The 43,017-nt window shown below is 47.8% G+C and carries 36 protein-coding genes; 5 read left to right on the forward strand and 31 right to left on the reverse strand.

What is annotated here, in order from left to right:
• Nucleotides 1–169 precede the first annotated feature (169 nt).
• The 18 genes from dgoD to M3202_RS19005 all read right to left on the reverse strand — a co-directional run bounded on the left by dgoD (nt 170) and on the right by M3202_RS19005 (nt 17,242).
• A complete protein-coding gene (gene dgoD, locus M3202_RS18920) occupies nt 170–1,333 on the reverse strand; it encodes a galactonate dehydratase (protein ID WP_251224797.1) in 1,164 nt (387 codons plus the stop codon).
• Between the two features lie 22 nt (nt 1,334–1,355).
• Nucleotides 1,356–2,630: a TRAP transporter large permease gene (locus M3202_RS18925; RefSeq protein ID WP_251224798.1), complete on the reverse strand. Its 1,275-nt coding sequence runs from the start codon at nt 2,628–2,630 to the stop codon at nt 1,356–1,358.
• A gap of 1 nt (nt 2,631) precedes the next feature.
• Nucleotides 2,632–3,126: a TRAP transporter small permease gene (locus M3202_RS18930; RefSeq protein WP_251224799.1), complete on the reverse strand. Its 495-nt coding sequence runs from the start codon at nt 3,124–3,126 to the stop codon at nt 2,632–2,634.
• A gap of 82 nt (nt 3,127–3,208) precedes the next feature.
• Nucleotides 3,209–4,261: a TRAP transporter substrate-binding protein gene (locus M3202_RS18935; protein WP_251224800.1), complete on the reverse strand. Its 1,053-nt coding sequence runs from the start codon at nt 4,259–4,261 to the stop codon at nt 3,209–3,211.
• Nucleotides 4,262–4,287: 26 nt separating this feature from the next.
• Nucleotides 4,288–4,950 carry a FadR/GntR family transcriptional regulator gene (locus tag M3202_RS18940; RefSeq protein WP_251224801.1) on the reverse strand — a complete coding sequence of 221 codons (663 nt, stop codon included), beginning with the start codon at nt 4,948–4,950 and terminating at the stop codon, nt 4,288–4,290.
• Between the two features lie 24 nt (nt 4,951–4,974).
• Nucleotides 4,975–5,730, reverse strand: coding sequence for a 2-dehydro-3-deoxy-D-gluconate 5-dehydrogenase KduD (kduD, locus tag M3202_RS18945; RefSeq protein WP_251224802.1), 756 nt, complete (start codon nt 5,728–5,730; stop codon nt 4,975–4,977).
• Complete coding sequence (locus M3202_RS18950) at nt 5,727–6,761, reverse strand: zinc-dependent alcohol dehydrogenase (RefSeq protein WP_251224803.1); 1,035 nt, start codon at nt 6,759–6,761, stop codon at nt 5,727–5,729. Before M3202_RS18950 ends, kduD begins: the two co-directional genes overlap by 4 nt.
• Nucleotides 6,762–7,047: 286 nt before the next feature.
• Complete coding sequence (locus M3202_RS18955; RefSeq protein WP_251224804.1) at nt 7,048–7,638, reverse strand: DUF6470 family protein; 591 nt, start codon at nt 7,636–7,638, stop codon at nt 7,048–7,050.
• Between the two features lie 22 nt (nt 7,639–7,660).
• Entirely contained in the window at nt 7,661–8,806 is a 1,146-nt protein-coding gene (flgL, locus tag M3202_RS18960) for a flagellar hook-associated protein FlgL (RefSeq protein ID WP_251224805.1), read from the reverse strand.
• 16 nt (nt 8,807–8,822) lie between these two features.
• Nucleotides 8,823–10,598 (reverse strand): flagellar hook-associated protein FlgK, encoded by a 1,776-nt coding sequence (flgK, locus tag M3202_RS18965; protein ID WP_251224806.1) that lies wholly within the window; start codon nt 10,596–10,598, stop codon nt 8,823–8,825.
• A gap of 21 nt (nt 10,599–10,619) precedes the next feature.
• Complete coding sequence (locus M3202_RS18970) at nt 10,620–11,117, reverse strand: flagellar protein FlgN (protein ID WP_251224807.1); 498 nt, start codon at nt 11,115–11,117, stop codon at nt 10,620–10,622.
• A gap of 24 nt (nt 11,118–11,141) precedes the next feature.
• Nucleotides 11,142–11,402, reverse strand: a complete 261-nt coding sequence (gene flgM, locus M3202_RS18975; RefSeq protein WP_251224808.1) for a flagellar biosynthesis anti-sigma factor FlgM — start codon at nt 11,400–11,402, stop codon at nt 11,142–11,144.
• Between the two features lie 136 nt (nt 11,403–11,538).
• Nucleotides 11,539–11,979: a TIGR03826 family flagellar region protein gene (locus M3202_RS18980; protein ID WP_251224809.1), complete on the reverse strand. Its 441-nt coding sequence runs from the start codon at nt 11,977–11,979 to the stop codon at nt 11,539–11,541.
• 75 nt (nt 11,980–12,054) lie between these two features.
• A complete protein-coding gene (locus tag M3202_RS18985; protein ID WP_251224810.1) occupies nt 12,055–12,750 on the reverse strand; it encodes a ComFC family protein in 696 nt (231 codons plus the stop codon).
• On the reverse strand, nt 12,747–14,090 hold the full coding sequence (locus tag M3202_RS18990; RefSeq protein WP_251224811.1) for an ATP-dependent helicase ComFA: 1,344 nt from the start codon (nt 14,088–14,090) through the stop codon (nt 12,747–12,749). The genes M3202_RS18985 and M3202_RS18990 overlap by 4 nt, the downstream gene beginning before the upstream one ends.
• A gap of 27 nt (nt 14,091–14,117) precedes the next feature.
• Nucleotides 14,118–14,981, reverse strand: a complete 864-nt coding sequence (locus tag M3202_RS18995) for a DegV family protein (protein WP_251224812.1) — start codon at nt 14,979–14,981, stop codon at nt 14,118–14,120.
• 363 nt (nt 14,982–15,344) lie between these two features.
• Nucleotides 15,345–16,058 (reverse strand): response regulator, encoded by a 714-nt coding sequence (locus M3202_RS19000; RefSeq protein ID WP_251224813.1) that lies wholly within the window; start codon nt 16,056–16,058, stop codon nt 15,345–15,347.
• 47 nt (nt 16,059–16,105) lie between these two features.
• Nucleotides 16,106–17,242, reverse strand: a complete 1,137-nt coding sequence (locus M3202_RS19005; RefSeq protein WP_251193636.1) for a sensor histidine kinase — start codon at nt 17,240–17,242, stop codon at nt 16,106–16,108.
• A 235-nt stretch (nt 17,243–17,477) separates the two neighbouring features.
• Here M3202_RS19005 and M3202_RS19010 point away from each other — a divergent pair, with 235 nt between their 5' ends.
• Both M3202_RS19010 and M3202_RS19015 read left to right on the forward strand, forming a co-directional pair.
• Nucleotides 17,478–18,113, forward strand: a complete 636-nt coding sequence (locus tag M3202_RS19010) for a YigZ family protein (RefSeq protein WP_251224814.1) — start codon at nt 17,478–17,480, stop codon at nt 18,111–18,113.
• A 145-nt stretch (nt 18,114–18,258) separates the two neighbouring features.
• Nucleotides 18,259–19,245, forward strand: coding sequence for an LCP family glycopolymer transferase (locus M3202_RS19015; RefSeq protein ID WP_251224815.1), 987 nt, complete (start codon nt 18,259–18,261; stop codon nt 19,243–19,245).
• 614 nt (nt 19,246–19,859) lie between these two features.
• Here M3202_RS19015 and M3202_RS19020 read toward each other — a convergent pair.
• From M3202_RS19020 to M3202_RS19040, 5 genes are all read right to left on the reverse strand, one after another.
• Nucleotides 19,860–20,915 carry a glycosyltransferase family 4 protein gene (locus tag M3202_RS19020; RefSeq protein ID WP_251224816.1) on the reverse strand — a complete coding sequence of 352 codons (1,056 nt, stop codon included), beginning with the start codon at nt 20,913–20,915 and terminating at the stop codon, nt 19,860–19,862.
• Nucleotides 20,916–21,151: 236 nt separating this feature from the next.
• Nucleotides 21,152–22,213 carry a polysaccharide pyruvyl transferase CsaB gene (csaB, locus tag M3202_RS19025; protein WP_251224817.1) on the reverse strand — a complete coding sequence of 354 codons (1,062 nt, stop codon included), beginning with the start codon at nt 22,211–22,213 and terminating at the stop codon, nt 21,152–21,154.
• Nucleotides 22,210–24,171, reverse strand: a complete 1,962-nt coding sequence (locus M3202_RS19030) for a DUF5693 family protein (protein ID WP_251224818.1) — start codon at nt 24,169–24,171, stop codon at nt 22,210–22,212. The genes csaB and M3202_RS19030 overlap by 4 nt, the downstream gene beginning before the upstream one ends.
• A 49-nt stretch (nt 24,172–24,220) precedes the next feature.
• On the reverse strand, nt 24,221–25,789 hold the full coding sequence (locus M3202_RS19035) for a putative polysaccharide biosynthesis protein (protein WP_251224819.1): 1,569 nt from the start codon (nt 25,787–25,789) through the stop codon (nt 24,221–24,223).
• Complete coding sequence (locus M3202_RS19040) at nt 25,786–26,523, reverse strand: WecB/TagA/CpsF family glycosyltransferase (protein WP_251224820.1); 738 nt, start codon at nt 26,521–26,523, stop codon at nt 25,786–25,788. Before M3202_RS19040 ends, M3202_RS19035 begins: the two co-directional genes overlap by 4 nt.
• 336 nt (nt 26,524–26,859) lie before the next feature.
• On the opposite strand from M3202_RS19040, the gene secA2 reads away from it, so the two are divergent.
• Both secA2 and M3202_RS19050 read left to right on the forward strand, forming a co-directional pair.
• Nucleotides 26,860–29,232, forward strand: a complete 2,373-nt coding sequence (gene secA2 / locus M3202_RS19045; protein WP_251224821.1) for an accessory Sec system translocase SecA2 — start codon at nt 26,860–26,862, stop codon at nt 29,230–29,232.
• Nucleotides 29,233–29,269: 37 nt separating this feature from the next.
• Nucleotides 29,270–30,172, forward strand: coding sequence for an accessory Sec system S-layer assembly protein (locus M3202_RS19050; protein WP_251224822.1), 903 nt, complete (start codon nt 29,270–29,272; stop codon nt 30,170–30,172).
• A 65-nt stretch (nt 30,173–30,237) separates the two neighbouring features.
• Here the strand turns inward: M3202_RS19050 and M3202_RS19055 are convergent, their stop codons facing one another.
• The 5 genes from M3202_RS19055 to M3202_RS19075 form a co-directional block, all read right to left on the reverse strand.
• The gene (locus tag M3202_RS19055; protein ID WP_251224823.1) at nt 30,238–31,971 is read right to left on the reverse strand and encodes an N-acetylmuramoyl-L-alanine amidase; all 1,734 of its coding nucleotides are present in this window, start codon (nt 31,969–31,971) and stop codon (nt 30,238–30,240) included.
• Nucleotides 31,972–32,094: 123 nt separating this feature from the next.
• Nucleotides 32,095–33,990 (reverse strand): S-layer homology domain-containing protein, encoded by a 1,896-nt coding sequence (locus tag M3202_RS19060; protein WP_251224824.1) that lies wholly within the window; start codon nt 33,988–33,990, stop codon nt 32,095–32,097.
• A 120-nt stretch (nt 33,991–34,110) separates the two neighbouring features.
• Nucleotides 34,111–36,369 carry a phosphodiester glycosidase family protein gene (locus M3202_RS19065; protein ID WP_251224825.1) on the reverse strand — a complete coding sequence of 753 codons (2,259 nt, stop codon included), beginning with the start codon at nt 36,367–36,369 and terminating at the stop codon, nt 34,111–34,113.
• Nucleotides 36,370–36,668: 299 nt separating this feature from the next.
• Nucleotides 36,669–36,827 carry an aspartyl-phosphate phosphatase Spo0E family protein gene (locus M3202_RS19070; protein ID WP_251224826.1) on the reverse strand — a complete coding sequence of 53 codons (159 nt, stop codon included), beginning with the start codon at nt 36,825–36,827 and terminating at the stop codon, nt 36,669–36,671.
• A 203-nt stretch (nt 36,828–37,030) separates the two neighbouring features.
• On the reverse strand, nt 37,031–37,219 hold the full coding sequence (locus tag M3202_RS19075; RefSeq protein ID WP_251224827.1) for a hypothetical protein: 189 nt from the start codon (nt 37,217–37,219) through the stop codon (nt 37,031–37,033).
• Nucleotides 37,220–37,467: 248 nt separating this feature from the next.
• On the opposite strand from M3202_RS19075, the gene M3202_RS19080 reads away from it, so the two are divergent.
• The gene (locus M3202_RS19080) at nt 37,468–38,502 is read left to right on the forward strand and encodes an S-layer homology domain-containing protein (protein WP_251224828.1); all 1,035 of its coding nucleotides are present in this window, start codon (nt 37,468–37,470) and stop codon (nt 38,500–38,502) included.
• A gap of 129 nt (nt 38,503–38,631) precedes the next feature.
• Here M3202_RS19080 and M3202_RS19085 read toward each other — a convergent pair whose 3' ends face one another.
• From M3202_RS19085 to M3202_RS19095, 3 genes are all read right to left on the reverse strand, one after another.
• On the reverse strand, nt 38,632–39,165 hold the full coding sequence (locus tag M3202_RS19085) for an MFS transporter (RefSeq protein ID WP_251224829.1): 534 nt from the start codon (nt 39,163–39,165) through the stop codon (nt 38,632–38,634).
• On the reverse strand, nt 39,155–40,648 hold the full coding sequence (locus M3202_RS19090) for an FAD-binding oxidoreductase (protein ID WP_251224830.1): 1,494 nt from the start codon (nt 40,646–40,648) through the stop codon (nt 39,155–39,157). The genes M3202_RS19085 and M3202_RS19090 overlap by 11 nt, the downstream gene beginning before the upstream one ends.
• Nucleotides 40,649–41,060: 412 nt before the next feature.
• Nucleotides 41,061–42,656 (reverse strand): PucR family transcriptional regulator, encoded by a 1,596-nt coding sequence (locus M3202_RS19095; RefSeq protein WP_251224831.1) that lies wholly within the window; start codon nt 42,654–42,656, stop codon nt 41,061–41,063.
• Nucleotides 42,657–43,017 lie beyond the last annotated feature (361 nt).

The raw sequence follows: 43,017 nt of genomic DNA on the forward strand, positions 1-43,017 counted from the left end.
GATCGTATAGCCAAGTCCCTTTCTAGCAAGCAGACTAGTCAAGCCGCGTAATTAATTTTTTAAAAACACTAAAAGCGAAATGGGGGTCGTCTAACAATCGTGAACTAGGCTTTATGAAATTGATTCATCTATCAAAAAAAGCCGCCGCAGCGACTTTTTTCACTTCTTATTACCAATCCGCGACTGATCCGTCTTCATGCCAATACCTTGCCAACACCTCCGGCTTGTAAGGGTGTTTTGCTGCTTCTGTTTCATTGACTTCTACTCCGAGTCCTGGCTTTTCACTTGGAATGACATACCCCTCCTTTACTTGAATCGGATTGCTTACGACCTCATCCCTCCACGGCACATCGCTTCTGAACGACTCCTGAATCAGCCAGTTTGGTGTGCAAGTCGCAAAGTGGATCGCCGCTGCGGTTGCAAGAGGACCAAGTGGGTTATGAGGAGCGACACTGACGTAATATGTTTCTGCCATCGCAGCAATTTTTCGCGCTTCCCAGAGTCCTCCACAGTGAGCGAGGTCTGGTTGGATAACAGCGCAGGCATTTTTTTCTAATAGCTCGCGGAATTGAAAGCGCGTCACGAGCCTTTCCCCTGTTGCGACGGGAATGTCTATGCTATTTGTGACCCGCAAGGTACCTTCAACATTTTCAGGCAAACAAGGTTCTTCAAAGAAGAATGGCTTATATTGCCGCAGTTCTTTTGCATATTGGATCGCCATCTCTGGTGTCGTGCGTCCGTGTAAATCGACCATAATATCGATATCATCGCCGACTGCGTCACGAATCGCTCCCATCAGCATCGAAGCATGACGAATCACTCTGTTTCCTTCTAATGGGGCTGTGCGCGGGACGACCAGCACTTTGATTGCTGTGTAACCATCCTCAACAGATTGAAGTGCTTTTTCCACCATTGTTGTCGTATCATCGATTGAATTGTATAGACTATCCATCTGCCCTCCGCCTAAATGGTCATACATGCGAATCTTGTCTCTGACTTTTCCTCCTAATAATTTATAAACCGGAAGCCCAAGAGACTTTCCGAAAATATCCCAGCAAGCCATTTCGATTCCACTGATCGCACTATAGCCGACAGCTCCAGGACGGAAAAAAGGATGACGCTGCATCACCTGATAAAGATGTTCGATATTCGTCGGATCTAAACCTAGAATAAATGGTTTTAAATCTTCAATACAACCAACGACCCCTCTTGTTTTCCATTCTAAAGAAGCTTCCCCCCAGCCGATGATTCCTTCATCTGTTTCTACTTTTACGAAGACCCAGTTTCTCAATTCAGCATTCACTACAACAGATTTCACATCAACAATTTTCATCTCTCATTCTCCGTTCTATCGATTATGGACTTATCATTTTGAACCACAGTGTAATCTCTGGAATATAGCTGATGATGAGTACATCTAACGCAACAACTAAAATAAATGGAATAATCGGCTTCATAATTTGCTCCAGACGTAAATTGGCGACCTGACACGCCACAAACAGATTTACACCGAGTGGTGGAGTGAACATTCCCATCGCCAGGTTGACAATCATGATGATCCCGAAGTGAACCGGATCAATGCCTAATTCCATTGCAATCGGCGTTAAAATTGGTGCTAAAATGACGATGCCCGCCCCTGTTTCAAAGAACATTCCTACAATAAATAACAGAACGTTCACAATCAGCAAAAAGATTAAAGGATTATCGGTGAACGTTGTAAATAAATTTGCCAGCTGCTGAGGAATTTTCTCTTGGGAAATAACCCATGTAAAAATCCCCGCCGCTCCAATAATGAGCATAATAATAGAAGATGTGACAAATGAATCCTTTAAAATGGGAAGCACATCTTTCAATTTAATATCTCGATACACAAGTGTCCCGACAATCAGGGCATATACAACAGCTACAACCGCCGCTTCTGTCGGCGTGAAGATCCCCCCATAAATCCCTCCTAAAATAATAAATGGCATTAACAGTGCTAAAAATGCTTTTCTAAACGCTGTAAAGCGTTCTCCCCAGGACGATTTCTCTCCACCTTTGTAGTTGTTCTTTTTACTTATAATAAAGACGAGTGTCATCACAGTAAGGCCAATTAAAATCCCAGGCAAAATACCCGCGATAAACATGTCTCCAATCGATACTTGCGTGACAATCCCGAATAAGATCATCGGTACACTTGGCGGAATAATAACGCCTAATTCACCTGAAGAGGCTGTCACTGAGGTCGCAAAACGGATATCATAGCCACGCTTCACCATCGCCGGTATCAAAATTGAGCCAACTGCTGCAGTTGTGGCAGCACTCGATCCCGAAATCGCAGCAAAAAACATTGAAGTAAGCACGGCGACCATGGCAAGTCCCCCCGTCATGTGACCGACAAAGGAATTTGCCAAATTCACCAACCGTTGGGAGATTCCTCCCTTTTCCATCAAGTAGCCAGCCAAAATAAAAAAAGGAATCGCCATAATCGGAAAGGAGTCTAATGTATTATAGATACGCTGTACCGCAACCAAAAGCGGTACTTGGCCATCGACTAAAATACCGATCATCGATGCTAGACCAATTGAAATCGCAATCGGAACGCTAAGACTGATAAAAACTAAGAGAAGGATAATCGCGATCAGGGCCATCTTATTCCGCCTCCTCTTTCCACAGACTTTCAAAAAGAACAACAACCGTATTCAGGAAGATTAACAATGTCCCGATTGGCACAGATGAGTACGGGATTGCCATTGAGATTTGCATAGCTGGCGACTTCTGAAGAATAACCTGCCTAACCATATCAATCCCGTAGGAAAACAAGTAGTAGCAAAATATGATTATAATTGCATAGACTAGCAGTTTGACCCACTTTGCAAATCGTTCCGGCAGCTTTTGAGGGAGTATTTCCACTGCAATTAACGACTGATAACGAGTTGCGATGGCAGAACCGATAAAGACGCCCCACACCATAATAAAGCGGGCTAATTCTTCTGACCATGATAAGGATTCTCCTAATAGATACCGACTGATAATCTGAGCAAAGATAACGACAGTCATGACAAGCAGCATAAGAGCTAGTAGATACCCCATCGTTTTATTAAGTTTATCTATTGATTGAATGTAGATTCTAACCGTTTTCGGCACTCCGTCCACCTCCTTATAATCAAAAGGGCAGGGAGACTCTCACACAGGTGAGACCCCCTACCAATACCAGCATCCAATCTGGCTATTTAACCGCTTCTAACATTTGCTCAACAAGCTCTGCCCCTATGACATCACTAAATTGGTCATAGATAGGCAAGGTTGCCTCTTGAAAGGCTGCTTTTTCTTCTGCTGTCAGTTCGATTACCTCCATACCGGTTTCAGCTAAACTCGCTTTAATTTCATCTTCCTCTTCAAGTACTAATTGGCGGTTTGCCTGTTTCGCTTCTTCCATGGCAGTTTCAATAGCTGCCTGTAAGTCAGGAGAGAGGCCATCATAGAACTGTTTATTAAATAAAACAACGAACGGACTATAGACATGACCTGTAAGCGTTACATAGTCATTAACCTCGTAAACTTTTTGATCGTAAATAATGCTGAGTGGGTTTTCCTGTCCATCCAGCGCCCCTTGTTGCAAGGATACATAAACGTCGGCCCATGCCATTGGCGTAGGGTTTGCTCCAAGTAATTTCCAAGTTTCCAAGTGCATATTGTTCTCCATTGTCCGGATCTTTAATCCCTCTACATCTTCTGGAGTCCGTACTGGAAGCTTGCTGTTCGTTAAATTACGATAACCATTTTCCCAATAGCCGAGCCCTTTCATTCCAATATTCTCAAGCCTGTCCAGCATCTCCTGTCCAACTGTTCCATCCAGCACATTGTATGCGGTTTCACGATCTTTAAATAAAAATGGCAGATCGAAAACTGAATAGGTTTCGTCAAAGCCTGCTACTGGGGCAGTCGAAGGGGCTGTAGCGGTGATTGTCCCAACTTGAACCCCTTCAATTGACTCCCGGTCATTTCCTTTTTCTCCATTCGGATAGATTTCAACAGTTAATAAGCCATCACTTTCTGCCTCGACTACTTCTCCAAATTTCTCCCATGTTTCATAAAGAGATGAGTTTTCTGAAAGTGTCAGAGCGACTGAAATAATTTGAGCTTCAGCTGTTCCCTCCGAACTGGAATCATCGTTCTCGCTCCCTCCTGATTGACTATTCCCTTCCGATGAATTACAACCTATTAATGTTCCCAGAACAACTCCTAGTAGCAATAAAAATGCAAAGCCTTTTTTCATCATTACACTTCCCCCATGTTTTTATTTATCTATTTTTTTAATTCATAGATAACATCATCAATATGAGCTTTCATTAGATTCCTTGCTTGAGACGGATTTTTTTGGGCAATCGCTTCGGCAATGAGAATATGATAGTGGGAGGCCTTTTCATCCATCCCTTCCATTTGCATTGTTCGTTTCCGACTATCAACAAGCAAGTCACTAATTTTATTTAGCATTTGAAAAATAATATAATTACCTGATGCCTTTGCGATTAAATAATGAAATAACATATCTTCCCGAAAGAAATTTTTATTTTGTTTTCTTTTTCGATTCATACCATGTGCCGCCTTCATAATACTTTTCACTTCTTCTTCCGTGGCATTTTCTGCGGCTAGTGCAGCTAATTCAGGTTCAATGATTATGCGAGCTTCTGTTAATTGGAGCATCGTCGCATCCTCAAGGAAGGTGAAGCCATGATTTTCCTGACCGCTTTTCAAATCATTCATCACATATGTTCCGCGCCCTTGCTCCACTTTCAGGATGTTTTGTTTAGCTAAAACACGAATCGCTTCGCGCACAGAGGAAGCTCCCACCTCCAACTCCTTCGATAAAGCTTGAACAGTTGGAATTTGCTCTCCTTCTTTCCATACACCTTCCTTGATACGCTTTTTGATTTCCTCATAAACACTTTCATACATAAGTTTTCTCATCTCATGCTCTCCTTCATCTACCGCCTATCGTCCTAACCAACCACCATCTACGGCCAGTACATGCCCGTTCACATAATTTGACGCCTGAGATGCTAAAAAGATGACTGCACCTTTCATATCATCAGGGTTCCCCCAGCGTTCGGCTGGAATTCTCTCTAAAATTTGGCGGGATCTATTTTCGTCATTAAGTAACGCTTCATTTAAATCGGTCGCCATATAGCCAGGGGCAATCGCATTGACATTGATGCCGAATTTTGCCCATTCATTCGACAATGCCTTCGTCAATTGGGCGACGCCTCCTTTTGCTGCTGCATAAGCGGGCACTGTGATCCCACCTTGAAAAGAAACCAGTGATGCAATGTTAATAATTTTGCCATATTGGTTTGAAATCATCATTTTTCCCGCTTCCCGGCAAAGAAGAAAAATCGACTTCAAATTAATATCGATGACGTCATCCCAATCCTTTTCAGAAAAGTCAATCGCGGGTGATCTTCTTTGGATTCCGGCGTTATTGACAAGAATATCAATTTTGCCTGCTTGCTTCACTACATGGTCTATAGCCAGTCTGACTTGCCCCATATCTTGTAAATCACATTCAATTAGGTGACACTCTCTCCCGAGTTGGTTAACTTTCTCTTGTGTCTCCGTATTTTGTGTATTCCGCTGCAGGAGGACAAGATCGGCTCCTGCTTCTGCGAGGGCAATTGCCATTGACTGTCCAAGACCTCTGGTTGCACCCGTTATAACCGCCCTCTGTCCATGTAAATCAAATAATTTCATCGTCCCCCTCCTCCTTTCTTTGGATAAAGTAATACTTTTAACGCCGCTTCAGCTTCACGCATTAAGGCAAATCCTCTTTCCGCTTCTTCCAGTGGAAGCTTGTGCGTGATGACATTCGAGAATTCCGGATATGTGCAAAGCATTCGCATCGCAATCTCATAATCCTTATCGGTATACACTCTAACCCCTAACATCGACAGTTCACGAAAGTTCAGCGCTTGGAGATCAACCTTTGAAGGCTCTTTAAACACACTTACAATCACCACTTGTCCTGTTATCTTAACGAGCTCGGTAGAAAGGAGAGCAGTTGCTGGAACTCCGGCAACTTCAAAAACAATATCGGCTCCATTTCCTTTTGTTTGCTCCATCACTTTTTCTACTGGTTGATCATTTCCATCGATGACTTTGAATCCTTGTTCTTTTGCAAACTGCCTTCTCTGCTCACTAACCTCACAAATCATCACATTTGCAGCCCCGGCTAGTCTAACAGCCATCGCAGTTAACATCCCAATCGGTCCGGCTCCAATAACCACCACCTGATCCCCTGCTTTATATTGAGACTTTCGAATTGCATGCACCGTGACTGCTAATGGTTCTATCAAGCTCGCCATTTCAAAAGACAGTTCTGAAGGAATGTGAATGACATTTCCACTTGCTACTTTAACGAATTCCGCAAAACCTCCATCTCTGTCGATTCCGATAAGCTTTAAATCGCGACAAACATGAGAATGACCTGTTTTACATGGCTGGCATTTCCCACATGTCAGCAACGGATTAATCACAACCCGTTCGTTTATTTCAACAGTGTCGACATCTTTTGTTTCAACTACTACGCCGCTAACTTCATGTCCCATAATGAGAGGAGCCACCGCCCGTGGGTGTTTACCTGCAAGTACCCCCATGTCAGAGCCACAAATCCCGGCAAATGCTACTTGTACGAGTACTTCTCCAGGATCGAGCATCGGCCTTTTGACTTCTTCAAATGAAAGTTGATTGCTCCCCTTATAGTAAAGCGCTTTCATATCCGGCATCACTACTTCCTTTCTGCAAATGTTTATATTCATATGATCAATTTCAAAAAATCATAAATTCATTATACATCTCATGAATTGAATTATATCAAATATTCATCTGATGTCAATGTAATTTTCTGAAAAGTATGTATAGTGATTTTCATTTTACATTACTCAACTAATCAGCTGAGATCCTGGCCGTCTCCTTAACGCCAAACCAAAAAAGATCAATTGATCCGACCTCTTTACCTGGAGGGGCTCAATTGATCTATAAACATATTTATTTTCTATCAACAAACGGGATTCACAATCCCATATTCACTTCTGTCCCGACCGCTTGAAAGGAAATGTTGTTTTTCTGTCTTAGATAGACATCGAGCTGCCATTTCGGCATTTCGATTTGCGGCGGACGGGGGGTTACGGTAATATCGGGTTCCTTATACGGAGCTTTCATCGACAGCTGCCCGGGCTGATAATCAAATGAGATGCTGAAAGCCGAACGCGGCATTGTCGTATAGACCGCTTTCTGTGGCGCCCGCTCGCCGTTCACTTTGGCGATTTGGGCAAAAGCGGCCCCGCCCCGCGCGCCGTTTTCGATTTTCATCATTTGATCCCCTTGCTGGGCTTTTTTCGCAAGATACTGGTGAACGACGCTCGTCGTTTTGTTCCAGTAGTCATTTGCCATCCGCAACGGGGTCTTTAAATTCGCCTCGGCAAAAGCCTGTCTCTGGTCAATAAACAGCTTCGCGGCGGTTTGACTAATTTCGATCATGCCGACATGCTGCTGACGAATTTGCAGATCGGCGGACGGCTGCGAGATACGCGGGCCGGGGCGATGAGAGCTCATGCCGATATAGGCGTCTGTTGAATGAATCTCAAGCGTAGGCAGCTGCAAGCGAGCTTCCTCCTTTGCTCAATTATCTGAGGAAATCGAGTAATGTCGGCTGTATGATTCTCGCGCCAACGGCAAGAGCGGCACGATGAACGCTTTCCTGAATCGTCAGGTCGATAATCACCTGTTCAATATCGGCATCCTCATTGTTGGACATAATGTTTTTCGCGCTGACCTCCTGCTCCATTAAGCGGCTTTCCATCATCTCCACCCGGTTCACACGGGCTCCAAGTTCAGCACGCTCCGCGACAAACTGGTCAATATGGCCAAAGACATTGTCGATATACCCGGTCAAATCATTCCCGGTAACTCCCGGGTCGTTCAAGGCATGCTCCAGCCTGATAATATCGCCGAAAAGCGCATTGTTGAAAATGTTCGCCGGATCGACATTCACAGGAATCGTGACACCCTTCAGCAATTCGATTTCAACCGTTTGCGTGTTAATCGAAACAGCATCATTGTATGAGGCGATGACATCAGCTGGGCGCAGAGTTTCGGTTATCGTTGGTTCACTTACAGAGCTATCCGGATTTGGTCGAGTGAAGGTCACTTTATTGCCATTTTCTTCAATGATCAATTGGACATCTTCCTGGCCGACCGCCTCAAATACAATTTGTCCGCCATCACTCGAAACTTCTTTAAAGATCTTACCATCATAGCTAAGCTCAATCTTATCAAGCTCCGTGTTTGGATCAAATAACGTTTCCAGCCCGATATCGATCTTCTCCATATCAATAATCGGCGCGTTCGTCGTGTCCGTCCCATTAAAAATATAGCGGTGACTGCTTTTTGTATTGGCGAGGGACTGCAAGTGTTCCCGCAGCTGCTGAACTTCCTTGGCAATGTTCGCCCGTTCCTCCGCATTATAGGAGTCGTTCGCCGCCTGTGTCGACAGATCGCGAATCCGCCGCAATGTTTCCGTCGCCTGATCCAATGCAGCATCCGCCGTATCCAGCCAGTTATAGGCTTCACTGAGGTTGCGCTTGAACTGTTCCACTTCCGTAACCTGGGTGCGGTAGCGCATTCCCTTCATCGCCACAACTGGGTCCTGCGATGGGCGGGTAATTTTTTTTCCGGTAGAAAGTTGATCCTGCAGCGAGGCAAGGCGGTTATAACCCTGATTGATATGCCGTAATGAATTTGTCGATAGCATCATTTGTGTTACACGCATCGTTTCTCACCTATCCTTATCTTCCGACTATCCCCATATTATTAATAATGCGGTCAAGCATCTCATCGACCATCGTGATGTTTCGCGCCGCCGCATTATAGGCGTGCTGAAATTGAATCATTAATGTAAATTCCTCATCCGCCGAAACATTGCTGACGGACTGGCGGCGAAATTCAACACTGTCTCGCAGCGATAATGAGCTGTCCGCCATCCGCGCCGATTCCTGGGCCTCAACAGCCATATCGCCGATCACGCTTTGATAATAGCTGCTGATCGTGCCTGAATTGCCCGAGCTGAATTCCATAATAATGTCCTTCATATTCGCTAATTCAAGCGCATTCGTTCCGCTTCCGGCATAGGCTTTTGGCATGCCTTCAATGAAATTATCATTATTTCCTAATAATGCATGGAGAGCCTCATAATCTCTAGGAGAGGCACTCATTAAGGTCTCATAAGACTCTCTTGCACCGCTAGTCAACGCATCCAGATTCACCCCAGCTGCGGCGATGTTATTGCGGCTTGCTTCAATAGCAGCGTCGATCTTGATCGCCTTCGCTGCGCCCGCCGGACCAGTAAGATCGCCTAAGTCAAAAAAGTCGTCACCATTTGTCGCAGCCTCACTTTCTGTTCCAAGCGTAAAGCCGAGCTTATGAATATTGTTAATCTCGGTAGCGAACTTATAAGCCATTAAGTCAATCTCCGCTAGCATATCGGGATAGGTGCCGACAATCTGAGTTTCCCCGCCGACCGTTGTCTCGTAGCCATACGCCTCAATTAAGGCTTTCATTTCCCCACGTGGCATATCGGTATGGAGGTCATCTATTGCATAAGCTACATCTGTTTCCTCATCATTGACTTGATTCATAAAGGAGTAGCCGGTTACTGCTTTGTTTGTATCATCAAAGTTAATCTTCATTTTCAAATAACTTTGCGCCCCTGTCCCATCCACAAGCTTAATCGGTTCAAAGAGCGGCTCACCATCATCACCCGTTGCTTGTTCACCTGCATCATTCAAAACCGGCTTCGTATAAGCCTGTCCATTCTCATTCACCAAATAGACAGTTACCGCTCCTTCGGCGACTTCGTTCGGCTTGCCGCCGCTTTGTTCGCGTTCGACTTTGATGTTGACGATCCGCGAGAGCTGGTCAATTAGGCGGTCCTGTTCGTCGTAAAGGTCGTTGGTGACGTAGCCGTGCGGTTCGACTTTGCGGATTTGTTCATTGACGTTGTCGAGTTGGCGGAGAAGCGCGTTGACTTCCTTTTCCGTCACTTCAATTTCGCTTTTGTAATCATTGCGGATTTCAGATAATGAATCGTGCATGTAGTTGAAGCTTTCGGCGATGAAACGGCCGCGCTCGCGAACGACGGAGCGGGCGCCGGAATCGTCAGAGCTGCCGGCCAAGTCCTGAAATGATCTCCAGAAAAGGTCAATCTGGTGGTTCAGTCCGTTTTCTGAAGGCTCATTTAAAATATCCTCCATTTTCATCAGCGAGTTGTAGCGGGCATCCCAATAGCCAACCTTGTTCGCTTCATTGCGGTACTGCACATCAAGAAATGCTTCGCGCACGCGTTGAACCGAGCCGGCCTTGACGCCGGTACCGAGATGACCGGGGATGCGGGGGCTGTTCATGCCGCTGGACGGGTAAGGCTCCGTTTGCGCAAAGTTAACACGCTGTCTCGTATAGCCCGGCGTGTTGGCGTTGGCGATATTATGACCGACTGTATGTAGAGCGTATTGCTGGGTCATCATCGCCCGGCGTGCTGTTTCTAAACCGTGGAACGTTGATAGCATCTGAATTATCCTCCATTCAAGTTAAGCTTTTGAGTCGAACAAGGAGTGTCCGGTATCGTAAGGCTGGTCATCGCGCTCGTTCGGACGCTTGTAGCTGATATCCTCCTGGTGCGGCACCATTAAATCAAGGGAAAGATTGACAAACCGCAACGATTCCTCGATAAGCTGCTGATTTAGTTCATTTTGCCGCTTTAATAAATGAAGCTCTGTGACCAATTGCTGCTGAAGGGCATCAAGCTGCTCACGCTCTTCTGTCGTTGCCCATTCCTTGACTTCGGCCAACGTTGCGTTTTCTGTTACCTTTCCCTTGCTTAAAAGAAATGTGCGGACAACCTTCTCCCGCATTGATTCCGTCGCCTGTGCCTTGCGCACCAGCTTGGCTTCCGCGCGGACAAGCTCTTCCAGGGCAGGCATATCACCTTTTTTGATCAGCTCGACCTTTTGCCCGGCTGCTTTATTTAACTCGTGATGAATCGTAATCAATGCTTCAAGCAGCTCTGTTATTGCCTTCACTGACATGCCCGTTCCTCCTTTGCCTCATCTCTACTCATTCCAAAATTGATAAAACTTGTTCGCCACTGCCTGTGGATTTACTTTGTATTCTCCGGCCTCGATCTTCTGCTTCAGATCTTCAACCTTCGTCTGACGTTCTTTTTCAATCGCTGTCCCCTTTTGCATTTCCAGCGCTTCAGAGGAAATCTCAAGCTTATCGCTTTTCGCTTTCGTCTCGGCAGCCTTATCCTGCTTTTCCAGCTGCTTGCGGTATGGATTTTGCTGAACCGATTGATACGGATTGATTTTCATGCTCTCACCTCACTGTTTTACCCCTTGTGAATACGATTGTTTTCAAAAGAAAAATGTGCCGATGGGCTGTCTCAAAGAGGGTTTTCCCTTTTGAAACATCCCCTACTCATTATATCGGCACATTTCTCAAAAATGTTTATTCATTTTTATTAAATCGGCTGTTAAGAGAATGATAAGTCGTCACCCTGTTTTTCTCTTTTTCCGTTTCCTTTTTCCGCTCAACGAATTCTTTTTCTTTTTCAAGCTTTTCAAGATCGCCGGTAATCGAGTCTTTGCAGTTGCTGCAAAGGCGGCCTTCCTGAATCATTGTACCGCATGAATCGCACGGATAACCGAGGTTGGGGAAATGAGTGGCGAGCAACCTGCCCTCGCGGACAAACATATGAATCTGTTCTAACGGGACTTCTGTCTTTTCGTGAACTTCCTGAATGGAAGCCATTCTGTTTTGCTTGCGCCGCATGAACTTCGACACCTTTTCATAGTTATCCTCTTGCTCTTTATAACACTGCTGGCATATAGGGCGTAACGCCTTAACAAAAATCCGGCCGCAACGTGGGCAATTGGCTACGTTTTTCATGGATCATTCCCCTTTCCATTCCTTTCTTTTATTATACTGCCTGATGCGCATATGACAATAGTCTCTAGTCTCTTTTTACCGTGCGATTGTCAAGGAAGCGATGCGCTCTGCCCCGTGCCGCTTCAATATCCGCGCCGCCTGCCGGACCGTCGTTCCCGTCGTATAGATGTCATCAATCAAGACGAGCTTTTTTCCTTCAATCAACGGTTTCGCTAACTGTGTGAGATGAAACGGCTGCTCGTTGATCCGGGCAATTCTCTGCCTGCGGTTCCGCTTGCTCTGTTTCTCCCCGCTCGCTCTTTGCAGCAGCTTTGTTTCCTCTGCCCATCCCTCCATCAGCAGCACCGATTGATTGAATCCTCTCGACTTGAGTCTCGCTTCACTGAGCGGGATCTCGACCGGCAAGTAACCGCGAAATTCTTTTTGATAAAGCGCCTTTAGCCGTCCGGCAAAAAAGCGCGCCAGCTCAGCATCGCCGCGGAATTTGAACATCGTGATCACTTCCTTTAAAAAAGCATTGTATTGATAGAGTGACATGTTGCGTTCAAGCAGGTCGGCCGTTTCTTGCCGCTGCTGCCAGCGCAGGCAATCATGACAGATCCTTTCATCATTACGAAGAGCGCGGGAGCAGATGTGACAGCGGCGCCCTTCAAGCGTGATCAGCTGGGTCTCGCATTCCGGACAAAGCGCGCTCTCTTCCTCCAACAGCAAAAGTCCGTGCCAGCTCACCCGTTCAAAAAAAGGTTGATGGCAAAACAAACAGCGGCTCATTTCGTACTCGCCTCCTGATTCATCAGCTGGATATGGCGTTTGGCAGCGCGCATCGCCTGTGAAATGCCATAATGAAAAAAGATGACATCGCCATCCGGCTGGGCGGCTGATCTCCCGACACGTCCGGCGATTTGGACGAGCGCCGTCTCGGTAAAAATCCGATGGTCTGCTCCGAGCACCGCGACCTGAACACCGGGAAACGTGACGCCCCGTTCAAGAATCGTCGTCGTTACTAAAATCGCGGTTTTCTGCTGGCGAAAGGCTTCTATTCGTTGATGCCGCCCGGAATCATTCGCATGCACGGAGACGGCGTCATAAGAATCGTTCTGAAGAAGACGAGTAGCTTGATGGAGAAAGGAAACGGTTGGAACGAAAAGGAGAATCGGCTTACGTTGATTGAGGTGTTCTGTCAGCCAGCGCAGCAGAACGGCAGGGAGTTTGCCCTTTTTCAAGTGTTTCTGCCAATTTCCGCACCAGCTAAAGCGCGGTTCGGGCAAAGGAAAGCCGTGAAAGCGACGGGGGATCTTGATCACTTCTAGCGGTTCGGAGCGCAGTGCTTGACTAGGAGTGGCGCTCAAGTAAATGCGTGCTGCCTGCTTTTTTTCAGCCTGGGAGACTGCATAGGCGAGACTTTGATCGTAAGAATAAGGAAAGGCGTCGACCTCGTCAACGATGACAACGTCAAATGTGCGATAAAAGCGGAGAATCTGATGGGTCGTGGCGATGACAAGCTGGCTGTAACGGTGACGATCACGGCTTCCACCGTAGAGGGCAGAAATGGCGATGCGTGGAAAGCTGCGGCGCAGACGAGGTTCAAGCTCTTTAACGACGTCCGCTCGCGGGGTGGCGAGAAGGACTCTCTTCCCTTCTGAAAAAGCTTGCTCCAGCCCCGGGAAAAGGATCTCTGTTTTGCCCGCTCCTGTAACCGCCCAGATGAGCAGCTGTTTTTGCTGCCTAATCGCTTCTTTCACCGCAATGGCGGCCCGCTGCTGTCCTGCTGAGAGAGCGCCGCTCCAGCTTAGGCTTTCCGCAACCTCTGGCAGCTGAGGAATCAAGCCCTGCCAGGAGAACAGCGGCTCACATTGGCTCACCTTGCCGAGCGTCAGGCAATGCCGGCAATAATGACAACGCTCGCCGCATTTCGCGCAAAGGTGGCTGCCGATTAAAAAAGGATCCCTGTTATTGCAGCGGCGGCACGTCAGTCTCCCCTTCTCGGTAACAAGACCCGCTTCACGTCTGATCAGCTGCTTTTGTTCAAGCTCTGCCAGGATGTGAGAGGGAAGGGGAATTTCCGAACGCAGCAATCGCTTCCCTGCAAAAATAGGGGCATATTTCAGCATAGTCCTCACCTCTTTGTTTTTTTACTATTACGCCTCAGCCTGCTTGTACCAGGAGATGCCAAGGCTGCCCGGTCCGAGATGGGTGCCGATTACCGGGCCAAAGACGCTGATGACGACGTCGACGACATTGTCGTAGTTTTCACGAATGTCGGCAGCCAGCTGCTCGGCTGCTTCCGGACGCATCGCATGGATGACCGTCACTTCATAGCGGCCGTCGGAACGAAGATCTTGATCCAGCAGCTGGAGGATGCGGTCGATCGCCTTTTTTTCGGTTCGTACTTTTTCAAAGGGGACAATTTTTCCGTCGACGAAATGAAGGATCGGCTTGATCTTCAATAAATTACCGACGAGAAGCTGACCGCCGCTCAGCCGTCCGCCCCGATGGAGATGGCCCAAATCAGCGACCATAAAATACGCCTTCAGCGTCGCCTTTATTTCCTCAAGCCGGGTTAAAATCTCGCTCACTCCGGCTCCTTTCAGGGCAAGCTGCGCTGCTTCCCTGACGAAAAAGCCGAGCGCATAGCAGGCAATCTCCGAATCAAAGCCGTGGACTTCAAGCTCGTCGACCATTTCGCCTGCGGTTAGCGCATTTTGAAAGGTACCGCTGATTCCACTTGAAAGATGTAGCGTGACGACCTGCTGATAGCCTTGTTTCTTCAGGTCGGTAAACAGCTCAACAAACTGGCCCGTTGATGGCTGGGAAGTCGTCGGAAGCTGTTCAGCGCCTTCTAGCTTTTTATAGAACTCCTCCGTCGTCAGCTCCAGCTCTTCCTTGTACGTTTTCTCAGCAAAAATGACACTTAATGGTACCATATAAATCGAAAGACGCTCCCGCTCCTCTTTTGGCAGGTAGGCGGTACTGTCCGTTACAATCGCAACGTTTTTATTCATAGCAAAAGCCTCACTTTATCATTAATACGCATGCTCATTCATTATTTATTGTACACGCCGGGCAAACAACGATTCAATAGCAGAAAGGCAAAAGGTAGATTTTGATAGGAGCTGTCTCAAACGACGATGTTTGAAAAAGCGCAGACGATGAAGGAAAACGAGGCAAGACGGAAGATAGTCTTTTGCCGGAATAAAGAGGTCCACTCGTTCCGCTTGTCGCCGAAAGGAGCAGCAAATGAGAGAAATAACGGACTCCTGTTCCGATGAGGGGGGATAGGCGGGCCAGCCCGCCTCGACGAAAAAGCATCTCTTCTGTCTGCTTGGACTAGAGATGCTTTTTCGTTTACAATGGCAGCCTGTCCGTTAGCGGACGATGACATAGCCCTTTTTTATTGCTTCGACAACGGCCTGCGTCCGGTCATTGACGTTCATTTTCTGAAGGATGTTACTAACGTGGTTTTTCACCGTTTTCTCACTAATATAGAGTGATTCGCCAATCGCCCGGTTGCTCTGTCCGTCGGTCATCAGCTGAAGAACCTCGCACTCGCGCCGGGTGAGAATATGTAACGGCTTCCGGTATTCCACTTCGCGGTAGCCGATTGAATCCTCATGCTCCTCATCCTCTGCCGCCAGACGGCGGTATTCCTTAATTAAATTGTGCGTTACCTTCGGATGAATGTAAGCACCACCGGAGGCTACAACCTTAACAGCTTCCACAAGAGCTGCCGCATCCATTTCCTTCAATAAATAACCGGAAGCGCCGGTCTTAAGAACGTGGGTAACATACGATTCGTCATCATGAATGGAAAGGACGAGCACCTTTACATTCGGAAAAGCCTTGGTCAGCTCCCGCGTCGCTTCGATTCCATTCATTTGCGGCATATTAATATCCATCAGGATGACATCCGGACGGTATTCTTTGACAAGCTGGAGGGCATCGGAACCATCTTCGCCATCGGCTACTACTTCAAATTCATCCTCCATGGCCAGAATACGCTTTACGCCTTCCCTGAACAATTGGTGATCGTCGATGAGGACGATACTTATCTTCTTTTCATTTGTTTCTGTCACTGTCATCACCTCTCCGTTATATACGGGCTTTTATTTTCTTTTCATCTCATTTCTTATGTGGCAGAGCGAAAGGGCACCTCGATCACAATGACAGTACCGGCTTTCGGTTTCGACTGGATGGTGAGCTGGCCTTTGAGCATATTGACCCGCTCTTTCATCCCGATCAGTCCAAAAGAGCCTTCTTTCTCTGTTATCGCCGGATCGAAGCCTTTGCCATCATCTTTAATAATTATTATAACCTTTGTCGCTTTGATTTCAATTTTCACTTGGATTTCAGAGGCTTCACCGTGCTTATAGGCATTTTGTACTGCTTCCTGTACAAGGCGAAATAAGGCAATTTCAAATTCCTGCGGGAGCCGCTTATCCTTGCCGATCTGGCGAAACACAGTCGTGATTTGGTTATGCTCCTGAAATGTTTTCAAATATTTCGCAAGAGTCGGAACAAGGCCAAGGTCATCGAGAGCCATCGGACGTAAGTCGTAAATAATCCGTCTCACTTCGACAAGTGAGGATTTTACCATTTTTCGCAAGTCTCGAATCTCATTTAACGCCTCTTCAATTCCTTTTTCTTGATAAATTCGTTCAATTAGCTCAGATCGCAGTAAAACATTTGCCATCATTTGCGCAGGTCCGTCGTGAATTTCACGCGAAAGCTTCTTTCGTTCTTCCTCCTGGGCCTGAATAATTTTCAGACCGAAGGCTTGCTTTTGCCTTGCATCCTCAATCGCATCTCCGACCTGCTTTAAGTCTGTTGACAAAAAGTTGTAAATGACCGCCATCTGTCCCGCCAGTTCCTCGGCCCGCTCCACCGTATCATTCAGGTTGACAAGCCGTCGTTCAATATGGTCTCTTCGTTCCCGCAGCTGAATTTCTTCCTGCTCCAGCACGGCTAATTGAACCTGGTAATCATTCGCCTGTTCATAGGCCGCCCGGACTTCCTCTCCGCTGAATTTGTCAAAGGCCCGGCTTACTTCCACAAGCCGATTTCGCGCAAAGCGGGCACGAAGTTGCGTTTGATCTGTTTTTTCAATAATGGCCGCTACTTTTAAACGCACTTGTTTTAGCTCTTCTGCAAGACTTACATATTCGGCCCGGGACTTTTCACCAATTTCAAAAATCTGCTCCCGGCTCTCCCCGACTGCTTCCAAGGTATTTGTAATAATCTTGTCGAGCAACGTTGTGTCAGTCAAGCGTCATCACCAGCCTCATCCTTCGTCCAGCCTGCGCATGAGATTTGCGCCCATAGGCTGTTTTCGCTATTCTTATCTTACATCATCTTCTAATGAAAGCACAAAGAATCATTGAATTATACCTATAATAGGCGACATAATTACTACGCTTTCTGACGATCCCATCGTATCAGATCAATATTACACCCCGATAACTGATATTTGTAAAACTATGAAAAAAGAAGGAGGAATTATCATGCCACTTTCCACCTATCAAACCGTGAAAGGGGAAGGATCACATGAAATTGTTATCCAGAAATCAAGATTTATCGCCCATTTTACGAGGGCGGAAACCGAGGAGGAGGCGCAGCGTTTCATCGAACGAATCAAAAAAGAGCATTGGAACGCCACGCATAATTGCTCGGCTTATTTGATTGGCGAAGCCGACCATATCCAAAAAGCCAATGATGACGGCGAGCCGAGCGGCACCGCAGGCGTTCCGATGCTTGAAGTGTTAAAAAAACGCGGCTTAAAGGACACCGCGGTCGTCGTCACCCGTTACTTTGGCGGCATTAAACTTGGCGCAGGTGGATTGATCCGGGCATATGGAAGTGCGGTCAGCGAAGGCCTTCAGGCTGTCGGTGTTGTCCAACGGACACTCGTCCACACTGTCCACACTGAAATCGACTATCACTGGCTCGGAAAAGTCGAGCATGCTTTAAGGGAATCTCCTTATAAAATGAAAGGGATTGACTACCTTGAGCAGGTCGATGTCCAGGCGTACGTCGAACCGGATCAGCTGGAATCGTTCCATGAGTGGATCACAAATTTAACGAACGGTCAGGCGACTGTCAAAAGCGGGGACGAGCTTTATTTAGAAAGCACGGTTTGATGACGGATTGCTGCGAAATCGCCGGTCAGCGGCGCCTCCTTCTATCAATCTCTAAAACTGTCTTAATCTTCTTCTTTACGTTCTCTCTCTTTTTCGCTATTATGGGGGAGATTAGTATCTTTCAAGATAGAAGTGAGGTATTGCGATGACGCAATCTAGAGTAAGCAAGCGCAAGCGAAGAACGAAACGAGTTATGCGGACATTTATAATTATTGGCCTTGCCTCCTTCCTGATCCTTGGCGGGACGATAGGTTATTTTTTTCTTAAACTGCAAGATGTATCCTCAGCCACACAGCAGGACCTTCAGCGCGGAGAGAAATCAGAAAAACGGGAAGAACCGGTTTCACCGAGCAAGGATAACATTTCCATTCTCTTTCTTGGTGTCGATGACCGCGATGGCGATCTCGGAGGGCGAACCGATGCCATGCTGCTCGCAACCTTTAATAAGGAGCTCGGGACGATCAAACTGTTAAATATCCCCCGCGACTCCCTTGTTGACATTCCCGGCCGCAGAAATCAGGATAAAATTAACCACGCCCATGCTTTTGGCGGAGTTGATTTAGCGGTGGAGACAGTCGAGCAGCTGTTTGACATTCCAGTCGACTATTATACGAAGCTGAATTTCGTTGCTTTTGTTGAGATTGTGGATGCGCTTGGCGGAATTGAAGTTGACGTGCCATTCGCCTTTACGGAAATGGACAGTCACGATCAGCACGACGCAATCGCTTTAGAACAAGGATTACAGACGTTAAACGGAGAAGAAGCATTAGCCTTTGCGCGGATGCGTAAACAGGACCCACGCGGCGATTTAGGACGCGGTGAGCGCCAGCAGGAGATCATTAAAGCGATCATCGCCAAAGGAGCCTCCCTCTCTTCGATTAACAATTACGATGAAGTGTTACAAAGTGTGGAGACTCATCTTTCAACGAATTTAACATTTGGTAACATGTTAGCACTCCATTCCTATGCCGGCTCGTTACATTCGATTGAGTCGTTGCATTTGGCCGGACGCGATGCCAGAATTAACGGTGTTTACTATTACGAGCTTGACCCGGATTCAGTCCGCGAGCTGTCCGTTACCTTCCAGACCCACCTTGGGCTGATCGAACCGGCTCAGGATGAAGCGAGCTAACAGGAGCCACCATTTTAAAATAAGAGGCTGGGAAAAAGGTTGTTTTTTTACCTTTTTCCCAGCCTCTCTAAGCAATGAGCGGAGCCGCCACGATCTTTTAAAGCCCGATGTGAGAAACCAACTCACATCGGGCTTGTGGCGTGTGTAGCCATTGCCAGTAGGTCCAAAGCTAGTTTTGTCTCAAGCTCTTATTTCGCATTTGACGATTGGCAGGAAGATACCTGAAGTCCGCACCGGTAAATGAGGAGCAAAGGGAACGTCATTCCGTTATTTCGCTTTCAGGGCCCTTCTCGTTGGGGTACAAGGAACCTCATTCCGCTATTGTCGGTTACAAGGTGGTTGAACCGCTTGTTTTTGCCTAGTAACGGAATCTCGTTCCTATTGTTGCACAGATGAGCGTCAAAATAGAAAAATAACGGAATCTTGTTCCAACACCCTGTGCCTCCAAAGGCGGGAAAGAGCCATCCTTGAACTTCGGCCAGACTAAGCAATGAGCGGAGCCGCCACGATCTTTTAAAGCCCGATGTGAGAAACCCACTCACATCGGGCTTGTGGCAAGTGTAGCCATTGCTACGCCATGCTAACCAGGTTTGTTTTATTTTTTTCCATACGCTTTATAGCGGTCGTCTGGCATTGGCCAGCCGTCTTAAGAAATTCATCATCGGGCGATAATCCTTGCTGATCAGGCCGACTCGTTCCACTAAAAACTCAATGGCAAAGAGCAGGACGAAAATGATCAGAACAGATGTCCAGAACGTCGCCATTGTCATCATGACCGCGGCGAGGCTGAAGAACGCCGTCATCGCGTAAATCGTCAGCACTGTCTGTCTGTGCGTCAGACCGAGCCGTAACAGACAGTGGTGCAAATGAGATTTATCCGGTGCTGATAACGGTTTTTTCTGTACAAGGCGACGGATAATCGCAAACAGGGTGTCCGAAATCGGAATCGCCAAAATGACAATCGGCACTAGCAATGAGGAAACCGTGACATTTTTAAAGCCGAGCAGGGCGATCACCGAAATCATGAAACCGAGGAATAAAGCTCCTGTATCCCCCATAAAGATTTTCGCCGGGTTAAAGTTATGAACGAGGAAGCCGAGCGTACTTCCTAACAGAATGACACCTAAAGCGGCGACGAACATGCTGCCATCCATAATCGCAATACCGGTAATCGTCAGCAGCACGATCGACGATACACCAGCCGCAAGCCCATCAAGCCCGTCAATTAAATTAATCGCATTCGTTACCCCGATAATCCAGAGCAACGTTAATGGAATGCTGAACCAGCCAAACTCCAGCTGCATCTCAAATGGCAAGTTGATAAACTCCACCTGGACACCGCCATAGACGACAACAGCTGCGGCCGCGACCTGTCCGAGCAGCTTCCATTTCGCCGACAGCTCAATCATATCATCAAGAAAACCAGTCACAATAATAATGAAGCCGCCGATTAAAATCGGGATCGTATAGCTGCTTTCCGGCTGCAAAATCAAAAATCCAACTAAAAAACCAATATATATCGCTAAACCGCCGAGCCGAGCCATCACCTTCTGGTGAACTTTACGATGATTAGGCTTGTCTGTGGCGCCAATTTTAATCGCAAAACGCTTCACAACCGGAGTAATCAAAACCGTCACGATGAAGCAAATCACTAATGCTAAAACAAGCATGCTGACCCTCCTTATTTCTACCTTCTCCAACTTATCTCTTTTTATGATTTTCTTTCGTCATTCACACTCTTTTAATCTATTACCTTTTCGGATTATAGCATAAATAAAGCAACCAGGCACAGTCATTTCTTAACAATCCCTAACGGCTGCCACAATTTCACACATTTCCGAAAATGTCATCCATCATTTCCCTGCTCGCCTGGTTCTGAAACATGTTAAAAGAGGAAAATCTCTTGTTAGATGCTACTCTTTCCCTGAAGGATATCATAAGCGGTCTGTCTCGCTTTTTGCCGCGCTTCCTTCGTATAAAGCTGCATATCAGTGATGGCCTGCTCTCTCTTGCTAAGCTGAACGTCAGCTTGCTCATAAAGCATATCCGCTTCCCATTTTTCATTGACATGAGCGGCGACCGGCTGGCGGCACAGCTTGGCAAAGGAATCAATCTTCGGATCATAGGACAGCGCGACAAAAGGCGTATCACCAACCGCGGCGAAAATTAGCGCATGAAGCCGCATCCCGATCAGCAGCTCGCTGTCTGTGATCCACTTTATTTTTTCCATAATCGTTGCTTCATGCGGAGCGAGCGTCGCCTCGGCCGTCATCAGCTGCCGTGTTTCCTCCGATGCTTTTGCATCATGCTCACCGTGCATCGGCACGAAAACAATCGGATAACCTTCCGCGGCAAGCCTGTCGAGGCTGTGGGCCAGCTCTTGCTTAAAATGATGCTCACTCGGCCAGTCGCGCACTGAAACGGCAATATACGGCGCCGCGACGAAACGATCCTCAGACTGAGCCGGAGTTAAGCCGAGCACTGGATCAGGCACTTGCGCAATCGGCTTCGTCACGCCAATCCGTTCGAGCAATTGTTTCGATTCTGCATCGCGGACGGTGAGCAGCCGACTGCCGTTCAATGTCCGTCTGACAATCGCCTGATTCCGTTTGCTTTGCAGGGGGCCGATCCCTTGAGCATAGACATAATAAGGCTTACGCAGCCATTTGGCGATCCACATCACCGCCGAATAGTAAATGACGCTGCGGTTTCCTGTCTTATCCTGAAGCAGGCTGCCGCCGCCGCTAATCACCCCATCAGAGGAACGGATCGCCCGGATGATCTCTTTTATCTTCCACCGGTTAACAGCCTTCACTTGATACTTGGAGGCGGTTTGCTCCGGCTGGTTGGAGAGAACCGTAATCTCAACCGCCGGATCGGCCTCACGCAACGCGCTTATAATCGCGTACAAGATCGCTTCATCGCCGACATTATCAAAGCCGTAATAGCCAGATAAAACGAGCCTCATCCAAGCCACCTCTTTCTTACTTCAGGGTACACGTAACGGATGATCAGGCGATAAATGAAAATAAGCACAAGCCCGATCAAAAAACCAAATACAAGGCCGTAGCCCGTTCTAATTAAGGAAACAAGCAGGGCGGTATGCAAGTGAGTAAACGTGCCGACCATCGAAGCGAAGCCGAGCATCCCCAATGTAATAAAGAGCGGCGCCGCTTTTTCGTTTTTCATCCGCAAGTACAGGCCGAGCACAAATAGTGGAAATCCGACAAGAAATTCCGACGTGCGCGGACGTACATATAACACTGATTCAAGCCAGTATCTAAATTCAAGCTCATACGGCAGCGTCAACGCGGCATTTCCCGTCCGCCACACATAGAAACCAAGTACACCGACAACGAGCCCCATGATCACGACATGCCAATAGCGCACCGGCTCATTCATCAGCTTCTTCAAGAAGGAAGCAAACAGCACAAACCCGACAACAAGAACCGGCACAGCGGCAAGCACCTTCACCCCTCTGAACTCATCCACTTTCATGACAAAGGTCGGTCCATAAAGCAGCGCGATCACAAGCCACGCTCCCGTTAAGGCGATTGCTGCTGATAACGCATATTGCCCGACTAGCTGCTTCCAATCTTTAATCCGGTCAACAGCTAAGCCGGCATAAACCGCCCCGCTAATCGCCGTTAGTAAGGCGAGACCTTTCAAGGCGACGTCGACATGAAGCAGCGCCAGCGCACTTAACCCAAGAGCGCCGACCGCGGCGAGTACACCGAGATAGCGATGGAGGGCCAAACCCGTTAAGCTCAGGAAAGCGACCGTTCCTGCCAAGACTAGCAGGGTGATGATAAATGGCTGTGAAAACGACTGAAACGGCTGGGCTGTCCCGGCCTGATCTGCTCCAAGCTGGTTTGTCAACAACTCAAGCATTTCAAGCGTATACGTGTAGCCCGTCAACGCTTCACCTGGGTGGTGATACGTCTCCATTCCGGTCGGGAAGTTCATCACCGGATTGACGTAGAGCATGCGGATATTGCGTTCCTTATAGCCGCGCAACGCTTTTTCGACCTCATCAACATAAGTTGTAGCTTCTCTTCCTTTTCCAAGCGTCATGCTAAACAGCCGGACGACATTTTCCTCCAGCTCGCCAACGCGTAAAAAGGCACTCATTCCACGTTGATCATTGAAGTCAATCGTGACAATCGCCAGGCCGAGCTCTTTTGCCTTCCGGGCGAAGGTCCGCAGCTCTTCCGGATTATCAGCGCCGACGACATCATTTCCTGTAAAGGAAAGAGCCTCAGCCCCGTATTCCTCAACGAGCATGTCAAGCATGTCATACACATAATGATTTTCATTGTGGATATTCATAAAATGATTCGGTAAACGCGGTATGATATGCAAGCCGGCATCATCAATCAATTGCAGCGCATCACGGTCAAAGCCGACAGGCATCGCATTTAAACTCACTTCATAAGGAAGAAACAAGTAAGCATCATCGTCATAGGCATGAAAAGAAACATGAAGACGATTAGGAAGAATCCCTTCCTCTGTCATAATCGCATAGTGATTGTTGTACACCTCTTCGACAGTATCGATGTATTCACTGTCCTTCTCCAGCAGCTTGACGAATTGCCCGTTGTTTTCCGGGAGCTCTCCCCGTGCCTCTGGATGCTCATGCTCAATCTCACTTCGTTGAATGCGTTCAAACACCCCGTCTTCAACGAGATCAGAAATCGTCAGCGGCTCAATACTAATCGACGTTAAGCCGTTTTCTCTTAATTCAGCCAAGGCTTGTCCGGCATCAAGCGATCCCTCCAGCATATCCGGCCACTGAGCAAATTGCTCATAAGGCATGACGACTTCATATGAACGGTTTTGCTGCTCAACTTGTACTCGTTCAATTAAAGATGGAATCGAGACGAGCAGCGCCAGGATCACCACAATCCAAAGACCTTTTTTTACCAACGTAATGACATCCTTTCAGCTTTTGATTTTACACTTCTATCGATGACCTTTATGTACGCTCCTTGGCGACAAATTTCGAGACGACCGGCAATGATTGCAGCAATGAGCGGTCGATTCCCTTCAGCGCCAGAACAAGTCCAACAAAAATCACCGCTCCCAGCACGATCGCCCCTGTCAAATAAAGCGCCATGACGCCCCGCGACCATTCCTCGTTAACAACGAACCAATGCAACAGCCCGAGCACTCCCGCCATTACAAGACTTGCCCCGGCAAAGACGACATGCGACCGCTTCAGCCAGGCATAGCTTATCGTCCGATAGAGAACGAACAGATTCACAATCGTAATGAAAATATAGGTGACGAGCGTGGAAACCGCCGCACCGAGAACCCCTAATCTTGTCACGAGGAGAAGATTCAAGACTACTTTTACAATAGAAAAAATAAGGACAATGACGGCCGCGGCACGCTCGCGGTTAGCCCCCTGCAGCATCCCGGTGCTAAGCACGGTAAAGGACGTAAACAGGGCGCTGATCGAAAGGACGAAAATAACCTCACTTCCAAGCGCATCGCCAAATAACACCACATTCATCGGGATTGTCACAGCTGTCATCCCGGCCGCTACAGGCCATGATGTCAAATGCGTAAATGTCGTCGCCTTTGTCATCAACGCTGAAGCATCTGCCTGCCTCTGTTCTGTCAGGGCTTTCGTGATCGCCGGAATAAGCGGCAGGATCAAAGCGCTGGCAAACACAACAGCGACCTGGACGAGCGCCTGTCCGCGCCCGTAAATACCATATAACCTTGTAATCTCTTCACTTGTATGTCCCATCGCTCCCAGCTGCCGCGGTACGGTCAAGGAATCGACGACATTTAGCAGCGCCATCGTCAGCGCCCCGAAGCAAATCGGCAAGGATACGATCAGAATTCGCTTGCTCCACCGTTTAAACTGGCTCCAGTTATAGGCTGCCCGTTTTTTCGGAAGAAGCTTGCTTTTCGCAAAAATGATTTTCAAATAAATAAGTGCGAGCACGACGCCAACAGCGGAGCCGATCATCACGCCCCCGGCGACAATATCAATCGAATAAGCCTGGGCCGTTAAATAGACGGCCGCAACCAGAATGAGCAGCACGCGAACAAGCTGCTCCAGCACCTGGGAAATCGCCGTCGGCATCATATCCTCAAACCCTTGGAAAAAGCCGCGGTAAACAGCCATATACGGCGCGAAAATAAGCGCCAGGGAAACGACCATAACCGAGTATGTAACGAGCGGCCCACCAAGCTGCATCGCAATGGTTTCGGCGAAGGTGAACATCAGCGCAAAGCTCACTACTCCGAAAACGAGGCCGAGAATCGTCGCCGTCCGATAGATGAAGTAAATATCATCCGTGCGCCCTTCCCCCCGCGCCGTAGAAATCAGCTTTGAAATCGCCAGCGGAATGCCCGCCACTGTAATAATCAAGACAGACATGTACACCGGATAAACGGCGGTGAAAATTCCAAGTACTTCATCACCGGCAATATTTTGCAAAGGAATACGGAAGGCACTGCCGAGCACCTTGGAAATAAAGGTGGCGATCGTTAGCCAAATCGCCCCCTTTAAAAAGGAAGAACGGCTCATGATGTCCTCTTCCGCTTCTCACGCAGAATCCGTCCGGCAAAAACCGGCAGCGCCAGCATCCGGCGCCAGCGGGACGGCTGTTTGACAAGACGGTAGAACCATTCAAGATGAATCTTCTGCCAAAAAACAGGCGCGCGCTTCACTTCACCGGCTAACACGTCAAAGCTCCCGCCAATCCCCATGAAGATTCCTTTCTCGAACTGGTCATAGCGTTCGGCAATCCACTTCTCCTGACGTGGAAAACCAAGGGCAAGAAAAACGAGGTCCGGTTTTTTCAAACGGATTTCGTCCTCAATTTCCGTCGAATCCCAGTCAAAATAGCCGTGATGGGAACCAGCCACCTCGACCTGTGGAAATTGTCTCTCGATCGCAGCAATTGTTTTCTCTAACACTTCTTCTTTCGCTCCCAGTAAATAAACACTGAATTTCCGCTCATTCGCCACTTCCAATAAGGAGAGGAACATATCGAAGCCCGTTACGCGCTCCGGCAGCGGATCACCAAGCAGTCCCGCCGCTTTCACGACGCCAATTCCATCCGCGGTAATATAGCTTGCCTTGGCAAGATACGTTCTGTACGCTTCATCCTCCTGCGCATGCAGCACAATCTCCGGATTAGCTGTGACGACAAATGCTTTTTCCTCACGCTCCAAATGACCTGAGAGACGCGCGATCATCTCGTTCATTGTCGTATGTAAAAAGTCAACACCAAGAACAGAAACGGTGCGATTTGACATTGTTTTTCACCAACTCACTTCTATAATATAATATCAACGATTATCGATTTTTGAAAAGTGTGTGGCAATGGCTTCGTGCGCTACTCGCATAGAGAGAAGAACCCCACTTCTCTCTATGCTTTTAAGGATTGTAGCGACTACGCTCATTGCTTCGTGCTTATCCCACAAGGGGATAAGCCCTACCATAGCCGATCATATCAAAAATCGGGAGGTTTTGGAATTGATTTTTCGACAGCGGATCGACAATTCCTCTTATTCCCAGTCGTTTCTTCTCTATTAATGGTTCATAAAGTCGTGTTATACTTACAAATGATGTCTAATGAAGGAGAGAAGCTAATGCTACGCTCAATAAAGAAGCTTATTGGCGATGAACAACAACGAAAAATCAAGAAGTATGAAAAGGTTGTAGCGGAAGTCAATAATCTTGAACCAGAATTGGAGAAGCTCTCCGATAAAGAGCTCCAACATAAAACGGTTTACTTTAAAGAACAATTACAAAATGGTGCCGAGCTTGAATCCATAAAAGTCGAAGCTTTCGCCGTCGTGCGGGAGGCCGCCAAGCGCGTGCTTGGCCTTCGCCACTACGACGTGCAATTAATTGGCGGACTTGTGTTAAATGACGGCGATATTGCCGAAATGCCAACCGGCGAAGGAAAAACACTCGTCGCTTCCTTGCCGAGTTACCTGCGCGCCTTAGAAGGCAAAGGGGTCCATGTCATTACTGTAAATGAATATTTAGCAAAGCGTGACCGTGAACTGATTGGTCAGGTTCATGAATTTCTCGGGCTGACAGTCGGCCTGAATGTGCCGATGCTCACCCCCGACGAGAAAAAGGTGGCCTACAAGGCTGATATTACGTACGGGGTCGGAAATGAGTTCGGCTTTGATTATCTTCGTGACAATATGGTGACAGATGTCAGCCAGCGGGTGCAGCGCCCTTATCATTTTGCGATTATCGATGAAATCGACAGCGTTCTTGTCGATGAAGCGAAAACACCGCTTATTATCGCTTCAAAAACCCAGGTGAGTCCAAATCTTTATTATATCGGCGCTAAAGTTGCCAGAGGGTTTAAAGAAAATGAGGACTATATGTATGACAGCCTGTTAAAAGCGGCAAGCTTAACCGATCAGGGCATTACAAAAATCGAACGGGCCTTCGGAATCGATAACCTGTATGACCTGGAGCATCAGACGCTTTATCATTTTATGATTCAGGCACTTCGGGCACGCGTCATGTTCAGACGGGACGTCGAGTACATCGTCAAGGACGGCGAGCTTCATCTTGTCGATATGTTCACCGGACGGGTGATGGAAGGACGGACGTTTAGCGATGGACTTCACCAGGCACTGGAAGCAAAAGAAGGACTGACGATTACCGAAGAAAACAAAACGAGAGCTTCCATTACCGTCCAAAACTATTTCCGCATGTATCCGACAATGTCGGGGATGACAGGAACCGCCAAGACCGAAGAGCGCGAATTCCAAATGCTCTACGGGATGGATGTCGTTCAAGTTCCGACGAACAAACCGCGAATTCGCCAGGATCATAAGGAGCTCGTCTTTGCCACTGCCGAAGATAAATACCGGGCAGTAGCGAAGGAAGTTCAGGCACGGCATGAAAAGGGACAGCCTGTCTTGATCGGAACGACCTCGATTATTCAATCGGAGACGATGGCGACCTATCTTGACGAGATTCAAGTTCCTTATGAATTGTTAAACGCCAAAAGCGTCGAAAAAGAAGTCCAGCTGATTTCCCTCGCCGGTCAAAAAGGCCAAGTCACGATCGCAACGAATATGGCTGGCCGTGGAACGGATATTATGCTCGGAGAAGGAGCAGCTGAGCTTGGCGGTCTATTTGTCATCGGAACCGAGCGTCATGAAAGCCGGCGGATTGACAACCAGCTGCGCGGTCGTTCCGGACGTCAGGGAGACCCGGGAGAGACGCAATTTTTCATCTCGCTTGCCGACGAAATGCTGCAGCGCTTCGGACGTGAGGATATAGAGAAATTCGATCCGCAGAATAACTGCGACCAAAACGGTTTGATTACGAATGAAGATGTTTATCCGTTAGTAGACCGGCTGCAGCGGATGTGTGAGGATCATAATTACGCCGCCCGTGAATATACGCTCAAGCTCGATGATATTATTAACGAGCAGCGCGGCGTCATTTATTCATTGCGCAACCGCGCGCTCGAACAGGAGGATACACCTGCTCTAATCAAGCCGATGGTCGAAGCGACGGTCGAAGATCATATTGCCAGATACTGTGCGGAAGAGCTTTTGCCGGAAGAATGGCAGCTCGATGACCTGGTCAAATACGGGCAGCTGCTTCTACCGGATCTGGAGCCATTTACGAAGCGTCCGGAAGATCTGGATGATGTAAAAGCCCATATCGCGCCGGCATTAGCAAAAGTAACCGACGTCCTCGATGAATTCAGTCAGGATCCGGAAGGGCAGATCGCAGCGAGACAGGTGATCTTGATGAATATTGATATTCATTGGCAACGTCATCTTGAAGAGATGAGCCGCCTGAAGGAAGGAATCGGGCTGCGCGGTTACAGCCAGGAAGACCCGATGCGGATTTATACGCGCGAAGGGTTTGAGCTTTTTAAGATGATGTACAGCGGACTGCAACGTGATGTCAGCCTTCAATTCCAACGAGTGGTCAAGCGATTCAAAGAGAAAGAAGCCGAGCTGCAATCGAGATAACGATTGGCTTAGAGGAGAAAATGAGGAGGAACGAAGCATGTTACCATTCTTTAATAAAAACAAAAATGAAAAACCTGAATTAGCGGGTCAGGAGAGTCCGGTCTCTTCAGAGGAGCTTCTTAACGAGTCTTCTTCCAGCGGTGATGAGGAAATTGAAACCGAATTGTCGATTCACCCTGCCTGGAACCTGGCCAAGGAAGATTTTTATGCGTTTCAATTTCTCAACCTGGAATGCGAGCCTCTTAAGCCAAACCAGCTTTCTCTTTCCGGGATCAGCTTACTGCCTGAAAATGAGCGTCTTTTCCGCGTAACAGCTTTTATTCGCAACAGTCTCGACAAAGCGATTACGCTCGAAGATGTCACGCTCGTCTTACTTAATGAGGATGGCACTCTTCTTGGCAGAAAGGCATTCAATTTAAAAGAAGTCGGTGAGATCCCGGCACGAAGCAGCCGTCCATGGTACTTCAAGTTCAGCGACAAGGACTTGTTCACCACTGAATTGCCATCGACCGGCTGGAAGCTCGCGTTTCAACTGAAGCCATCTTCGCGCAAGCATTCGCTCGACTTGGCGAAGTCATGGGAATCATCGCTTGCCAAGGAAAGCAAGCAGCAGCTGGAAGCAATGGTCGAGAAAATCGAGCCGCCTAAGCCGGGCGAAGTCAATTTCATGGGCCTTCAGGCGAAGAAGGACGAGAAAGGTGACCTTCACGTTACCATGCTGATCCGGAATGGTACGGAAAAGAACATTAACCTTGAGCAGCTGCCTCTTCATGTCGAAGACGCAAGCGGCGAAGTAGTCGCCAAAGGCGGCTTCAAGCTTGATGATTTCACGGTAAAAGCCAATACGAGCAAGCCGTGGACGTTTATTTTCCCGAAAGAGATGGTGACAAAAGAAGAGCTCGACCTATCGAAATGGAAAGCCTACTCGCCAACTAAATAAGCCTCTCTCTTTGAAGGGGCATGAAAAAGATGATTTCCGCGTGATACGGAAATCATCTTTTTTTCTTATTTATAGTAATCTAACAATCCTTCATAAATCGCCTGCGCTGAGCTTTGACGGAAGGAATCCTTTTTCAGCAATTCCGCTTCAGATGGATTGGTGATAAAACCGAGCTCAAGCAGAACACTTGGCATTCTCGTTTCACGAATCACCTGGAAATTCCCCTGCTTCACACCGCGGTCTGTCGTTCCAAGGTGGGCGATCAGCCGCTTATGAATCGAGTTGGCGAGCTTTTCGCTGTTCGCAGCGGAATAAGTCGCATACCAATACGTTTCCGTTCCCTTTGCCGCTTCAGAACCGGCCGCATTGGCGTGAATGCTGATGAAGACCTCCGCATTGACATCATGGGCGACCTTTACGCGGTCGGACAAGGATGGATACACATCGGCATCACGGGTCATGATAACATTGGCGCCCGCTTCACGAAGCAGCTTCTCCGTACGGAGGCCAACATCGAGGACAAGCTCTTTTTCCTGAAGGCCATTGGCCGTCGCACCCGGATCACTGCCTCCATGTCCCGGATCGATGACAATTTTCTTACCGGACAATGGCTTTCCAGCTACTTTCGGCGTCACATTGATAATCAGTTCGCCAGTCGTGTGGCTGACAGCCGCCTGATAGCCGTCGCTGACCGTAAAGGTAATCGTTTTGCCATTGGACTGGTTGGAGATGGCGAAATCGGCTACGCCTTTCACTGCGCGTGTCAGCTGTTCCACTTCCACAGCGTCAGTTTGAATTGTTACTTTATTGCCTGACTGACTATGGGAGCTGGCGACCGTCCCCCCGATTTTCGGCCAGGTGACAGTTGTTGTATTGCTTACTTCAGAAATCGTCGGCTGGCCGAGCATTTTCTGTTGCTGATTACCGGCATACAAGTCAAGATAATAGGAATGAACATAGGCCTCCCGGCCATTGAAGCTGATTTTCGCCCAACGGTCGGAAAAGCCGGAAACCTCAACACGGGCTCCTTTTGAAAGCTGGCCGATCGATTCATACTGAGTTCCCGGACCTGTTCGTACTTGAAGGGAATCCGCGCGGCTCACTTGCCCGGAGTAAGCCCCTTTTACATCTGTCTCAGGCGGCTGCTGAACCGGCGGAGCAGCCGTGCTGCTATTGACCCGGACTTCCTTTGTCGCCTGATTCCAGGAAACGTCTTTCCCAAATGCTTCCGCAAAGAAGCGCAACGGAATCACTGTGCTGTTTTCAATGATTTTAGGGGCCGGGCTGACTTGCAGCGTTTGCCCGTTCACCTTTGCCTCTTCCTTGTTCACCGTTAAAATAACTTCGGTTCCCCCTTCGCGGGCGGTGACCTGCTTTATTTGCTGCTGCCATTTGACATCAATCCCCAAAGCTTCGCCAATCACCCGAAACGGGACGAGTACATGATTATTCTCCATAGGAACCTTTGAAATCGTCGGCTCCAGTTTTTGATTATTCACATAAATGGAGATATCATTCGCTGAAGCCGATGATTTAACCGTGATGTAATCCTTATGTACATATCCGTTACGGCCTTGCAGCTGGATTTGATGCCAATCTCCCGACGTGCGGATGATCGTCACCGTCGCCCCTGGCTGAAGAGAACCAATACGTTCACTTGTCGTGGAAGGCTCCGCGCGAACATTTAAAGTTGAACCGCTCGTAACAGTCCCTTCCGAAGCTGCTGCCGCATAGGTCGCCCCTAAAAAAAGTGTACAAGCGATGATGAAGACTGCGATGAAAATCCTTTTTCCACTCATCAATACTTACTCCCCTTTCCATTAAACATGTATCGGAGTGAAAAGCTGGCGAAACCCTGCGCCATCGGAAACCTGACGCAGGGTTCTGCTAACTTACTAGTAAAGCTGACCCTCAAATCATATTTAACGCTTCATAATTGAAACCGGCTGCACATAATTCCCATGGACATAGCCAAATTCATGATCCTTATGATCCGAATAGATTCTGTGCCATGTGCCGTCAGATTGATTCGTGCTTTCAAGCAAGGCGACAAAATAGTTTGCCCCCGGATATTGATATTGTGAAGCCAGTCTCGTATTTGGTTCCGGTCTGACATTCAATGCTTCCGTTGTTCTGGCGATCGTATAGTAGCCATAATCTTTTTTACCGAGATACGTGTCGGCTCGATACATATGGCCTGCGATCTTCTGTCCCCAAAATGGATCTGAGGCATAATTGACATTCATTCCATAGCTTTTATTTCCAAGAACCGCGCCGCGATAATTCACCCCGTCAGGCGTCAAATAGCGTTCATCCATCGCTTCAGCGACAAACATAATTGACTCTTCAAAGCTGGCAAACGGTTTGGCGTTGCCGAGCGGATCACGGTCATACGCCTGATAGCCAAATAGATTTTTACGCTGATTGGCAATTTCACTTAGCCCGTAGCTGCTCTCATGGATCGCCTTGGCGAATAAATAAAGAGCATTGATGCCATATCGCTCTTCAGCCTGCTTAAAAACGTGCCCCAAATTGCGCAGCGGACTTTCCTGAGCGACGACTTTTCCGTTAATCTCCGTCGTTACGGAACGAATATAGCGGTTCAAGTCCTCAGCTGTGTAATTTGTTTTCGTACGCAATGGCAAATAGTTAAAGTATTGATAAGCTTCGCCAACCTTTTGACCGGACGTATTATAGAAATCACGTCCATTGCGGCTGTAATAACGCTCATTTTCCTGCATAAACGATGGTGCGTCTCCGTAATAATACATTCCTGTCGCATTCGTCAGCGGATTATAGACATAATGCCGCAGGACGCCGTTGACCGACTGATAATAAGAGCGTCCCTGCAACATCCCTGTCGGAATCAGCTTCGCGTCCCTTTGGCGGACAAAGCCGGTGCTATCCGCATAGCGTACTTCAACCCACTCTTCATCAGAGCCGATATATTCCAGTTCAGCGCCACCCATGACATAAGTGAGCTGAGTCGTCTTATTGGAAGCAAAAATTCTCGTCGTTGATTCTCCGGCTGATGGCGAGGCTGCCACCATTCCGCCCTGCATTTTTAAAATTTTCTCACCTTTCACAATAACTTCGGCTCCGGCCTGCTCTGCATCACGATAGCTCAAATACGGCTGAGGCTGAAGGCGCACTTGACCGCCGGAATCAACCGTACCGACATGGTAAAGCTCCGTATTTCCTGTGCCGGTTTCCGCCACTTTCAGCATCCGAATCATGAACGCAGCCGCATGAGCGCGGGTCGCGTCATCTTTTGGACCAAAACGAAAGCGCTGGTTCCCTTGCGGCATTCCTTGAATAATGCCGAAATAAGCATTATGAGCAACCGCCGTCCGGAACGTCGGATGGATTTGCTCCGTGTCCGTAAAGGTTAAGGCGATTGGTGTACGCTGCACCTGTTTATATTCCAGCGCCCGATCAATCATCACAGCCATCTGTTCACGCGAAATATTTTCCTCAGGACGAAAAACATTTCCCGGATACCCGCCAACGATTCCCGCTTTTGAAGCCCGTCCAATTCCTCCCGCTAATGGATGAGAAGCCGGTACGTCACTGAAAGAGGCTGTCCCGGATGGAAGCTCAAGCGCCCTTGCCAGGAACGTCGCGAATTGGGCACGAGTAACCGCGTCATCCGGCCCGTAGCGTCCATTCCCGTACCCCGCCATAATTCCACGGGCAACGGCCTCACGCATTTCAGTTTCGAGTGAATGACCTGTTAAATCATCCGCCGCCTCTACACTTGCACCAGCCTGAAAGAAAACCGTACTTAAAACGAATAAAATAGCAAGAAAGTGTTTCAAAAAAAAGCTCCTTTCTTAAGGGCTGCAAAGCAGCCCTTCCCACAGAATAATGACTTTTATGAATCTTTCTCATTCTATCATTATACTGATAGATAAAAATAGTTGGAGATTGCTGTTAATTTACTGACTAACCCGATCAAGGAAGACTGAGAATTCAGCTCTTGTCGTTGGTAAGGCAGGACCAAATCCACCGCCGGGTTGGCCTTGAGCAATTCCGTTCGCTTTTAACGCATCAATCGCTTCATAGGCCCAATGCGTGCTTGCCACATCAGGGAACGGCTCGGACGATTGCCCTGTAATGCTGTACGCACGCTGAAGAATTGTCGCCATCTCCGCTCTCGTCAACGTTGCTTTCGGGTCAAAGCTTGATGCTGATTTTCCGCTCATAATGCCTGCCCGGTCAACCGCGGCAATCGCATCATAGTAAAACGACTGGGACGTGACATCATTAAAGGCCGGACGGTGATTCCCCGCGGACAAGTTAAGAGCCCGTGCAATCATGATCGCCGTCTGCTCACGCGAGATCGCTTCACCCGGCCGGAATGATCCGTCACTATAGCCGCTGATCACATTGCGGTCATTCAGCGCTAAAATCGACTGACGCGCCCAGAAGGAAGAGGAAACATCCTTAAACCGTTCGACTTGATAGGAAGATTGATAGATCGCTTCCAGCTGGTCAAAGAAGACGGCACCCTTCCCTTGCTTCTCTGCGCTTCCTTGCGCCGTATAAACTTGTTCCACCTTAAATGGCTGAGGGGCATCAGCAGGCAGCTGCGCCCGCACATAACGCCAGCCTGTCCAATTAAATTGGTTTTCCTCGGTGAAATTGATTGTATGTCTTTGTCCATTACCGTCAATAACCGTCGCCCGCAGCCAGTGCTCCGCCCCATCACCGGAAGCCCACATGCCGAGTTCCAGCGGACGTCCCTGTAAAGGAATCGCTGTTCTTGCTTTCGCATAGGCCGCGGCAATTCCGCTCTCACCTTTCGAGTAATCATAAGTGAGTTTCAATGATTTTGAGCCGACCCGAACCGGATCGTATGGACCCGACAAGGAAATCGAAGCTTCAGCCCGCGCACTGCTCGCTGTCCAGTTATTCAGATTCTCAAATGGATCGACGACAAGCATCGGCTCCGTCACCCTTTTAGGCGGTTCGCTCGAAATGACCTGAAGGGTATTCGGCACCGCTCTTAGGCTTGATTCTGAAGGCCGGTTCACGGTAATCGCCTGCTCATAGTATGGCAGACGCGCCACCATTGTCGTCGAGCCTCCGCCATCAAGATTGATAGCCTGATAAGCGCCTAATGAGCGCATATACTCAGCAAGCTCACGCAACGTAGCTCCCTGACTGTAGCCTGATTGCCGACCATCAATCGTCACAAGGAACAGCTTTGTCCCATCTCCGGAAATTCCGACTGCCGACCGCGGATGCCGGGAAGTCGCAAATGAACCGGACTCATTCATCGAAATCGAAACCTGGCCGTTGCGCACAAGAGTCGGCCCTGTAGCCATCATGAATTCAGCGTCTTTCCATGTGTCATTGATTTGCGCCTCAACGGTAATGGAATCACCGACCGCTACCCCGGCCAGTGATTGGGCAAGGGCTCCCCCATTCGCCGAGATGACAAAACCGTCTTCAGGAATCGGGGTGTTCGCCCCTTCTCCCAATCTGCGAATCTCGGAAACCGTGCCTGTAATACGGTCACCAAAGGCAAAATTTTTGGCACTTTTCGACGTGTTGGTCACAACGATTTCGGTCGCATACTGACTCGCCCCGGTCGTTGCCGCCTGATGACCGCCTGTAAACAGGACAGCCTGTCCATTTTCCCGCTGCCCGTTGACAGATGTCAGCGGGATCGTCTGGCCATTGATCTCAAAGCTCATTTGCGGCTCGTAATCAGCGATCGTCAGCGCTCCGTTACGGTTCACACCGAAAGCAAAAGGCGCATTAACCGGCCCATCATCATTGGAGAGGATTCCGTAATTAATAATTTCATTTTGCTTGATGAGCATATTAACAGGAATTCCATTCGCTAAATTATAAAACGAAGCATTGACCGCGCCGACTACATAATGCCCGTCATATGTATTGGCAATCGCCTGCTGCGGAGTCGTCTGTACCCGTCCTAGCGGTGAAAGCTGATAAAGCTCAAGATCAACCGCCGGATTGCGGTATGCGACATCGAGTACTTGCACCGCGCGGGGTGTTCCGCCGGAAGTAAGATAATGCTCGCGGATTAACGATACCCCTGTTGAAATTTCGTCCTTCGTTGACGATTGCTTATTGCCAAACCCGCTGTATGCTTCGGCCTGAAACGGGCTGACGACTAACGCAATCCCAACGACATAAGCTGCCAGTTTTTGATTTATTTTCTTCAACCTCTTCACTCCAAACTATAGATGACTTACACATTTGTCGAGAATCTCCAACATATACGCCTATAATTTTACAAGGTTTCCTATGTAATTAAAAGGTAGATTACGAAACTTTGAAATTTTTGTAGGGAATTGATACTTTATGCTCAGTCCCTTTCTTTCCTGTAAGAAGAGCTACAAAAAATATACTGCCATTAGGAGATGGCCCTTCGTAAACTTTAAAGAATCTACAGAAAAAGGCTGGACAAAAGGTTGTTTTTTCACCTTTCGTCCAGCCTCTGGCAAAGCCGGTTATTTTCCTGTTAGTCATGAATTGCCTGATAACGGTTCAGCAGGGAGTCCAGCTGCTGGCTGCAGGAAACAACTCTGGAGTCAGTCATGCCGAAGTATCTTGCTTTTATATACATTTCTCTTTTCTTTAAGGTAATAGCCGATAGTAAGATGGCCTTTTTACAGAACATTGTTCTCTCTCCTTCACCTAACTAAATCATCGTGCACATCAAAGGAGGTAAACTCTTGGAAGCTTTGAACACCTTCATTATCTTAACGCAGCAGGCTAATGGATTTTGTAGAATTTTGTCAGCTGATTCATTGTTCATATATCTGTCATATTTCCACTTCCCTGCCCAGTTACCATTACCATCCACGCTATCCCGTATCACCTTTACTTGCTTCTCTTTTCCTTCTGCACACGTGCAGCCTGCGGCATGACATACTGCTGTAACCGTGCTGCAATATCCCCTACAGCTTCTGCTGTGTTCATCGTCTCAACTTCATATGCTGCTTTCGAATAAACACCTCGGAGGATGAGCAGCAATTCCTGCTCATTCAATGGTTTTTGTTTCATTTTCATTATTCTGCTCCTCTTCTTATCACTCGTAGGCGGTTCTTTGCTGGCATGAGAGCGAATTGGCACAGTTTTTCTTATACCCTTCTATCAATCTGCAAAACATTTCTTTGCCTTCCTTATCTCGTTGCCACAAGCCTCCTCACACGTTTCTATTACATTTCAACGTCATCTTTGTAATCTGAAAAATGATCATTTATTCCATGCTATAATTAAGCTTATTCTATCTATTTAGGAAAAAGGAGGAATTTGTTGTGAGATGTATACAACTTGGTATCAGCATCGTTCTCGCCGTCCTGCTGATTGCTGCCCCTGCTGCAGCCGATACTCCCTTTTCGGATGTCCCGGCCACCCACTGGGGAATCGATGCGATACATTACCTCGCCGATCTTGAGATTATCCGCGGCTATGACGATCAAACGTTCAGGCCGGCGCAAACGGTGACAAGAGCTGATGCGGCGATCATGATAGCCCGAGCACTCGAATTGGAAATTGATGAAGCCTCATCCTCACCTTTCTCTGATGTCAGCCCGCAATTTTACGCCTACGACGAAATTGCAGCAGTAGCGGAAGCCGGCATTATCCAAGGCTTTAACGGGAGATATTCACCGCGCGACGACTTAACTAGAGGACAGATGGCAGCCATTTTGCAACGTGCCTTTGAGCTGTCCGGTACAGCTGACAATCAATTTTCAGACGTAGGAGAAACTCATCTCTTCTATTCTGAGATTCAGACACTTATCGCCAACCAAATCACCAACGGATACAGCGACAGAACATTCAGACCGGACAACAGCATGAGAAGAGATGAGTTTGCCACTTTCATCGCGAGAGCGTTAGATGAGAGTTTCCGGGCCATCACCTTCCCTCCGGAACCGGTCACGGACGATGACGATCAGGATGTCCATCCATTTGAACACGAAGTGCTTGAACGAACGAATGAGGAACGGGCCAAGCATGGTCTTGATCCACTGGCTTTTGATGAGGAAACGCAAAAAGTCGCCCGCCTCAAATCCGAGGACATGCGCGACCGTCAATATTTTTCACATACGTCACCAACCTATGGCTCGCCTTTTGAGATGATGAGCCAGTTTGGCATCAACTACAGCTTCGCCGGAGAAAATATCGCCGCCGGCCAAACGACACCGAGTGAAGTCGTAGAAGCATGGATGAACAGCGAGGGCCACCGCCAGAACATTTTAAATCCGAACTACACCCATCTCGGCGTCGGCTACGCAGAAGGCGGCTCCATGCGCCACTACTGGACACAAATGTTTGTTGGATACTAAAAGAAAGCGACAAGCTGTCGCTTTCTGAAGCAGCGTACGGAGTCTGCGCCGGTTTTAAAAAATGAGAGTCAAAGCGGGTTTCTTTGACTCTCATTTTGCGCAGGACGGAGCCGCTGCTCTTTCCCCACTCTATTCCTCAATCTTCAAAATGAACATTCCACTGATGAAGAGCAGCATGGAGCCGATATAAAAAATCAAATCGACGGTTAACCAGTCAATGAGATAACCACCGGCAATCACGGCGAAGCCGGAGTAAAGCGATACCCAAAAATGATAAGAGCCGATCTTCTCGCCACGCCTGCCGCCATCGGTCGCATCGGCGATCATCGCCTTTTCACTCGTTTTTTGCATTGCACCCACAATTCCGAGCAGCACTTGCAGCACATATACCTGCCAAATCGCGGTGACAATTGGAAAAAGCAGAAAAATGACTGCTGTCGTCCATGTGCTAAGTAAGAGAAACCCTTTTCTCCCCCGCTTGTCAGATGTCGTGCCGATCCAGCGGTGGACTAGGGCGGAGCTAAGTGTAAACAAGCCGTATGCCAAACCAAATTCGGAGAAATTCCCACCCACCTCACGCAGAAAAATCACATAAAACGGAAACACCAGCCCCGTCGCAAACAGCACCCAGCTTTGTGAAATGACGATCCATTTAAGATTCATCCCGACGATACTCCTCATAAAAATGATTCATGAACCGTTCCTCAGGATCATACTTTCGCTTTTCCGCAAAAAAAGCATCGATTTCAGGATAAGCGGCTCTTATCTGCTCCTGTGTCGGGAAGGACTGATACGTTAAATAATAAGTGCCCTGACAAGCAAGAACGGCCTCGACAACACGCTGCGTCGCTGCTCTCACCTGTTCAATCCCTTCATCAGACAGGGAATGATTGATGAGAAGAACGAGCGCCAACGTGTCTTCATTCGAATAACGAAGAAAACCTTCTGCATGTTTCGGAGTATACCTGACCGTAACATTTAACACATTAAGCTCTTCCTCTTCGATGATTTCTTTTAATTCCCCGACAAAACGAGGAAACTGGGCTGTTGGAACAAAGTATTCCTGCAAAATATCCGTATTATTGTCAGAATCATACTCCAAAAACGCCACCGGCGGACGCATCGCATTATTCCGGCTCACAATTTCGACAGCGTCCTCGTTGGCATACAGCCTTTGCTGCAAGTCCCAGACAAGCCGTTTCCCCCAGTCAAAGTTCCGGGCCAACCCTAAAAAGAATTTGTCTCTTCGAACATGTGTCTCTTCCTGCAGTAAAGAGAGCTCCTCAAGCTGCGTTGAGTCAGGGTAACGCTCATCATCAGGCGCCAGGGTGCGGTACGTCGTGACATACATGTCTTCAAATAACGAACCAGGCGTAGCTGACAGGCGGGCAAAGTGAAGACCGACATCCTCGGCGTCTTTAATATGCTTCTCGATATAGGCCGGATATTCCTCATAATCCAGCTTTTCTGTCGTGCCAGCATACAGCTCATTGTCCGTTACTTCGAGTGTGACATCAAGTATGACGCCGAATAAGCCGAAGCCGCCGATCACAAGCTCAAACAGTTCCTTGTTTTCGCTTCGACTGACATTTTTGATCTCTCCTTCAGCAGTCAAGAGACGGAAGGATTCCACCGTATCAATCAGCGGGCCGTAGCGCGGATCACGTCCATGCACATTTGAGCTCAATGATCCGCCGATGGTAAAAATATTGGATGACTGCATTACTTTAACCGCCAGCCCGTACCGGTTTAAAGCGTTTTGTACTTCCGCCCACGTTACCCCGCTTTGGACCGTCATCAATTTCCGCTCCGGATCTATCGAAAGAATCTCATCAAAATCCGTCATATCAAGCAGGAGGGAGTCTCGATAAAAGGCATGTCCCCCTTGACTGTGCCTCGCCCCGGCAATCGAAATCTTCAAATGATCCTCCTTCGCCTGCCGAACCGCTTTGACCAACGCCTCTTCTTCTCTCCCTTTAATAATATCTTCGACCCGTTCCGGGAATAGACGGCTTACATCGTGAATGAGTAGTTCATCCCCTGTGTGATTCCGATAAAGGGAAAGCGAAAAAGCCAGCCCGTACATAGCGATTGCACAACAAATCACGACAACGAAACGCAGCCGTTGCTGATCCTTGCTCTTCATACGTTCACCTGATCTCCTAAAAAATTTATACCATATCTTTTTTCGTTTCTTACCGCTTTTTTCCTTCTATTAAATAGTGCGATTAAGAAAAACAAAAAGCAGGCACCCTGTTATTTCTAACAGGATGCCTGCTTTATTATAATGAACAGAAGGATAGACGTACCCACACGTCTCCTAACTCATCATTTCCGCTGCCCTTGTCAGTCTCGCGGACTGACTTAAAGGTACCACTGTTGAATTACGATCATTATGACAAGAAATAAGAGATTTGTCAACAGCGAAATTTCGTTCCCTGCTGCTCGAAGCGCTCCTTACATGATCGGACAACAAGCTCGGAAAAGCTTATAAAGACTACTCTTCTTTAGCTTTCCCGATTTTCCTTCTTATAAAACGTATTTTTTGAAAACTATTTTTATCCGGCATGAAGAAGATAATAAATATTTAAACCGAGATAAAGCATTTGTTTGCCCTCGGATGTCTTCAGATTGAGTCCTGTCAGCTTTTCGATCTTCGTTAATCTGTATTTCAGCGTATTGACGTGCACATTCATCCGCTCTGCCGTTCGCTGCAAATGTTCGTTTTCCTCGAAGTACGCTATGACCGTTTCAAAGAAATTCGTCTGACGTTGTTCATCGAACGCCAAAATCGGCTCAATTGTTTCTTCACAGTATGTTTTCATTGTTGTTTCATTCGACAGTGAATTAATCACTTTAAAAATTCCAAGCTCATCGTAGAATGTCAGTTTACGATCTTCCATTTTTTTATGACGGACTTTCGGGCCGAGGTCGCAGGCGAGTTTGGCTTCGACATAGCTGTTCTGCAATTCCGTGATTCCTTTTGCGCAGCTGCCGACGCCGATATGCGAGACCATTTCCATTAACTCCGGATGGCGCTCCAACTGTTGATATAAGTCGAGGATGTCCGCACGCAGGCTGACAAAATCGGAATGCTGAATCGGCAATAACAAAATACTTTGACGGGACACTTCCCCAACGATGCTCCCTTTATAAAACGGATGCACGGCCGCGAGCAGCTCATCCAGCTGCTCCCCATTCTGTTGATCTGTGGTGGCGATGTACACGACTGCATACAGGGAGTCGGCGGAGAAGGCAAACTCGGCTGCATATTTCTCCACAAATTTCTGGTTATGCCCCTCCTGCGTAAGAAGCTCCACTAAAAAATTATTCACGTACTGCTTTTGCACATCATGCTTCACTTTTTGCTTTAAAAATTCAATCGATAAAAGCGTCGATGCTTTGTTCATTAAAGCGAAATCGACTTTTAGATGCCCCTCATTCACTCCCCAGCACGTGATGTGGCCTAAACACTCCTTGTCGACGACAATCGGCGCGACGATGCATTCAATCTCTTCGTTGTTCATCACTCGCGTCATCCGGAGCGAGCGCTTCATCAGCGCCAATTCCTCTATCTGTTGTGGAAGAAGTGGCGCAATCTCTTTCGCCGGTAAGGGAGTTTCAATATAAAGCGGCTGATTCTCGACAGTAATCGGATTTCTTGTTAACCCCGACAAGGAATCAATAAAATAAGAAAGCCCGTATTCTTCAATCGAAATTTCCTGAAGCAATTGCTCAGCCTGCTCATAATCTTCCTGCAAAATGACCTTGCTCTCGAATATCTCATTCACCGCCGGCCAGAGAATATCCAAGTAGCTGATATGCTTCGGAATTTCAATAATCGGCATGCCGTATTTCTCAGCCTCGACGAGAATGACTTGAATGTCATCCACAAACCGGTACGGCTTTATCGCGACGGCCGCCGTGCCGATTGAAGCGAGCTGCTCAATCAATTCCTTCTGCTTTTCTACGCTATCTTTGATTGGATAAAGGCTCGTTAACAAAAGCTCCCCGCCTTTTAACCAATTTAAAATATCGGGAACCTCCATGATCGTCACATACTTGACTTCCCTCTCAACTCCAGAGTGACCGGCAATGATTTTGCATTCACGGAGTCCTCCGCTCTTCATTAAATCCTTAATGGTCGTTGTCATCGTAAGCCATCCTTTTTTTCCTAGTATTTCTTTTAGTTTACTAGAGTCGAAGACGTTCATGTGAAAAAATTCATAGAAAAAACATGACTTTACGAGGAAATCGTCCTCTTCTGATTGCCGCCCCGCTTTTTAATAAACCGGCCAGTCGGGTTTTTTCGTTAACTCCCAGGCATTGCTGCGATCGAGCAAGCTGAAAATGACCTCATTTCCTTTATTGATAATTTTTTCCTTATCGAGACTAACTATATAAAGTCAAGCAGTAATAGGAGAAGGGTAAAGCTTTCGTAAAATAGAAATGTAAGCATGACAAAGAAGCCTATAATGGCCTCCTTTTAAAAAATGGGGGTTATTGGGCTTCTTT

The sequence above is a fragment of the Halalkalibacter oceani genome, from assembly GCF_023715605.1.
GTDB classification, from domain to species: domain Bacteria; phylum Bacillota; class Bacilli; order Bacillales; family Bacillaceae_D; genus Halalkalibacter; species Halalkalibacter oceani.

What these genes read in the sequence shown, in the direction of transcription:
- M3202_RS19070 (WP_251224826.1), bottom strand. Translation starts at nt 36,827, where the DNA reads ATGTTCTGTAAAAAGGCCATCTTACTATCGGCTATTACCTTAAAGAAA.
- kduD (WP_251224802.1), bottom strand. Translation starts at nt 5,730, where the DNA reads ATGAAATTATTTGATTTACATGGACAGAGGGCGGTTATAACGGGTGCA.
- M3202_RS18995 (WP_251224812.1), bottom strand. Translation starts at nt 14,981, where the DNA reads ATGAATAAAAACGTTGCGATTGTAACGGACAGTACCGCCTACCTGCCA.
- M3202_RS19000 (WP_251224813.1), bottom strand. Translation starts at nt 16,058, where the DNA reads ATGACAGTGACAGAAACAAATGAAAAGAAGATAAGTATCGTCCTCATC.
- M3202_RS19035 (WP_251224819.1), bottom strand. Translation starts at nt 25,789, where the DNA reads ATGAGCCGTTCTTCCTTTTTAAAGGGGGCGATTTGGCTAACGATCGCC.
- M3202_RS18990 (WP_251224811.1), bottom strand. Translation starts at nt 14,090, where the DNA reads ATGCTGAAATATGCCCCTATTTTTGCAGGGAAGCGATTGCTGCGTTCG.
- M3202_RS18940 (WP_251224801.1), bottom strand. Translation starts at nt 4,950, where the DNA reads ATGAGAAAACTTATGTATGAAAGTGTTTATGAGGAAATCAAAAAGCGT.
- M3202_RS19010 (WP_251224814.1), top strand. Translation starts at nt 17,478, where the DNA reads ATGCCACTTTCCACCTATCAAACCGTGAAAGGGGAAGGATCACATGAA.
- M3202_RS18950 (WP_251224803.1), bottom strand. Translation starts at nt 6,761, where the DNA reads ATGCCGGATATGAAAGCGCTTTACTATAAGGGGAGCAATCAACTTTCA.
- M3202_RS18985 (WP_251224810.1), bottom strand. Translation starts at nt 12,750, where the DNA reads ATGAGCCGCTGTTTGTTTTGCCATCAACCTTTTTTTGAACGGGTGAGC.
- M3202_RS19020 (WP_251224816.1), bottom strand. Translation starts at nt 20,915, where the DNA reads ATGCTTGTTTTAGCATTAGTGATTTGCTTCATCGTGACGGTTTTGATT.
- M3202_RS19050 (WP_251224822.1), top strand. Translation starts at nt 29,270, where the DNA reads ATGTTACCATTCTTTAATAAAAACAAAAATGAAAAACCTGAATTAGCG.
- M3202_RS18925 (WP_251224798.1), bottom strand. Translation starts at nt 2,630, where the DNA reads ATGGCCCTGATCGCGATTATCCTTCTCTTAGTTTTTATCAGTCTTAGC.
- secA2 (WP_251224821.1), top strand. Translation starts at nt 26,860, where the DNA reads ATGCTACGCTCAATAAAGAAGCTTATTGGCGATGAACAACAACGAAAA.
- csaB (WP_251224817.1), bottom strand. Translation starts at nt 22,213, where the DNA reads ATGAGGCTCGTTTTATCTGGCTATTACGGCTTTGATAATGTCGGCGAT.
- M3202_RS19040 (WP_251224820.1), bottom strand. Translation starts at nt 26,523, where the DNA reads ATGTCAAATCGCACCGTTTCTGTTCTTGGTGTTGACTTTTTACATACG.
- M3202_RS19085 (WP_251224829.1), bottom strand. Translation starts at nt 39,165, where the DNA reads ATGAATCTTAAATGGATCGTCATTTCACAAAGCTGGGTGCTGTTTGCG.
- flgL (WP_251224805.1), bottom strand. Translation starts at nt 8,806, where the DNA reads ATGCGTGTAACACAAATGATGCTATCGACAAATTCATTACGGCATATC.
- M3202_RS18935 (WP_251224800.1), bottom strand. Translation starts at nt 4,261, where the DNA reads ATGATGAAAAAAGGCTTTGCATTTTTATTGCTACTAGGAGTTGTTCTG.
- M3202_RS19015 (WP_251224815.1), top strand. Translation starts at nt 18,259, where the DNA reads ATGACGCAATCTAGAGTAAGCAAGCGCAAGCGAAGAACGAAACGAGTT.
- M3202_RS19055 (WP_251224823.1), bottom strand. Translation starts at nt 31,971, where the DNA reads ATGAGTGGAAAAAGGATTTTCATCGCAGTCTTCATCATCGCTTGTACA.
- dgoD (WP_251224797.1), bottom strand. Translation starts at nt 1,333, where the DNA reads ATGAAAATTGTTGATGTGAAATCTGTTGTAGTGAATGCTGAATTGAGA.
- M3202_RS19095 (WP_251224831.1), bottom strand. Translation starts at nt 42,656, where the DNA reads ATGACAACGACCATTAAGGATTTAATGAAGAGCGGAGGACTCCGTGAA.
- M3202_RS19075 (WP_251224827.1), bottom strand. Translation starts at nt 37,219, where the DNA reads ATGAAAATGAAACAAAAACCATTGAATGAGCAGGAATTGCTGCTCATC.
- flgM (WP_251224808.1), bottom strand. Translation starts at nt 11,402, where the DNA reads ATGAAAATCAATCCGTATCAATCGGTTCAGCAAAATCCATACCGCAAG.
- M3202_RS19090 (WP_251224830.1), bottom strand. Translation starts at nt 40,648, where the DNA reads ATGAAGAGCAAGGATCAGCAACGGCTGCGTTTCGTTGTCGTGATTTGT.
- flgK (WP_251224806.1), bottom strand. Translation starts at nt 10,598, where the DNA reads ATGCTATCAACGTTCCACGGTTTAGAAACAGCACGCCGGGCGATGATG.
- M3202_RS18980 (WP_251224809.1), bottom strand. Translation starts at nt 11,979, where the DNA reads ATGAAAAACGTAGCCAATTGCCCACGTTGCGGCCGGATTTTTGTTAAG.
- M3202_RS18970 (WP_251224807.1), bottom strand. Translation starts at nt 11,117, where the DNA reads ATGTCAGTGAAGGCAATAACAGAGCTGCTTGAAGCATTGATTACGATT.